The sequence below is a fragment of the Streptomyces sp. GQFP genome, assembly GCF_021545335.1.
In the GTDB taxonomy this organism is placed as follows: Bacteria; Actinomycetota; Actinomycetes; order Streptomycetales; family Streptomycetaceae; genus Streptomyces.
In genome coordinates this window covers 7028222-7083138 of the sequence record NZ_CP089312.1, presented here as the reverse complement: position 1 = coordinate 7083138, position 54917 = coordinate 7028222, and the positions used below count along the sequence as shown (strand labels likewise).

Here is a 54917-nt window from a genome sequence, read left to right as displayed (position 1 = left end):
AGGTCGGCTCGCTGCGGGCCATGGCCAGGGCCACCCGTTCCGACGCGCTGATCCTCGTCCTGACCGCCGTCGCGACCCTCGCCCTCGACCTCGTCTACGCCGTGATCACCGGCCTTGCCGTCGCGGGCGCCCTCGCCCTGCGCGCGGTGGCCGCACAGGCCCGCCTCGACCAGGTCCCACTGGACAGGGGCGACCACAGCGTCGAGGAGCATGCCCTGCTGGCCGAGCACATCGTCGCCTACCGCATCGACGGTCCGCTGTTCTTCGCCGGCGCCCACCGCTTCCTGCTGGAGCTGGCCGAGGTCGCCGATGTCCGCGTGGTCATCCTGCGTATGTCCCGGGTGAGCACCATCGACGCCACCGGCGCCCTCGTCCTCAAGGACGCCGTCACCAAACTGGGCCAGCGCGGCATCGTCGTCATGGCCTCCGGGATACGCCCCGGTCAGCGCCAGGTCCTGGACTCGGTGGGCGCGTTGGAACTGCTGCGCCGGGAGGGGCGCGAGTACGTCACCACACCCGAGGCGATCCGCGGGGCCCGCACCTACCTGGAGTGCGCCGGTGTCCTGCCGCCACTGCCCGCCCGGACGGGGCGGCCCGTCAGCGAGGAAACAGAGGAAACCGTCGGATGAGCACCGAGCACGCATCGCTCCGCATGGTCGAGGTCTCCGGTGCGGAGGCCCTGTGGCTCCTGCAGGGCAGCACACTGGGACGGCTGGTCTACGTGCAGCGGGACCTGACCGTCATCCGGCCCGCCCGACACACCTGGGAGTACGGCCGCCTGGTGGTACGCACGCCGGTGCAGGCGGCAGCGGTCCCGCTGACGGCGACCTACCAGGTCGACGAGGTGCGCGTAGCGACCAGCACCGGCTGGACGGTGACCGTCGCCGGGCCCGCCGAGGTAATCACCGACCCGAACGAGGACGCCCACTACCGCCGCACGCTCACCGGCTGGACGTACGGCCCCCACGACACGATCATCCGGATCCACCCCCACACCGTCTCCGGCTTCCGGCTCGCCCGGGGAACGGACAGCTGATGTCCACCCGGCTCGAAGCCCTGCCCCACCGGCATGTCCTCACCCTGCCCACCCAGCCGTCCGCCGTCCGGCTCTCCCGGCAGACCGCCGAGCGGGCGCTGACCCAGTGGGGGATCAGCCTGCGCCACCCCGCCGTCGACCCGGCCCTGCTGATACTCGGCGAACTGGTCACCAACAGCGTCCGCCACGCCGCCGTGCTGTCGCCGGAGGTGACCGTGATCTACGCGGCGGGCCCGGACTGCCTGGCCTTCGCCGTGCACGACCGCCACCCCTACCAGCCGCTGCTGTACACATCGGTCACCGGTACCGACATCGCCACCGGAACGGGCGGCCTGGCCACCGTCATGGAACTCACCCTCGGCCTGGGCGGCACCGCCGTCGTCCGCGGCGACGCCGACGGCCAGGGCAAGAGCATCTGGATCACCCTCCCCCTCTGAGCCCTCCCCCCCCCTTCCGACCAAACAGGCTGACCGCGCAAGGAAGTTGACGACCATGACCATCGAGTGGCGCTACACCGCGGAGCAGGGCCTCGGCATCCTGTCCCTCACCGGATACCTCGGCCCCGACGCTGTCCACCGCTTCGAGGGCGCCATTGGTTGGGTCGTGGGACGCGGGACTGGACCGGTCGTCGTCGACCTGACCGGACTGCGCGGCTGGTCGACCGAGGGACAGCTGGCGATCACCGACGCCGCGCGCCGTCTCGCCGAAGCGGGCCGCAGCCTGGAACTGGCCGCGATCCCCACCGACGGCTCCCTCGTCCCCGACGGGAACTGCCCGCCCATCCCCGTGCACGCCGACCTCGCGGGCGCGCTCGCAGCACACAAGGCACGACACGACGAGGCGCCGGAGGGCCACCGCGAGCAGCAGACGACGGAGTGGCCGAGCAGAGGCGACACGGGTCAGTGACCCGCCCGGGTGACCGGGTTCAGCCGGGGGCGAAGGCGCCGTCGCCGTCTCGTACGGGGACGACGGTGCAGGTGTCCTCCTCCATGGCGATGGCCACGTCCGTGGCGAAGCCCGTCGCGGCCAGCCGGCGGCCGGAGACACCGGCGGCGATGGCGTGCGCAAGGTCGGCGGTGCCCTCGTAGGCCGCCTTCGCGGCAGCCGCCTCGGCGGACAGCGGTCCCGCGCCCTGGGCCCGGAGGCCGGAGATGAGAGCGCCGGCGCCGAGCAGGTCCTCCAGGGCGGGGCGCAGGCTGCCGTCCGGCCATCGCTCGCCGGCGGCGATCACAGCTACCGGGTGCGCGGGGGTGCCGTATCCGCGGGCGGTGAGCCAGCTGCCGACTGCGGTGATGTTGCGCAGGCACGCGGCGGCCACCCGTACGCCGGGTGGTGCGGCGGCGATGGCCGCGCTGTTCGGGGACGGCAGTACCAGGCGGGCGACGTACGGGGCACGGCGCAGATGGGCCGGGGAGAGGGACCAGGGACTGTCGGGCGTGACGGCACTGCGGGCGACGGCCAGCCGCGCGCCGGACTGCCGTGCGTAGACGGCGGCGGCCTTCTGTGCTGCGGCTCGCTCGGCCGTGGTGGCGGGGCCGTCCGGGAGCCAGAACGGGAGGACGCGGATGCCCTGCTCGACGGCGACGCTCACCGCCGTGGTGAAAGACAGCACGTCGACGATGACCAGACAGGCGGCCCGGACTGCGAGGCGGTCGGCTCCGGCCGGCCCCCACCCGAGGCGGACCCCGTTGGCGGACTGGACGACCCAGTCACACATGCCCCACTCCCCCCACTTGAACCGTGTGCCGGGTGCGGGTCAGCCCTGCTCGCCGTCCGCCGCGGGCGGGGGGGCCTGGCCACCGAAGGACAGCCTCATCATGTGGGTGTGCCCGCACCGGGGGCAGTGGCCGTCCGGGCCGACGGCGGTGGGCCGGCACTTGAGGCGGCAGGCTGGGCACTTGTACCAGGCGACGCCGGTGCCGCGCAGCGGAATGATTCTCACGCAAGCCTCCCTCACATCACGTATAGACTTGCTAATCTTAGCAATTGTCTAGGTCGTCACCACGACTTTCGGGCAGTTCGGTTCTCGTGCGCGGATTCGGCAGGGCGGTGGCCGCGCGCGAGGATGGGTCGCATGTGTGTGACGAGTGGGTGGATGGGATGCGCCGAGGACCGGCCGGGACGGCCGTACTGCTGGGCCGGGGAGGGGATGCCGCGATGAGTACGCCGCTGTACCAGCTGAAGGCCGAGTTCTTCAAGACGATCGGCCATCCGGCGCGCATCCGGGTCCTGGAGCTGCTGAGCGAACGTGAGCACGCGGTCGCCGAGATGCTGCCCGAGGTGGGCATCGAACCCGCGCATCTGTCGCAGCAGCTCGCGGTGCTGCGGCGGGCGAACCTGGTGATAACCCGCAAGGAGGGCTCGACCGTGTACTACTCGCTGACCAGCCCGCACATCGCCGAGCTGCTCCGGGTCGCCCGCACCATCCTGTCCGGAGTACTGGCCGGGCAGGCCGAACTGCTCGCCGATCTGCAGGCCGCCCAGACGCAGGCGAAACCGCCGTCGTAACGACCGCCTCAAGCGGTGACCGCCTCTCGAAGAGTTGACAGCGCTCTGTGCGGCGGGAGGCGGTCACCTTCGACCCACGGAACAAACAATGCAAAACGTAGGAAAGTGACGTAACTGCGGCCTGGGAACGAGCCGTTGGGTATCCGCGGGAGCAAGTCCTCACCACTGTTCGGGAGGGGCGTTCATGAGTCTGGTGCGCAGGATCCGCGATTCCGGGCGGGCGGCTGAGCCCGCCCCGCCCGCTCCGGAGGGCGAACAGCCGCCCGCGGCCCGCGAGTTCGGCGGCTCGGTGCAGGTGCGGTGCGTGGATACGGGGTCCTGCAACGGCTGCGAGATCGAGATCGCGGCGGCTTTCAACCCGGTGTACGACGCGGAGCGGTACGGGGCCCGGCTGGTGGCCTCGCCCCGGCACGCCGACGTGGCGCTGGTGACCGGTCCGGTGACGAGGAACATGGCCGAGCCGCTGCGCCGCACGGTCGCCGCGATGCCCGAACCGAAACTGGTGGTCGCAGTCGGAGACTGCGCAATCGACTGCGGGGAGTTCGCGGGTGGGTACGGCGTCGAGGGCTCCGTCGCCGATGTCGTACCGGTGGATCTGGCGGTGCCCGGGTGCCCGCCTCGGCCGGAGGAGATCATCGCGGCGCTGCGGAGGGTGACCGGGAGATGAGCGCGGTCCCAGCCGCCCTCGCGACGGCCAGCGCACTGGCCGGGGCGGGTGCGGCGGCCGGGCTGGTCCTGCCGCAGCGGGTGCGCGGCGCGGTGGTGGGTGTACTGACAACGGGTGTGGGGGTGGCGGGTGGTGCGTCGGGTGTGGCTGCACTGGGCGGAGGCCGCTGGTCGGCCGCAGTACCCGGGCTGCTCCCGCTGGCCGGGGCGTACTTCGCGGTGGACGCCCTGTCCGGACTGTTCATGGCGGTCGCCGGAGCCGTGGTGGCGGCGGTGGCGCTCTACGGCATCGGCTATGTGGCCGGGCGCGGCCCGCACGGATTCGGCTCGCACGGCGCTCAGACGGCACTGCCGCTGTTCGCACTCACCTTGATCCTGGTGCCGGCGGCGGCCTCGGTATCCACGTTCCTGCTGCTGTGGGAACTGATGGCACTCGCCTCCCTGATCCTGGTCCTGGCCGAACACCGGGCGCGCCCTTCGGTACGGGAAGCGGGCCTCTGGTACGCGGTGATGACCCACCTAGGGATGATGCTGCTGCTGGCAGGCCTGTCCGTGTACGCCGCCCAGGCCGGCGGCGAGACCTTCGCCGCCCTGCGGGCCGCCGCCTCGGGGATCTCACCCACGGTGCGCGGCCTCGTCTTCGTCCTCACGGCGGTCGCGTTCACCTCCAAAGCGGGTCTGGTGCCGCTGCACGCCTGGCTGCCCCGCGCGCACCCCGAAGCGCCCAGTCCTGTCTCGGCGTTGATGAGCGCGGCCATGGTCAACCTCGGGATCTACGGCCTCGTGCGGGTCGGGTTCGACCTGCTGGGCGGGGGGCCGGCCTGGTGGTGGCTGCTGATAATGGCCATGGGCGGGCTGTCGGCGGTGTACGGGATCCTGCAGGCCGCGATGGCCTCCGACCTGAAGCGGCTGCTGGCGTACTCGACGTCCGAGAACATGGGACTGGTCGTGCTCGGCGTGGGCGCGGCCGGGCTGTTCGCCCACGCCGGGAACGCGCCGCTGGCCGGACTGGCGCTGGCGGCCGCGCTGCTGCACGTGGTCAACCACGCGGCGTTCAAGGCCCTGTTGTTCACCGCCTCCGGTTCGGTGCTGCGGGCCACCGGGGTGCGGAACCTGGATCTGCTGGGCGGGCTGCGGGCCCGGATGCCGGTCACGGCAGGCTTGTTCGCGGTCGGTGCGCTGGGGGCGGTGGCGCTGCCGCCGGGCAACGGCTTCATCAGCGAGTGGCTCCTGCTCCAGTCGCTGATCCATGGGCTGGCGGTGCCCGGGGTGACCACCGCGATCGTGCTGCCCCTCGCGGTGGCGGTGATCGCTCTGTCCGCAGGGCTCGCGGCGGTGGTGTTCGTCAAGGCGCTCGGCGTGGGCTTCTTCGCCCGGCCCCGCAGCGAAGAAGCCGCGGCGGCCCGGGAGTCGCCGCTGCTCATGCGGATGGGAATGGGCCTGCTCGCGGCCCTGTGCGTCGCCCTGGCCCTGGTACCGGGACTGCTGGCCGACGGTTTGGACCGCGCGGTGGCCGCGGCCGGACATACGGGGACACGGCCGCTGTCCGGCGGCGGACTCCAGGTGCGGCTGGAGGAGGTGTCCACCACGCTGTCCCCGCTGTGGGTGGTGGCCGCGCTGACGGTGGCGCTGGGCGCGGTCACGGCGACAGTCGGCTGGGCGGGACGGCGCCGACAGCGGCGTGCGCAGGCCAGGTTGTGGGACTGCGGGGGCGGGGCACCGACGCCGCGGATGGCGTATACGGCGACGTCGTTCGCCGAGCCGTTGCAGCGGGTCTTCGACGACGTGCTCGCACCCGAGCAGGACGTGGACGTCACACCGGTGCGCGAGTCGGCGTATCTCGTGAAGCGGGTGGACTTCCGCAACCGGGTGCCCGACCGGATCGAACACCGTCTGTATCGGCCGGTCCTCCACTTCCTGGCCGCCGCCGGTCAGTCGGCGCGCGGGCTGGCGGGCGGCAGCGTGCACGCCTATCTCGGCTATGGCTTCTTCGGCCTGGTGGCTCTGCTCGTGGTGTTGGTGGTGGGCTGGTGAACACGATCGGATACACGGCACTCGCCCTCCAGGTCGGCGTGGTGGCAGCCGGGGCACCGCTGCTGACGGGTCTGATGCGGCAGACGAGGGCCCGTCTGGAGGGGCGGGCCGGGGCCGGGATCCTCCAGCCGTGGCGGGATGTACGCAAACTGCTGTGCAAGGAGGCGATCACCCCGGTCGGGACCGGCCCCGCCTTCCGGTGGGCGCCCCCGCTGCTGGTCGCCACCTCGCTGGTGCTGGCCGTACTTGTGCCGCTGATCTCCACGGACACCCCGGTCCGGGGCCGGGCCGATCTGATCCTGGTGGTGGCGCTGCTCGCGCTGGGCACGCTCGCACTGGCGCTCGCGGGCCTGGACACCGGCACCGCGTTCGGCGGGATGGGTGCCTCCCGGGAGATGACCATCGCCGCCCTGGTCGAGCCGACCATCCTCATGGCGGTGTTCGCCCTGTCGATACCGGCCGGGTCGACCAACCTGCCCGTCATCGTCGCCGGGGCCGCGGACCAGCCCGCCCGGCTGACCTCCCCGGCCGGGCTGCTGGCCATCGCCGCGCTCACGGTGGCGGTGTTGGCCGAGAGCGGCCGACTGCCGGTGGACAACCCCTCCACCCACCTGGAACTGACCATGGTCCACGAGGCCATGGTCCTCGAATACGCCGGACCCGACCTGGCCCTGGTCGAGTTCGGCGCCCAGCTGCGGCTGACCGTCCTGCTCGGGCTGCTGGCCTCGCTGTTCGCCCCCTGGGGGATCGCCACCAGTGCCTCCCTCACGGCCGTCCTGCTCGCCCTAGCGCTGGTGGTGCTCAAGGTGACGGTGCTGGGCATCGCGCTGGCCGCGGCCGAGGTGTTCTGGGCCAAACTCCGGCTGTTCCGCGTGCCCGAACTCCTCGCCGGGTCCTTCCTCCTGGCGCTGCTGGCGGTGACCGCCTCGTACTTCCTGGGCGGAGAAGGAGGACTCCGGTGAGCGAGAGCCTGTTCACCCAGCTGCTGAACCTGGCCTGCGGGGCGTTCCTGCTGGCCGCCGTCATCGTGCTGTGGCGGCGCGAACTCGCCGCGATCGTACGGCTCTTCGCCCTCCAAGGCCTCGCCCTCGCCGCCATCGCCCTGCTCCTCGGGCTGCACGAGAAGCGCTGGGACCTGATCGTGGTCGCAGCCGGGATCGGGGCCCTGCGGGCCGGACTGCTGCCGTACCTGATCCGCCGTGCCCTGGCCGCACTCGTCGCCGTCCGGTCCGAGGAACAGGACGGGATGCGGGCGTACGCGCGCAGCGAGGAGGTGCGTGAGACGCAGCCGCTGGTGAACGTGGCCGCCTCGCTGCTGACCGCCGCCGCCCTCACCCTGCTCGCCTACGCCGTCGCCCGCCCCCTGGTCGAACTCGACCCCACCCCGGCGACCCGCGCGCTCCCGGTCGGCCTGGCCGTGGTCCTGATCGGCTTCTTCGTCCTGGTCACCCGGCGCAGGGCGCTTGCCCAGATGGTCGGGTTCCTGCTGCTGGACAACGGCATCACCGCGACCGCCTTCCTGGCCGCCTCCGGGGTACCGCTGATCGTCGAACTCGGCGTCTCCTTCGACGTACTGCTCGCCGTGCTGGTCCTGCAACTGCTCACCGTGCGGGTGCGGGAAGCGTTCGGCACCACCGACATCGACGACCTGCGGGAGCTGCACGACTGATGTTGCGTCTTTCCCAAGAGCCCGCACTGACCGCACTCCTGCTCACCGCCCCCGCCGCCGCACCGCTGGCCGTAGCCGCCGGGTACACCCTCACCGGACTGACTGGGCGAGGAACTCCCCGTACGGTGCCGGCGGCCCGGCAGGAAACGGGTCGCCGACCACAGATTGTGGAGCAAACTGCCGTTGCCTCCTCGCGTGGAACCGTGCGAGGAGGCGCGAGCGTGACCGACAACAGGGGGGAAGCGGGAGACGCCTCCGCGTCCGGGAAGCTGGTTGGCGCGTCTCGGGCGCGCGGGCGCCATCCGGCCGACTGGGCCGGGCTGACGTCTCCGGCGGCGATTGTGGCCTGCGGTGCGCTCCTGGCCGCCGAAGTCGGCGACGGCGGATCCGTGGCCGCATACTCCGGTCTGCTGCGCGCCGACGCGCTGACCGTCTGGATGCTCCTGGTGGTCGGTACGGTCGCGCTGATCGCCTGCGCCTCGGCCCCGGCCTACCTGGCGGGCGAACGGGCCGCCGGACTGGCCACCGGACCAGCCGTGTGGCGCTACCACGCCCTCGTGCACGCGTTCCTCGCCGCGATGTGCCTGGCCGTGGTCACCGCGAACCTCGGCGTGTTGTGGGTGGCCATCGAGGCCACCACCATCGTCACCGCGTTCCTCGTCGGCCACCGCCGCACCCGCAACTCCGTGGAGGCCGCCTGGAAGTACGTGGTGATCTGCTCGGCCGGAATCGCCCTCGCCTTCCTCGGCACCGTGCTCCTCTACTACGCCGCCCGACAGGCCGGCATCGCCGAGGCGTGGGCCCTGGACTGGCCGACCCTGCTCGCCCGCGCCGACCGCCTCGACCCGGCGGTCACCCGCCTCGGCGTCACCCTCGTCGTCCTCGGCTACGGCGCCAAAGCGGGCCTGGTGCCGCTGCACGCCTGGCTGCCCGACGCACACAGCCAGGCCCCCGCCCCGGTCTCCGCACTGATGTCCGGCGTCCTACTGTCGGTCGCCTTCACCGCGATCCTGCGCTACCGGGTCATCGCCGACGCGGCCCTCGGTATCGACTTCACCTGGGCCCTGCTGGCCGGGATCGCCCTGCTCACCCTCGCGCTCGCCGCCGCCCTGTTGCTGGCACAGCGCGACTACAAGCGGATGCTCGCCTACTCGAGCATGGAGCACATGAGCCTGATCGCCCTGGCCGCGGCCGTCGGCAGCCCGCTCGCCCTGTCCGCCGCGCTGCTGCACATCGCCGGGCACGGCCTCGCCAAGGCCACCGCGTTCTGCGCCTCCGGCCAGATCCTCCAACTACGCGGCACGTCGAAGATCGGGCGGGTACGCGGGCTGCTCACCCAAGCACCCTGGCTCGGCGCGCTGTTCGGGCTCGCGGTCATTGCGCTGCTGGGCTTCCCGCCGTTCAGCCTCTTCGCCTCCGAACTGGCCATCGCCCGCGCCGGATTCGCCGCCGGAACGGGACTGGCCTGGGCCACCGCCGCAGCCCTCCTCCTGGTCCTGATCGCCTTCGCCGCACTGACCGTCCGCACCGCACGGATGCTGCTCGGCCCCGGGGAACCGAACCGCGAGAGCCCCTCCGCCCTGTGGCCCCTCGCCCTGGGCCTGACGGCCTGCGCCGCCCTCGGTATCGCCGCCGGCCCACTGGGCGACCTGCTCTCCCAGGCCGCCGCCGTCCTCGAAAGGCCCTGACCGATGCGCACCGTGCATGACATCCAGACCGCCGAGCTCCCCCAGCGGGCCGAGGCGTTACTGCGCGACGGGCACCGTCTGGCCCTCATCGCCGCCCACCACGACGCCGACGCCGTACGCCTCGTCTACCTCTTCGCCTCCGGGCTGCCCGACACCCGCACCGAACTCCACGTACGCCTCGACCCGGCCCGGCCCGAGGTACCCAGCCTCGCCCATCTCTCCTTCCCCGCAGGCCGCTTCGAGCGCGAGACGCACGACCTGCACGGCATCGTCCCCGTCGACCACCCGCTGCCCCACCGCCTGGTACGCCACTTCCACTGGCCCAAGGGCTGGTACCCCATGCACCCCGACGCCGGTGACCCGCCCGCCTTCGGCGAACAGGAAGGCCCCTACCCCTTCCTCGAAGTCACCGGCGACGGCGTCTACGAGATCCCCGTCGGCCCCGTCCACGCCGGGCTGATCGAACCCGGCCACTTCCGCTTCTCCGTCGTCGGCGAGACCATCCTCAAACTCAAGGCCCGCCTCTGGTTCGTCCACAAGGGCATCGAAAAACTCTTCCAGGGCCGCTCGGTGACCGCCGGGCTCCCTCTCGCCGAACGCATCAGCGGCGACACCGCCGTCGGCCACGCACTGGCCTACTGTCTGGCCGTCGAGGAGGCCACCGGCCAGAGCGTCCCCGAACAGGCCCAGTGCGCCCGCGCCCTCCTCCTCGAACTCGAACGCCTCCACAACCACGTCGCCGACCTCGGCATGCTCTGCAACGACGTCGGCCACGGCATCCTCAACGCCCACGCCCAACGCGTCCGCGAACAACTCCTGCGCCTCAACGACACGGTGACCGGACACCGTCTCCTGCGCGGCGGCGTGGTCCTCGGCGGCAGCTCCCTGCGCAGCCTGCCCGACCGTACACATCTGGAGGCCATCGGGGACGACATCCGCGAGATCGTACGGCTGGCGCTCGGCCACTCCACCGTCCACGACCGCTTCACCGGCACCGCGATCCTGCGCACCGAAGCCGCCCGCGGCATCGGCTGCCTCGGCTACGTCGCCCGCGCCAGCGGCCTCGCCCTCGACGCCCGGATCGCCCACCCCTTCACCCCGCACGGACAACCCGGCCGAATCCCCGTCCACACCAGCGGCGACGTCCTGGCCCGTTTCCTGGTCCGCGCCGAGGAGATCGACGTCTCACTCACGCTGATCCGGGAACTCCTCGACTGCGTAGCGACCGGCGCGGTGCTCGGGCGCACCGCCACTCCCGGGGACGGCCCCCGCACGGGTGTCGGTCTCATCGAGGGCTGGCGCGGCACCATCGCCACCCGCGTCGAACTCGCCGATGACGGCACCCTCAGCCGGGTCAAACCCGTCGACCCCTCCTTCTTCAACTGGCCCGCACTACCGGTCGCCCTCAACGACACGATCGTCCCCGACTTCCCCCTGACCAACAAGAGCTTCAACCTCTCCTACGCCGGCAACGACCTGTAAGAGACAGGCATCTGCCCGGGGGCGCAGGAGACGGCATCGTCACCAGCCTTGGGAGGGGCACGGTCGAGCGCAGTCGCCGACCTGGCTGCCGTTTGCCGTGACCGAGAGAGCCGCCACGGTCGCGACGACCAGCGTCACACGGCGAAGGCCGTACAGCTGCCACCCGTACGGAGAGACACGCGGTCGCCAACCTTGCGTCTACGCCGTTGCTTGTGCGCGTGTTCGCCGAGGCAGAAGACTTCGCGCCGATGCCGCCCTCGTACTCGGCGGCCAGCTCGGCCACCAACCGCAGCCCCGCACCCATCTCACCGGGCTCAAGGGCGGGAAGCCGGGGTTCGGCGTCCGCGACGCCGACGATGAGGTGTCCGGCCCCGACCGTGAGCTCCACGTCGGCGACCGGGCAGCGGGGCGCGTGCCGCAGCACGTTCGCGACCAGTTCGCTGACCACGAGCAGCACCGCGTCGGCGAACGCGGAACCCGCCACGACGCCGACCTCGGCGAGGCCCTTGGCCACTGCCTCACGGGCCCGTGTCACCGCCTCCGGCGTCATCTCGACAGACACGCAGTACCGTGCCACCGACGGCGGAACAGAGCTCACGGCCGCCGCGGGCCGGCCCCTTCGGCACGGCCGGAATCGATCGCGGCCCCTCACCGCGCCGGCTCCGCCGCGCGCAACGCGTCCAGCAGGTCCTGCCTCCGCAGCAGGAGGACGGACAGCGGAACCGGCATCCTGCTCACTCCCCACCCGCCTCGATGCCCAGCCACCGATCGCTGCGCAGCCGCTCAGCGTCGTCCGGCTCGCCTTGCGAGCGCGAGCGGATCCGGGACCTCGCCCCCATGGCCCTCTACTCCCTCGATGCCTAGAAATTTCGGCAACTGCCTAATTGAAGAACTCTTCAAGAGTACGTCTGGCAAGCCTCTGGCGGGCCTGCTCGTCCGAGGCAACGCCACCGTCCGCCGGGGGCGGACTGGCATGTCGGTCGCTACGGGATGATGATCACGGGGTGCCGCGGTTGCCGGGCTAGGCGGCTGCCGACGCAGCCGAAGAGTTTGGCGGTGATGCTGCGGCTGGCGCCGACGACGATGGCGTCGGCCGCGTACCGCCTGCTGATCTCTTCGAGTTCATGGCGGACGTCGCCGCGGGTGTGGACGGCGACCCAGGGCACCTGCGTGAGCTGCCCGGTACGGGCCAGGGCGGCGGTCAGGCTCTCGCTGCTGTCGTCGGGGAGGTCGAGGAGGGTCATCGGCTCGCCGTCCTCCCACCAGCTGGGGCTGGGCAGTCGGTGGGTGACGTGGACAATCACCAGACCCCGGCCGGCTCGAAGCGCCACGCCGCTGGCGTAGGCCAGAGTGCGCTCGTCGGATGGAGATCCGCTGTATCCCACGACGATGGCGTGCCGGAAGGGATCGTGCCGGAGCGGAAGCGCCGCCCCGGGGGCGGGTGCCGCGCCGGACAGGGCTGGACGGCGCTCGCCGCTGTGGCGTTTACGCGGTAGCCACTGGCTCATGGGGTCATCCTGGTGTGGGAGGCGGAAACTCTCGGTGGCAGGCAGGACGTCTCGGACGATCGTGCGGAACGTACGGAAGGCACGAGGCTCAGTCGCCGGTCGGGGCGGGTGGTGGCGAATCGGTGGCCACGACGCAGTCAGGGCCGCTCGGCCCTGCCGCCTGCCGATGCCGCGAGAACCGTCTGCAACCGTGCCGCGGTGACGATGCCCAGCGCGAAGCCGTCGTCGTCGACGCCGGGCAGGGCCGCCAGCGAGCGCTCGCGCATGTCGGCGGCCACGTCCGCGGCCGGCATGGCGGGGCACGTGAACGGGCTGTGGTCGTGCGCGACGTCACGGTCGCGGGTGCTCTCGGCGTACCAGGGCTTCGCACCATGGGCGACGCGCTGATCGCTGGTGACGATGCCGGCGCATCGCCCGGTGTCGTCACGGATGAGTACGAATTCGGTGTGCGACCCGCGCAGTACGTCGAGGGCCCTGTCGATGCTGGTGTGGTCGCTGACCTGGAGTTCCGGCGCGAGCATCGCGTCGGCGGCGGTGGGGGGCGTTGGGGAGGGCATCGTCGGCTCCATGGGCAGGAGGGCCGCAGCGTCAGGCCGTGGCCAGGGCGGCCAGGGCGGAGTGAAGGTCGGGGTGGATCCGGATGCGCCCGGTCGTGTCGCCGGTCAGCAGCAGGGCGGGGCGGTCGAGCAGTCCGCACACGGCCAGCGGGCTCTGGGCGGCGCGCAGCACGGCGGTCTCACCCTCCTCGCTCCAGCCGAGCAGGCCGGACATGTCGAGCACGAGCGCGCCGTTCGAGCGGGAGCGGACCCACTCCACAGCCCCCTCGAAGCGGTGCGTGTCCTGACAGCCCAGGTAGCCAAAGAGGTGCAGCACGCCCACGCCGTCATGCTCCGTGGAGTCCCAGCGCATGCTCACCACCGCCTCAGTCGCTGCCAGAAGCGCACGGGAGCGGTCCGCGTCGGCTTGCGGCGGGTGCGGGACTGGACGAGACCGGAACTCCCGCATCGTGAACACCGTCCTTGGCCGTCCAGCGCGGAGGGCCGGCACAGCAGTCCGCACGCCGAGCAGAGCAGAGCAGGACGGGAGCACTCTTGCCGCGAATCGGCGTGACGCGCATCGCGCCTCCTAGGTAATCCATCAATTGCCAATCTTAGCAACTGATAACCTACGCAGCCAGTGGCTGCCCCTTTCGGGTCGGCGCGGGGCAGCCGCTCATACCCCTGAAGTACCGGTGGAGAAGCGCGGCTTCATGCGGCTTCGCCGTCGCGTGGGGCGGGTGCGCCGGCAGGCGCGGGAGGCGATGAATGAGTGAAGGACGCGAGTCCGCGTTGCGTCGGCTGGCGGCGGAGCTGCAGCAGGCGCGTGTCGAGGCGGAAGGGCACGGGGACGCGTGGTTCGTCGCCGTGCACACTGTGGATCTTGAGGAGGTCGAGCGCATGGGGCGTGAGCTGGGCGTGGACCTGACGGGCGGGGTGGACCAGGCCGGTGCGCTGCGAGGCTGACGAGCCGATCGCGGCCTGGGTCCGTGTCCGTGTCCCGCCAGGGCGTGCAGGCGGAGGGCTTGAGGGCGAGACCTCTCGGAAGACCGCCGATGAGGCGGCCCCTGCTCCGGCTCATTGCGTTGCCGTCCCGTGAGGCACTGGCACTCCTCGACCTCGTGACGCTGGGCGGATTGATCCACGGCGGGTCGGAACCCTCCGGTGCGCGTGTCCACCCCGCGCGGGCACCCCGCCCAGGTCCCCGTCCACACCACCGGCGACGTTCTGGCCCGTTTCTTGGTCCGCGCCGAACGACGCCTCACTCGTCCTGATCCGGGATCTCACCAACTGCGTCGCCACCGGCGCGGTCCTCGGGCCCACGGCCGTCTCCGGGCAAAGCCCGCGCAGCGGCGTCGGCCTCATCGAAGGCTGACGCGGCAACCATCGCCACCCGTGTCGAACTCGCGGCCGACGGCACCCTTTTGCGGGTCAAGCCGGTCGACCCGTCGTTCTTCAATTGGCCCGCGCTTCCGGTTGCCCTGAACGACACGATCGTTCCGGACTTCCCGCTGACCACCAAGAACTTCAATCTCTCCTACGCCGGCAAACGATCTCTGACCTGGCCGGTCAGGAACCTGTGTTGGCGCGCACCAGCCGGTATCCGGTCACGATGTCGGCCCGGATCCGCACCACGTGGTCCATCTCCGTATCCACCCAGGGTGCGAGTACGGCCTGGTAGCGGTCGAGCTCGGCGGGGTCGGAGACCTGGGATGCGGTGCCGGTGACGACCACGCTCCAGCCGGTCCGGGTGGCCGGGTCGAGGGCGTCGGCCTCGTAGGCCACCACCTCCGACAGCGCCGCACGGCCGAGCAACGCGGCCCTGGTGTGCGTACGGATGACGATGTCTCCGCTGTCCTCCACGAGATGGTTGACCGGGCGGATCGCGGGCAGCGCCTGGTGGGAGAACACCACTCGGCCCAGCGGAGCCTCGGCCAGCAGTTTCAGCGCCTCGTCCCGGCCCAACTCGACCATGCGAACCCGCGGCGACAGACCCGCTGTCATGACGACTCCTCTCCGAAACCCGGAACACGCTCGGCGCCGACGGGCCACAGCACCTCGACGTCGATGCCGTGGCTGCGCCCGTAGGCCACCAAGTGGGCCGTGGTGCCACGGCCGTTGGATGCGGTGCCGTCCCAGATCGCGAGCACCCGCGCGCAGCAGTAGTTCGTCGGCGCGCACGCAGGCGTCCCGGTTGGCCGGGTCTAACTCCAGCAGCCGCACCTGCCGCGACAGCAGCAACTCCCCTGCCGCCAGCCGCTTCCGTTCCCGTTCCCGCAGCAGCGCGGGCACCCGGTTCAGCGTGGGCACCATCGGCTACCAGCGCCAGCCCGGCCTGCTTCGCGGCCCGCCCGAACGCCACCGGCACCCCCTGCCCCACCCGGACCAGGCCCGTCCGGCCCGCCTCGGCGCACCGGGCCAGCCGCGCTCGCAGCCCCTCCTCCAGCAGCACCAGGGTCCAGGGCGCGAGATCCTCATGCCCCGCAACAGCGATCACCCTCGGCAGTCCCTTCTCCCTGTCCGTGCCGGTCGCGGCAACCAGCCCGTTGAAGAAGTCCTCACGTCATGTCCAGGCCGGTCCGCCGGGACGGGGCAGGGGCGGCCGTGCTGGAGCAGAAAGGCCGCCGCCAGCTCCTTCGATCCACAGCTTCACTGATGCCTGGGTGATCCCATAGGGCCACTCGGCCCTTGTCCATGGGCAACTCGGCCCTTCTGCTTCCCCGTCACTTGTTCGCGTGCTCGCCCAGATAGAAGAGCAGCCACACAAACCCGGCGAACAGATGGGTGCCGAAGATGTAGAAGCCCGCCCTGATCGCGACACCACGCTCGATCCACGCCTCCCTGTCCCTGTCCTTGGCCTTCCGTTCGCGCCGCTCACCCTCAGGCCCGTCGGCTACCTGATCCGTCATCGTGTCTCCCCTCTTCCTGTGATCGCCACGTCGCTCCTACGAAGGCATGATTGCTACGACGGCACGCGGAAGCGGACGAGGACCACCTTGCCACCATGGTCGACAGCCGGCTCCGCACGGACGTCGCCGTCGTACTCGGCGGCCAGCTCGGCCACCAGCAGCAGCCCCGCCCCCATCGCGCCCGGTTCGAGGTCCGGCAGGCGTGACTCGGCGTCGGCGACGCTGACGACCAGCTGTCCCTCCCCGACCGTGATGCCCACGTTCGCGACCGGGGACTGCGGCGCATGCCGCAGCACGTTCACGACCAGCTCGCTGACCACCAGCAGCACGGTGTCGGCGAACGCGGAGCCCGGCGCGACGCCTACCTCTCCGAAGCGTTCGGCCACCTCTTCACGGGCCTGCCTCACCGCCTCCGGCCCGACCAGCACCGAAACGAGGTAGCTCCGTGCCGTCGCCGGCACGTGCTGTGTCACCGCTGCGGGCCGGCCTCTGTGCCACGGCCCGAACGGACGCCCGCCCATCACCGGACCGACTCCGTGGCGCGCAGCTCCGCCAGCAGCTCCTGACGGCCCGCCAGCAGAACGGACAGGATCCGGCGCGCCGCTCCCAGCAGTTCGGCCACGTCCCCGCCGGCCAGCTCGTACACGACGGTGGAGCGGGTACGGGTGGCGGTGACGATCCCGGAGCGGCGCAGCACCGCCAGCTGCTGCGACAGGTTCGACGGCTCCACCTCGATCGCGGCCAGCAGGTCACGTACCGGCATCGGCCCGTCCTGCAACAGCTCCAGCACCCTTATCCGCACCGGATGCCCGAGCATCCGGAAGAACTCCGCCTTCGCCTCGTACAGCGGTACCGGCATGCCGTTCACTCCTCGTCCGTTCCCGCCGCCTCGACGTCCAGCCCGTGCCATCGGGCCAGCCGCATCATGTCGTCCAGCTCGTCCTGCGCCACCGCGACGGCGTACGCGTCCTCGGCCGCCACAGCGGCCACCAGGTCGGCCCGGGCCGCCCGCACCCGCGCCAGCAGCGCCTCGGCGAACTCGCCCACCCCAACCTCCACACCCTGGATCATCTATAGACCACCGCAACTAACCAATTGAAGAACTCTTCAAGAGTACGCTCCGCGCCCGTCGGGATCCGGTGCCAACCCTGCGCCGTCGCCCCGCCCAGGAGGAGGGGGGTGACCAGTCCTTCGCAGAGGGTCGTGCGGCCTCGAACGGTGAGCAGGACGAAGTGGGAAGGGGTCCACGACGGGCCATGGTGCACATTCGCCGATGAGGTTCCTTCTCCTGCCTGGTGCCGGCGCCGCAGCAGCCAGCACGGGGCACGCCGTCTGCCTCGGCCTCTGCGGTAGCGGTTGTCATTCGTCGGGCATGAGCGGTCACAGGCATCACATCATCCGACTTTTTGGGGCTCCCTCAGCCACTACAGGAACAACAGGGCTGTCGGCCCGCGGCACTGCATAAGGTCCGGAACACCGGCGAGGAGGGCGACGCCCGGGCCTCGCAGCGACAAGGAGGAGATGCCCGTATGAGCAATGTGGAGATCTGCCTGAAGGAGACCATGACGTCGATCGAGGGCGCGTTGGGAACCGCCCTGGTCGACTACACCAGCGGTATGGCGCTGGGCACTCTGGGCGGTGGCAAGGACCTCGACCTGACTATTGCGGCGGCGGGCAACACGGACGTGATCCGGGCCAAGACCCGCACCATGGAACACCTCGGACTCAAGGGCGAGATCGAGGACATCCTGATCACGCTCGGCAGCCAGTACCACATCCTCCGGCCGCTCAAGGGCCGTGGCGGCAACGGTCTGTTCCTCTACCTCGTGCTCGACAGGAAGAAATCGAACCTCGCCATGGCCCGCCACCAGCTCCGGAGTATCGAGGGCCAACTGGACGTGTAGAAAACCGAGTGCTCCGTAGCCCCGTACGCCCACGACTTGAAGACTTCTTCAACTGGGAACATCGAGATCAGATCAATCCATGAGCGTGCGGGGCCGGATGCACGAGGATCGGCCCGCCAGACCGCCCGCGGTGGCCCATTCCGGGCCACCGCGCCCGGATGCAGCCCGTCGAACGCGGCAGGGAGCGAATCACCATGCAGGTCCCCCTCTACCAGGCAAAGGCCGAGTTCTTTCGGATGCTCGGACATCCCGTACGCATCCGGGTCCTGGAACTACTGCAGAACGGCCCCGTCCCCGTACGCGACCTGCTCAGCGACATCGAGATCGAACCCTCCAACCTCTCCCAGCAACTGGCCGTACTGCGCCGCTCTGGAATCGTGATCTCCATCCGGGAAGGCTCCACCGTCAGCTACGCCCTGGCCGGCGGCGATGTCGCCGAACTCCTGCGCGCGGCCCGCCGGATCCTCACCGAACTGATCACCGGCCAGAACGAATTGCTCTCCGAACTCCAGCAGGCAGACCCCCAACCGGCCCTCACCCCGGGCGGACCCGACCGACGCTCCTGACTCCTTCTGGCCTTCCTGGTGCGCCACCGGCTGCCGCACCGCGTACCGCGTCGGCCAGGCTCAGGAACGCCCCGCCTCGCCAGCCGGACGCAGACGAGGCGTCGCATCCGAGAAATTCGCCCCGACATCTCCTCGGCGCAGCTGCCACACGACACCCGTGCCGCGCGCACCGCCCACGGGGCGTACCTGCCGGGTCTGCGTCTTCGGCGGCTCCGCCAGGACCGGGGACTCGCCCTGGAGCGGGCCGCCATCGCGGCAAACCTGCACGGGACATGGGCGGCCCAGATCGAGGCAGAGGTTCGGGATCGGGGAGAGTCGGTTCAGCGGACGGAGACGCCCGTTCGGGCCGGTGCGGTGTGGTGGTGTCGACGTCTCGTCGGGTGATCGAGGCGTGGTCGGCACGAAGCGTGGATAGGGTGCAGACGTGGCCGAGATTGAAATGAGCATGGACAACGGCGCGCAGGACTGTGTCGTCGCCCTGGTGACGGGTGACATGGACTACGTGAGCGTGTCCACCTTCTGGCCCCGCGTCCACGAGTTGCTCGACGGCGACCGGCGGTTGGTGCTGGACCTGTCGGGGGTGGACTTCTTCGACTCCGCGGGCCTGAACGAGCTCCTGGCACTGAACCGCCGGGCGGTCGAAGGGGGCGGTTCGCTGGCGCTGGCGAACATACCCGGCATGGTGCGGGGCCTGTTGTCGCTGACCGGCACGGATGCGGTTCTGGACGTACATGCCACCGTCGGTGAGGCCGTGGCCGGGCGGCGGCAGGCTGAGGACGTGGACGGCGTGGGCCCCGGCAGATGACCGCGCCCGGGTCGTCAGCGGCACACACCGTTACCGCGTCTACCTGGCAGCCGCGCGTGCAGCGGGCTGACAGGAGCGTTTCCGCACCTGGTGAGCGTTGTCGGGGCGGGCATGGATCCGGACGAGGACGGCGTACTGGCTCGCCGCGCCCCAGCCGGACCGCTGGACACGTACCGGCTGGTGGTCGCCGCGCCCGCCCCAGACCTGTCGGACCGCTCCCGCTGCCGGACGGCGGATCGGCACAATGATGCGGACGGCGGCTGCGCGAGCCGTGAGAGTGACAGCCGCCGCAGCGGTGGCCGTGGTGGCACCACGGGAGACGGCCGCAGCCCAGGCACAGCGGCGGCGTTCGATGAGCAGCGGTGCGCGCTTGCTGCCTTGAGCCGTCAGGCAAGTCGGCCCCGCCGAAGGCCTCGATTTCCTCTCTGTCTCCGGGGCAGAGAGCTCCCGGGGGACCTCGCCGCGGGCGAGCTACTCGCCCTGGACGCGGCAGCGGATGTCGTCGACAATCTCCGGGCTGGCCAGGTTGATGACGTCGTCGACGAGAAATCCCAGGTGAGCAGATCGGCGTACTCCTTGAGGACTCGGGGAAGCGGGCCTCGCCGAACCAATTCGAGGATCGCCGGGTCACCAGCTTTCGCTTGCGCGACGAACTTCGCCGGAGGCCGGCAATATTCCTCCTCCCGACAGCGGACCGTGATCTGCGCCTGCGACACCTGCGGATCCGGATCGTGTGCCATCGACGTGTCCTCTCCTGGAGTGTCCATGGTGGCGCCCAGGGTTCACGGGTCGGCCAGCAGCCGCGCGCAGACGCAGAAGTCGCGCAGCTCGGCGCCGCAGGCGCACTGGTGGACGAAAGCGCGGACGTCGCCCCGCCTCAGGGAGTCCCGGCACAGCTCGTCGGTCAGCTCCAGCGCGCGCAGCGCCACCGCGCTCAGCCTGCTGGCCGGCCCCGATTCCGCCTCGCGACGCAGCCGCGCGAGTTCGCCCGCCACCACGGGATCGGCGCCCGACGCCTGCAACTGCGCCAGGAGTACGGACGTCTCCCCAACCAGGTACCGCTGCGTCATTCCGACCACCGCTCCACCGGCGAGCAGAGCAATACCGCCATTCTCCGCCCCCGCCATGGGGAAAGGCCATGGCGTTGCGGGCTGATTCGTCCGGTCAAGAGGAGGTCGGCCGGTGTCCCGCGCCGGATGATGTCGACCACGGCCAGGCCACCGTCCCCGCCGACCGGTTCACCCGCAGAAGCCGTGCGACGGCGTAGGAGTGTGCTGACCGTCCGGCGCCCTCCCCGTCATCCCCCGTTACGGAAAGGCCCCCAGCCGCTGCCCTACGTGTGGGAGCCTTGGGGCGCTCCGGGGAGGACACTGAAATAGAGGCATGTCGGCGCTGGTAAGGAGGTGTCGACCGGTGGCGCGAACACGGCGTACGACGGTGCGGCTGTGGCGATGGAGACGCAACCCGCTCAGGCGGCGCACCGACATCATCGAAGCCTGGATCCTTCTCACCGCAGGGATCCTCGCAGTGGCGGGAGGTCTCCTGGCGGGCCTCGTGACGCAGGCCGCCGTGGAGCAGGACCTTGACCGGCAGCGGACGGAACGCCACGCAGTCGCCGCCCTGCTCGTCGAAGACGCCCGGGACCAGCCGTCCGCGAGCGTGGACGACGACGGCCGAGTGTGGACCCCGGCCCGCTGGCGCGCCCCGGACGGCTCGACGCACACCGGCCAGACCAAGGTACGGCCCGACACCTCGGCCGGGACCCGGGTCACGGTGTGGACGGACCAGTACGGCCACATCATGTCAAAGCCCGTCACGCACGAAGAGGCGCAACTGCAGGCGGCCTTGGCAGGCGCGCTGGCAGCAGTGATCGCCAGCGGCGCCTTCGTGGGCGGCGCTTTCGCCACTCGGGCGGGCCTGGACCGGCGGCGCATGGAGCAGTGGGATGCGGCCTGGGTACGGGCCGACATCCGGTGGGGCGGAAAGACCGGCTGAACCTGCCGGATGGAGCGTCCCGGATTGATGGCTGCGGGGTCATGGCGTGCATCGTGCGCGCGGTGCGCGCGGGCGACGACCAGCTCACCGCAGTCCTTCTGCGCCAGTTCGCGCAGCATGCGGAGATCGAGGCCCGCTTCCGGCTCCGGGATGCTTTGGACAGCGACGCCGGTTCTCCGGGACCCTCAGCTCCGGGCGGTTGTTGCGGAATTTGACCGTCGGGCAACCATGTCGGGCGAGCAGCAGTCCTTGAGTTCCTGAGCTCCGAGCCGAACGCCTCCTGCCTGCTTCGCGCCTTGGCTTCGCAGGTGGTCGGCGAGAGGCGTTTGCTGCCGACTTCGGACGGCGGCTGGCGCTCAGTTGTGCGGATCCTCGGGCTGCCGGTCAGGGGTACCAGTTGTCCCGCCAGGTGGGATGCAGCTCGAAAGGCAGCGCGAGTGCTTTCATGGTCTGGAACGCGAGGATCGAGTCCCGGGACCAGCGCAGGTCCCCTTCCGCCTCACGCCTGATCCGCTGCTCACAGCGCCGTAGGAGGTCCCGTCGGGTGGCGGCCCGGTCGAGTATCCGGTCGGGGCAGGGGCACGAGCAGCTGATGCGCCCCGTCCTGTGTGAGTTCGGGCAGTCGAGTTCGTGGAAGAGCGCGGCGTCGCGTTCCTCCTCGTCCAGCCGGTCGTGGACGAACGACGCCAGATCGGTGACGGTGTCCATGGTTCAGCCGGCGTCAGCGCGTTCGGCCATGTCCCCCACAGTACGCGTGCCAGCCGCCCGTGTCGGGGGCTGCAGCGCCCGCCTGCCCGGCCGTGCCGTGGTGCGAGGGACACCCGCCGCGATGACGGTGGTGAGACAGATATCCAGGTCGACGGCCGCTACTGCACCGTACTGACAGGAGCCCATGTTCGGCTGATCTCTGTTCGGGGCACGCGGGGACCGTACGGGAGGGGCGCCCCGTCGCGCAGATGCTCGCTCCGAATGCCTCCGTCCGCCCCAACACGCAGGCCGAACACCGGACTCGGGCCCGTCCGGTCTGGGACACTCGCGGGGCGTGCTGCGCACGCTGGCTCCTGGGTGCCTCATCCCCGTGACGCCCAGGAGCCGTCACCCCGTTCTGGCCTTCCCAAGGTAGACCCGTACGAGTTCCTGGCCGTCGGCGCACCGGCCCGATCCCCTCGGGCACTCCCGGCACTGCCGTAGGTGCTCCATGTAGGTGTCGTAACTGCCCTGGGCAGCGGGCCTGATGAAGATGTCGTCCATCGTGTCTCCCCGCGACGCACGCCCGTCGGCGCGTTCCTTGTTGACCGATTGTCAGCGCAACACCTGCCGAGCATAAGCCGCAACCGTCCGTGTCCGAACCAGAACTGTCCGGTAGGGATGCGAGGTTGGCGGCCCGCTCGTGCTCATCGAGCCGCACGCCCACCCGGGGCGGTGGGCACCATCGACGCGCGTCTCCTGGCCGCGCTCGCCGCGCGCGACCGGGCAGCCCGGTCCGGCCAACACCCCGGTCATGCGCTGAGGCTGTGGAAGTCGTGTACTGCCCATACATCCCGGTGCGGGGCCAACGCCGCGGAGGTCGCCGAGAGCGCCGGAGTACGTCCGTACGGTCCTTGGAGCGCTATGCCCGTCCCAGTGTCGACGCGGTCGCCCCGCACGTTGTCGTAGCGGGTGGCGATGCCGCGCCATTGCTTCAGGCGGTTGAAGCACCGTTCAAGATCGAATCTCCGCAGGAAAGCCTGCCAGCGCACGTCGACATCCTCGCTGTTCAGGTCGGTGGCGGACGCCCACAGCCAGAGCGGGAGCGGGTCGCCTCCGCCGGGCAGGCGGTCGACCTGGAGGCGGATCAGCGTGCCTTCGATGACGGGGAGTTCGCTGGTGTGGTCGATCCACGCGGAGCGGGTGGTCAGGCGGGGGTGGATGCGGTCCCAGGCCATCGCGCGGGCGGTGCCGTACCGGTCGGTGACCTGCACGGTTGCCGCGTCCAGCTCACCCCAGGTCTCCGGCTTGGCGAAGCGGAACTCCTTGCCGTGCTTCGGCGGCCGCCCGCCCTGGGGGTAGGCCAGGGCGTACTCCTTGAGCAAGGGCGTCGGCCGCCGCACTGACGCGGTCGGAGCGCATCCGTCCCAGTACCTCGACCGGTAAGCCGTCGAGGAGATGGGCCATGCGCGTGGCGTCGTAACCGGCATCGAAGACGAGGAGGATGTCGCGGTCACCCGCGAGCCAGCGGCCCATCTCGATCAGGTCGACGACCACCCGGCGGAGTTGGGTGGCGGTGACCTCGGCGACGCCGTCCTCGGGTCCGAGACGGACGGCGTCCAGGAGCTGGCACCAGGACGTCCGGCCCGATTCCAAGGCGGCGACGAACTAGTACGGCCAGCCTGGAATGAACTGATCCGAGGGCCGTCCGCTGCGGCCGTAGACGTGGCAGAACAGACGCTCCGCGCTGGTCGGCGAGTCGGGGCGGAGCCAGCTGCCGACGACGACGACGGCCAGGACCAGGCGCCCGTCGGCGGCCCGCGGCATCGGCAGACCGGCGAGCACCTGCCGCAGCCGGGGCACGTCCACGCTCCCGCAGTTCAATGCCTCGTACATCGCGCCGTGCCCGCGCCGGTGCTCCGCCCACCAGCGTGAGGTCCACCGGCGAGGTCACCGGACGTCCGCGCACAGCAACGCATCGGTGAGCTCGAACAGTTCGTCCCCGCGCGCGGTCAGGCAGTCGAATAAGTCGTCCCGGAAGCGTGACGCTTGCACGAACGCTTCGCTGGGACCGGTGTCAGGCAGCAGACCCACCTTCACGGCCTTCGTCTTGGTCGGTGCGCCTTGTTCGGAGCACAGGATCAGACGAAGGCCGCTCCAGCGTCCGGCAAACGCCGAGGTGAGCGGCCTAGTTCGAGGCCCATTTCGACCTCAGACCATAAAGAAACAAGCTTCAGACCATGAAGAACATGCTTAGCCAGGAGACGAGCCGCAGTAGTCGAGCTCAGTCAACTTCGCCTTGCCGAACTCAAGCCCCTCAAAAGTCAGCGGCGGAAGCTGTTCCACATGGGCATCAGGCGAGCCCAGCCCATGGGAGGTTCGGAACCAGCGACGACCGGCGGCATCCCAAATCATCATGCCCCGTATGCGAGCTGTGGCGTCGGCGTCGGGTCCGGACAGGCTGTCGGAGATCTCCATACGTGTGCAGGGAGGTATCGAGAGGTTGGAGGCGAGGTAGCTGCCTGTCCAGCTGCCCCCGTCCAACCTGATCTTTCTGTCTTTCGCCGGAAGGTACCAAGGCTCTGTCTCAAGGGCTCCGAACGCGGCATCGACGGAGCGATTGGCGATGAAAATGGACCCGTCATCCGTCTGCCACCAGGTAATGAGGGCGGCCTGACGCCGTTGTTCATCTCCTCTCGCCTCCCGGGACTGGATAAGCTGGTCGTCGGCGACCTGTGCGGACTTCCACGTGCCCCATGCTGTGAAGGCGAGACTCGCCGCAGCGATGAGGGCCGCCAACACCGCGGTGTGTTTGGCCCAGTCGGTCGCCCGGTACCAGCTGGCGGCGGCAGTCCACCCGCGCCGAAGCCACTCCGCCTGCCCAGGAGATCGAACCGAGACCGGATGCGGGGCCGCGGTGCGGGGCCGCAGCGCCGGTCGAGGCATGCCCTGGCGGATACGCAGCCGGGGCGTGCGGTGGGCGGCTGGTGCCGTACGCGGGCGCACCGTCACCAGCTCCCGCCCGTGCGGGACACAGCGAGGCATTCATCAAAGGTCGTCTGGTCACACATACGGCGATCCTGCCGGGCTGCGGCGATTTATGTGCCCTGTTCCAACGAACAGGCGCTGCTGTATCGCGGCATCCGTGCGGCACCCGCACGACTGGGGCGGACCTTAAAGAACAAGCTGAGCCTGCCGCGCCGTCCGGGCCAGGCCGCGAACAGCAGGCAGCCGCTTCGCGCGTGCGGGTGGAACAGCAGCCGGTCGTCGGAGATCGACTCGGGCCGCCTGTGGGCCGGCGCCCTCGTCATCACGGGCTCCGGCATCCGCGGCGCCATCGTCCACCGCGCTGCGGCCGCGAGGGCGTCGCACTGATCCGGCAGCGACGCGCTCCTACTCCTCACCCTCCGCTACCGATACCCGCCACACCAAAGTGGTGCCCCCGCTCGCCGGACTGCTCAACTCGAGCTCTCCGCCCAGCTGCTGGGCCCGCTCGGCCATGTTGCGCAGACCGCTGCGGCGGCCGTCGGGCGGAATCCCCACCCCGTTGTCGGTGACCGACAGACGCACCTCACGGCCGTCGGTCTCCAGGGCTACCCCGACCCGGTCGGCGCGGGCATGACGGGCGACGTTGGTCAGCGCCTCGGACAGCACCGCCACCACGTGCTCGGCGGTCTCCTTGGGCACATGGGTGTCCAGCAGGCCGTCCATGCGCAGTCCGGGCGCGAAGCCCAGCACCGGCGCGGCCTCGCCGACCGCGCGTACCACCCGGGCGCGCAGGCCCGGTCCGGCGGCGCCGTCGCGGGCCCGCAGCCCGAAGATCGTAGACCTGATGATCTTGATGGTCTCGTCCAGGTCGTCCACGGCCCTCAGCACCCGCTCGGAGGCCTCCGCGTGGTCGATGAAGCGGCCCGCGCTCTGCAGGGTCATGCCGGTCGCGAACAGCCGCTGGATCGCCAGGTCGTGGAGGTCGCGGGCGATCCGGTCGCGGTCCTGGAGCACGGCGATCTGTGCGACGTCGGCGCGGCGTTCCGCCAGCTCCATCGCGACCGCGGCCTGTGCGGCGAAGCCCTGGAGCGGTTCGGTCTCCTTCTCGGTGAAGACCGTGCGGCCCGCCTCGCGGACCAGCAGGACGATGCCTCGTACCCCATCTGTGGTGCCGATGGGCACAGCGACGGCAGGGCCGAGCCCAGTGAAACGCGCGGGGTCCCCGGCCGGGACGCTCTCCTGGTCTTCTGCGCCCTCGGTACCTTCGCCCGGAGAAGCCCCCGGCTCGGCACGGGAGACGTCCGGGCTGGTGACGGGCGCGGCCCCTGAGAACGCCTTGCCGATCAGGCTGTCGTCCACGGGCAGAACCAGCCCGCGATGTGCCTCCGCCGCCTCCCCGATAGCCAGTTCCACGGTGAGGGAGTCGGTGCCCTCCATCGGCACCGCGACCACCGCGAGCGCGGCGCCGGTGATCTCCCGGGCCCGTTCGGCGATCAGGGCGAGGACCTCGCCACGGTCACTGCCCGACATCAAGGTGTGGGTGATCTCGGCGTTCGCCCGCAGCCAGCGCTCGCGCAGCCTCGACTCCTCATACAGGCGAGCGTTGTCGATCGCCACGCCGGCCGCGACAGCCAGCGTCGACAGGACCGACTCGTCCTCCTCGTCGAACTGTGCGCCGCCATGCTTCTCGGTCAGGTAGAGGTTGCCGAAGACTTGGTCCCGCACCCGGATCGGCACGCCCACGAAGGAGTTCATCGGCGGGTGGTGGGGCGGGAAGCCGTAGGAGTTGGGGTGTTCGGAGATCTTCGTCAGGCGCAGCGGCTCGGGGTGCCGGATCACTTCGCCCAGGATGCCGTGGCCCTCCGGGTAGGGACCGATCGCCGCGATCTGCTTCTCGTCGATGCCGACGGTCAGGAACTCGGACAGCCGCCTGCCGTCCGGTCCGATCACGCCCAGCGCCGCGTACCGGGCCTCGACCAGCACCGCCGCGGCTTCCACAATGCTGCGCAGCGCCTGTTCGAGGTCCAGTTCGCGGCCGACGGAGAGCACCGCCTCCAGCAGGCTGTGCACCCGGTCACGGGTGCCACGGGCGGCGTCCAGCCGGGCCTGGAGTTCCTCCAGTAGTTCGTCCAGCCTGAGCTGGGGGAGCTTGACGCGGGCTTCCCTGGGCTCCTTGGGGCTTCCCACCGGTCCGATCCTCCAGGTCCCCTACGACGCACCGACAACCGGGCGTTCCGCTCAGGTGCCACGCTATCGGTCCGCCGGAGGGGGCGGTACTGGATCAGGTCCGACAGACAGGGCCAAAGCTGTCACCGACAGTCAGCGCTAGGGCAGCCGGGCGACGATGTACTCGGTGAGGTCGAGGAGCCGGTTGGTGTACCCCCACTCGTTGTCGTACCAGCCGAACACCTTCACGAGGTTTCCGTGGGCCTGGGTGAGCGGGGCGTCGAAGACGCAGGAGGCCGGGTCGCCGACGACGTCGCGGGAGACGATCGGGGCGTCGGACACCCGCAGAATGCCCTTGAGCGGCCCGTCGGCGGCCGTCCGGAACGCGGTGTTGATCTCGTCGGCGGTCACCTCCCGGTCCAGTACGAGGGTCAGGTCGGTCAGCGAACCGTCCTCGACGGGGACGCGGACCGCGAGGCCGTCGAGGGTGCCGGCCAGCTCGGGCAGCACCAGGCCGACGGCGCGGGCCGCTCCGGTGCTGGTCGGGATGATGTTCACGGCGGCGGTCCGGCCGCGCCGGAGGTCCTTGTGCGGGCCGTCCAGGACGACCTGGTCGTTGGTGTAGCCGTGGATGGTGGTCATCAGTCCCTTGTCGATACCGAAGGCGTCGTCGAGGACCTTCACCATCGGCGCCACGCAATTGGTCGTGCACGAGGCGTTCGATACGACGTGGTCGCTCTCCGGGTTGTACGTGCCCTCATTGACGCCCATCACGATCGTGGCGTCGACTCCCTTGCCCGGTACCGACAGCAGCACCTTGCGGGCCCCGCCCTTCAGGTGCAGCCCGGCGTCCTCCCGGCTGCGGAAACGTCCGGTGGACTCGATGACGACGTCCACGCCGAGGCCGGCCCAGTCCAGGGCCGCGGGGTCGCGTTCGGCGGTCACGGCGATGCGGTGGCCGTCGACCGTGATCGAGGTGTCGTCATGCTCGACCGTGCGGTGCAGCCGGCCGTACGTCGAGTCGTACTCCAGCAGATGGGCGAGCGCGGCCGGCGAGGTGAGGTCGTTGGCCGCCACCACCTCGACCGGGGTGCCGGCCGCTGTCTCCGCGCGCTCCAGCACACAGCGCAGGTAGTTGCGCCCGATGCGCCCGAAGCCGTTGATTCCCACGCGCACGGTCATGTCCGTCGTCCTCCCGATCGGTGCCCGGTGAAGTCCGGGTGCGCTGCCCAGCCTGCTGGTGACGCACCGGACGGCACATGGGCCCTACGGGGGCGAGCCGAGGGACCTTAGGCCCACCGGCTCGCTGGTCACATCGGCCGGAGGGCCTCAGTGGCCTTCGTGCTTGAGCCGGTCCTGGGCCTGGGTGGCGATGACGGCTGCCTGAATGCGCCGCTCCACACCGAGTTTCGCCAGCAGGCGGGAGATGTGGTTCTTCACCGTCTTCTCGGCGAGGAACAGCCGCTGACCGATCTGACGGTTGGTCAGTCCCTCGCCGATCAGGGCCAGGATCTCGCGTTCCCGGATTGTCAGACCCGGCAGTGTCTCCGGCTCCTCCGCCGGCTGCTGGCCCTCGCGGAGACGGGTCATCAGCTTGGCGGTGGCGCTCGCGTCGAGGAGGGACTGGCCCCGGGCCACCGTGCGCACGGCCGACACCAGGTCGGAGCCCTGGATCTGCTTCAGCACGTACCCGGACGCCCCCGCCATGATCGAGTCGAGGAGCGCCTCCTCGTCGTCGAACGAGGTCAGCATCAGACAGGCCAGCTCCGGCATGCGCGAGCGCAGCTCCCGGCACACGGTCACCCCGTCGCCGTCCGGGAGCCGGACGTCCAGGACGGCCACCTGAGGGCGCAGCGCGGGGACGCGCACCAGGGCCTGCTCCACGGTGCCGGCCTCGCCGACGACAGTGATGTCCGGCTCGTCGTTCAGCAGGTCACGCACTCCCCGCCGTACCACCTCGTGGTCGTCCAGCAGGAAGACCCGGATCTCGCTTTCGGTACCGGGCTGCTCACTGTCCGACATCATTCACTCCTCGTCGCGCGTCCGTGCCGATGTCCGCCCTGCGCTAAATCGGCCTCCACACCGAGATCCTTCTCGTCCCGGGCCCGAAAGACCAGGGCCGGTCGGCCCTGATTCCGACGTCCTCACCACCGACACCTACCCACTTCCGCGCGACTGTCCCGTGCGCGTGCCCCTCTCCGGACGGGCGACTCGCCGTGCTCCGGGCCACGGCCGGGGCCGACCGGCCCGCGGAAGGGGTCGGCCGGCACCTGCTGTCCGGCCGGCGCCCGTCCGACCCTGGAAACAGCACCGTCCCCACCAAGCCGTCGTACGAAGCTGAGGAGCACCACGTCATGGTCCGTTACGTGTACGACTTCCACGAGGGCGGCCGTGACCTGGCCGGCCTGCTCGGCGGCAAGGGCGCGAACCTGGCAGAGATGACCCGGCTGGGCCTGCCCGTCCCGCCGGGTTTCGTCATCTCCACCGAGGCCTGCCGAACCTTCCTGACCACCGGTACGGAGCCGGACAGCCTGACCCAGGAGGTCTCCCGGCATCTCACCGGCCTGGAGTCCGCCGCCGGGCGGCTGCTGGGGCAGCCCGACAACCCGCTACTGCTCTCCGTCCGCTCCGGCGCCCGGTTCTCCATGCCCGGCATGATGGAGACGATCCTCGACATCGGCCTGAACGACGAATCCGTCCTCGGCCTGGCCAAGGTCTCCGGGAACGAACGCTTCGCCTGGGACTCCTACCGCCGCCTCGTACAGATGTTCGGAAGCACGGTCATGGGCGTCGACTCCGCCCTGTTCGAGCGGGCCATGGACCTGCTGAAGGAGATCCGTGGCGTCACGGACGACCTGCGCCTGGACGCGGGCGACCTCGCCGAACTCGTCGAGGTCTACAAGAACCTCATCCGCGACGAGACGGGCGAGGCCTTCCCGCAGTCCCCCGCCGAACAGCTGCGCCGCGCCGTCCTCGCCGTCTTCGACTCCTGGAACGGCGAACGCGCCCGCCTCTACCGCCGCCGCGAGCACATCCCCGACGACCTGGGCACCGCGGTCACCGTGCAGCGCATGGTCTTCGGCAACCTGGGCCACGACTCCGGCAGCGGCGTCGCCTTCACCCGGGACCCGGCCACCGGCCGCCCCGGCCTGTACGGCGACTACCTGGCGAACGCACAGGGCGAGGACGTCGTCGCCGGCATCCGCAACACCGTGCCCCTGGCCGAGCTGGAGCAGCTGGACCCGACGTCGTACAGGCGGCTGCGCGACCACATGGAGACCCTGGAGCGGCACTACCGGGACCTGTGCGACATCGAGTTCACCATCGAGCGCGGCACTTTGTGGATGCTGCAGACCCGGGTCGGCAAGCGCACCGCCGAGGCCGCGTTCGCCATCGCCGCCGAGCTGACCGACGAGGGGATCGTCACCCCGGACGAGGCTTTGGCGCGGGTGAGCGGGGAGCAGCTGGCCCGGCTGATGTTCCCTCGCTTCGACGCCTCCGCGACCGGCGACGCGCTCGCCCACGGCCTGGCGGCCTCGCCCGGTGCTGCGGTCGGCGCGGCCGTCTTCGACTCCGCGGAGGCCGAACGGCGCGCTGCGGCCGGCGAGAAGATCGTCCTGGTCCGCCAGGAGACGACCCCCGACGATCTGCCCGGCATGGTCGCCGCCCAGGCCGTGCTGACCAGCCGCGGCGGCAAGACCAGTCACGCGGCCGTCGTCGCCCGAGGCATGGGCAAGGTCTGCGTCTGCGGCGCCGAGGAACTGTCCGTGGACACCGACGCCCGCCGCTTCACCACCCGTGACGGCACCGTCGTCGCCGAGGGCACGGTCATCTCTGTGGACGGTTCCGCCGGTGCCGTGTACGCCGGTGCGGCTCCGCTCGTCGACTCCGCGCTGATGCGGTGCTTCGAGACGGGCGAAGAGTCGGCAGGGCTGGTCGATTCCGTGGCCCGCGCTCTCCAACATGCCGACGGTGTACGGCGGTTGGAGGTCCGCGCCAACGCGGACACCCCCGAGGACGCCGCGCGGGCCCGGCGGTTCGGCGCCCAGGGCATCGGCCTGTGCCGCACCGAGCACATGTTCCTCGGCGAACGCCGCAAGCTGGTCGAGGAGATGATCCTGGCCGACACGGACGCCGCCCGCGAGCGTGCACTCGACGCCCTGCTCCCGCTCCAGCGCCAGGACTTCACCGGGATCCTGGAGGCGATGGACGGCCTGCCCGTCACCATCCGCCTCCTCGACCCGCCGCTGCACGAGTTCCTGCCCGACCGCACCGAACTCGCCGTCCGCATCGCCACCGCCGAGGCTCAGGGTGCCGCGCCCGACCCGCACGACACCGAACTCCTCGCAGCCGTCAGCCGTATGCACGAGGAGAACCCGATGCTCGGCCTGCGCGGCGTACGCCTCGGCCTCGTGATCCCCGGCCTGGTGGCCATGCAGGTACGGGCGATCGCGGAAGCGGTCGTCGAACGCATCCGGGCCGGTGGCTCCCCCGAGGCGGAGATCATGGTGCCGCTGGTCGGCGCCGTCGAGGAGCTGCGCATCGAACGCGCGGTGGTGGAACGTGTCCTGGCCCAGGTGGCCGAGGAGACCGGCGTCCCTGTCCACTGCCCGGTCGGCACGATGATCGAGCTGCCCCGGGCCGCGCTCACCGCCGGCAAGATCGCCGAGGAGGCGGAGTTCTTCTCCTTCGGCACCAACGACCTCACCCAGACCACCTGGGGCTTCTCCCGCGACGACGTCGAGGCGGCATTCTTCTCCGCCTACCTCGACAAGGGCATCTTCGCCGCCTCCCCCTTCGAGACCATCGACCGGGCGGGCGTCGGCCGCCTCGTCGACATTGCCGTCACCGAAGGCCGAGCCACCCGCCCCGACCTGAAGATCGGCGTCTGCGGCGAACACGGCGGGGATCCGGATTCCGTCCACTTCTTCCACACAGCGGGACTCGACTACGTCTCCTGCTCGCCGTTCCGCGTCCCGGTCGCCCGTCTGGAAGCGGGACGGGCCGCACTCCCCGAGTTGGGGACGAGCGACAGCCGGTGAGGCCGGCCCACCCGGCCCCGCCCCGGGGGCCGGCCGGCCCTGGGCCGGGGCGGGAGCGTACAGCAGCCTGGAGCCGCAGCCCAACGATCAGAGGTTCAGAAGGAGTTGAGCACATGACTGCCAGGGACACCGGAACCCACGTCACCACCGACACGGTGCGGGTACGGGCCGAGGGCGACGTGGACGAGGAAGCCCTCGCCTACGTCCGAGCCAAGGTCGACGCAGCTCTCGGGCGCCCGGGACTGCCGGCCGTCAGCGGCGAGGTGCGGATCACCAGGGCCCCGGCGCACCACGCCGAGCAGCCGTGGTCCGCCGGGGCCGAGATCACCGTGGGGAGCACCCTCGTCGTGGTGCACGCCCGGGAGGCGAGCGCTCACGAGCTCGCCGACCGGCTGCAGGAGCGGCTGCGCGGCCAGGCCGACCAGGTCGCGCACCGCGCAGACGCGGCCCGCAGGTCGGCCACACCGCCGCCGTGGCGGGGCGGGCCGCCCGTCGGGCCGGCACAGACCGAAGCGACGGACAGCTGAAGAGGCCGGGGCGGAATGGACCCGGATGCGCCGGGTGAGTGTGGGCCAAGCCCCGTCACCCGGCGCGTCCGGAAGGACTCCGCCCCTTCTCTCGCCGGTGAAGGAGGAAGACACCGTGAAGATCCACACCGTGGGCGACGTGATGACCGACGAGGTCGTCCAGGCGCACCGGGAGACCCCGTTCAAGGACGTGGTCCGGCTGCTGGACGCCCATCGGATCAGCGGGGTGCCGGTCGTCGACCACGACGACAAAGTGGTCGGGGTGGTCTCCGGGACCGACCTGGTGCGCGGTCAGGCGGCCCGGGCCGGCGGGCGCCGGTACCGCCTGCCGCGCCTGCGGCGTCCGGGGCGCCGAGCGGCTGCCGGGGTGCTTGCCACCACCGCCGGGGAACTGATGTCCACGCCCGCGATCACGGTGCACCCGGAGCAACCCGTGCCGGACGCCGCGCGGGTGATGGAGCGTCACGGAATCGAGCGGCTTCCCGTGGTGGACGAGGAGGACCGGCTCATCGGTATCGCCACCCGCCGGGACCTGCTGCGGGTCTTCCTGCGCACGGACGAGGACATCCGCCGGGAGGTGACCGACGAGATCCTGGCCGCCGCTCCCGGCCTGCCGTCCGACGCCGTCGTCGTCTCGGTGCGCGACGGCCTGGTAACACTCGAAGGGCGCCTGGAACACCGTACCGACATCGCTCACGCCGTCAGGTCGACCTGGCAGGTGGACGGGGTCGTCGGGGTGTTCAGCAGCCTGACCTTCCGCCTCGACGACGACCGCCCGGCCGGGACGAGCCCGTCCCGGGGGATCGCCCGCCGCCGTACGCCCGGACAGTCCGGACAGTGACGCGCGCCGCTCGGCCCGCCCGGACCGGGGCCGGTCAGGCCCCGACGGGGGACCTTCGGCACAAGAGGCGGACCGTCGCGCGGACAAGAGTGGGGACAGGAGCGGCCGCGGTCCCCCGCGGTGCCTCTCCCACCGGAAGCCGCCGGTCAGCCCGGGCGGCCCTCGACAACGGAGGCGCACTCATGACCCGTCACGACGCCGGAACCGAGGCCGCGGGCACCGTCGGCGCGCCGTCCGACATCGCCGTCGCGGTGGACCGGCTGGTGACGGCCGGCCTGAAGTCGCTCGCCGACTACGAGTCACTGACCCAGGAACAGGTCGACCACATCGTCAAGAAGGCGTCGGTCGCCGCTTTGGACCAGCACACCGCCCTCGCGCGGCTCGCGGTGGAGGAGACCGGGCGCGGTGTCTTCGAGGACAAGGCAGCGAAGAACATGTTCGCGTGCGAACACGTCACGCACAGCATGGGCTCCATGAAGACGGTCGGTGTCATCGGCCGCGACGACATCGAGGACATCGTCGAGATCGCGGAGCCGGTGGGTGTGGTGTGCGCGGTCACGCCGGTCACCAACCCGACCTCCACCACGATCTTCAAGGCGCTGATGGCGCTGAAGACCCGCAACCCGGTCGTGTTCGCCTTCCACCCCTCGGCCCAGCGGTGCAGCGCGGAAGCCGCCCGTGTGGTGCGCGACGCCGCCGTCGCCGCGGGCGCGCCGGAGCACTGTGTGCAGTGGATCGATGCCCCGTCCGTCGAGGCGACCCGTACGCTCATGCACCACCCCGGCGTCTCACTGATCCTCGCCACCGGTGGCAACGCCATGGTCAAGGCCGCGTACTCGGCCGGCAAGCCCGCGCTCGGCGTCGGCGCCGGCAACGTCCCCGCCTACGTGCACAAGAGCGCCAAGCTGCGCCGGGCCGTCAACGACCTGGTCCTGTCCAAGACGTTCGACAACGGCATGATCTGCGCCTCCGAACAGGCCGTCGTCCTGGACGACGAGATCTACGACGCGGCGCTCGCCGAGTTCCGCACCCTGCACGCCCACCTGGCCACCGCCGAGGAGAAGGCGAAGCTGGAGAGGTTCCTGTTCCCCGTCGACGCGTCGAACAGCGGCTGCGAACCCAAGGTCAACTCCGCTGCCGTCGGGCAGAGCCCGGTGTGGATCGCTGAGCAGGCCGGCTTCACGGTGCCCGCCGGCACCTCGCTCATCCTGGTGGAGGCCGAGCGGGTGGGTCCGGACGAGCCGCTGACCCGCGAGAAGCTGTGCCCGGTGCTCACCGTGCTCCGCGCGGGTTCTTCGGCCCAGGGCTTCGACCTCGCCGCCAACATGGTCGCCTTCCACGGGCAGGGACACAGTGCCGTCATCCACACCGAGGACCGGGAACTGGCCGAGGCGTACGGCCGGCGCATGAAGACCGTACGGATCATCGTCAACGCGCCGTCCTCGCAGGGCGCGATCGGCGGCATCTACAACAACCTGCTGCCGTCCCTGACCCTGGGCTGCGGCTCCTGGGGCAGCACCTCGGTGTCCAACAACGTCTCCGCCGCACAGTTGCTGAACGTCAAGCGGGTCACCACGCGCCGCAACAACCTGCAGTGGTTCAAGGTCCCGCCGAAGATCTACTTCGAGCCGCAGGCCATCCGCTACCTCGCCTCGATGCCGGACGTGCACCGCGTCACAATCGTCACGGACGCGACCATGACGCGTCTCGGTTTCGTCGACCGGGTGAGCAGGGTCCTCCAGCGCCGCCACGAACCGGTGACCCTGCAGATCATCGACAACGTCGAGCCCGAGCCGAGCATCGACTCCGTCCGGCGCGGCGCCCGCCTCATGGGCGACTTCCGCCCCGACACCATCATCGCGCTGGGCGGCGGCTCCCCCATGGACGCGGCCAAGGTGATGTGGCTGCTGTACGAGCAGCAGGCCGAGGGCAAGGACGTCGACTTCGCCGACATGCGGCACAAGTTCTCCGACATCCGTAAGCGCGCCTTCCGCTTCCCCGTCCTCGGCAGACTCGCCCGCCTGGTGTGCGTCCCCACCACCTCAGGCACCGGCGCGGAGGTCACCCCGTTCGCGGTCATCTCCGACCCCGCCACCGGAAAGAAGTACCCGCTCGCGGACTACGCCCTCACTCCCAGTGTGGCCATCGTCGACCCGCTCCTCACCACCGAACTGCCCCCGTCCCTGGCCGCCGACAGCGGCTTCGACGCCCTCACCCACGCCATCGAGGCGTACGTCTCCGTCTACGCCAACGACTTCACCGACGGGCCCGCCCTGCACGCGATCCGCCTGGTCTTCGACCACCTCGAAGCGGCGGTGAACGACCGCGCGAACAGCCCGGAGGCCCGGGAGAAGATGCACAATGCCGGAACCATCGCGGGCATGGCCTTCGGCAACGCCTTCCTCGGCATCGTGCACGCCATGTCGCACACCCTCGGCGCCACGTTCCACATCGCCCACGGACGAACCAACGCCGTTCTGCTGCCGCACGTCATCCGCTACAACGGCACCGTCCCGACGAAACTCACCGGCTGGCCCAAGTACGAGAACTACCGCGCCCCGGAACGCTTCCAGGACATCGCCCGCACCCTCGGCCTGCCCGCCGCGACCCCGCAGGAGGGCGTGGAGTCGCTCGCCGCCGCGGTGGAGCGCCTGCGCGACGCCGTGGGCATCGAACCGACCTTCCGGTCCCTGGGCGTCGACGAGCGTGCCTTCCTCGACGCCCTGCCCCAGCAGGCCATGAACGCCTACGAGGACCAGTGCGCACCCGCGAACCCCCGTATGCCCATGCTCGACGACATGCGGGAGCTCATGCGCGCCGCCTACTACGGCCGTGAGCGCCGGGACCAGGGCCGTCCGGACGCCCCGCGGTCAGCTCAGCCGTAGTCCGCACAACCACATGACCGGCGTCCGACTGGTCCGACGGAGCTGAGCGACATCGAACTCCCGGGCAGCGTCACCGTGTTCCCGCGCGGTCGCGCGCCCTCATGCCGGAGGCGCACGGACAACCGCCGGGTCCCGCTCAGAGGGCCGTCCGGACCGGCGAGGCGGCCCAACGGCCCACAGACAGGACCCCGCCCCACAGGAAACCGTGGATGCGCGGATACCGATCGACAGGCGAGCACGAGGAGTTGTGTGATGGCGAAGGCATATCTGGTGGGCAGCGGAATCGCGGCACTGGCCGCGGCGACGTTCCTGATCCGCGACGGCGGCTTCAAGGGTTTCGACATCCACCTCTTCGAGGAACAGCGGACCCTCGGCGGCAGTCTGGACGCGGGCGGCACGCCGGACACCGGCTACACCATGCGCGGCGGGCGCATGTTCGAGGCCGAGTTCCGCTGCACCTACGACCTGCTCTCCGGCATCCCCACCCTCGACGACCCCGCCGTCTCCGTGACCGAGGAGATCCTGGCCGGACACGAGGAGCTCGCCTGGGACGACATCGCCCGGCTCGTCGACGGGAACGGCAAGATCGTCGACACGACCTCCATGGGGTTCTCCGAACGCGACCGGCTGGAACTGGTCCGCTGCCTGGCCACACCCGAAGGGCACCTGGACGGCAAGAAGATCACCGACTGCTTCGGCGAACACTTCTTCACCACCAACTTCTGGTTCATGTGGTGCACCACGTTCGCCTTCCAGCCCTGGCACAGCGCCATCGAGTTCCGCCGCTACCTGAGGCGCTTCATCCACCTGCTCTCCGAGTTCGCCTCTATGTCGGGCATCCACCGGACCCGCTACAACCAGTACGACTCCATCGTCCGGCCCCTGACCGCCTGGCTCCGCGGGCACGGCGTCACCGTGCACACCGGCTGCCACGTCACCGACCTCGGGTTCGCCCCGGGCGCCGGGCACGGCACGGTCGAGACCATCTACCTGAACCGGGACGGTTTCGACCAGGAGATCACCGTCGCGCCCGAGGACCTGGTCCTCGTCACCAACGGCTCCATGACCGATGCCTCCAGCCTCGGCTCGCACACCTCCGCGCCGCCGCCGGCCCCGCACCGCTCGGACGCCTGGCTGCTGTGGCACCGGCTGGCCCGTGGCCGCGACGACTTCGGTGACCCCGCCGTCTTCGACAAGCACGTCAAAGACTCCCGGTGGGAGTCGTTCACGGTCACCACAAGGGACCCCGCCTTCCTGGAGGCACTCAAGGAGTTCAGTGGCCGCGAGACCGGCAAGGGCGGACTGATGACCTTCACGGAATCCAACTGGCTGCTCACCATCGTCGCCAACCGCCAGCCCGTCTACCGCGACCAGCCCGAGGACGTGTCCGTCTGGTGGGGCTACGGCCTGCACCCCGGCCGCGCCGGCAATCACACACCCAAGCCGATGACCATGTGCTCCGGCCGCGAGATCCTCGAAGAGGTCCTGCGGCACCTCCCGTTCGACGAGCGGACCAAGGCCCGGATCCTGGAGACTTCCACCGTCGTGCCCTGCGTGATGCCGTACATCACCAGCCAGTTCCTGGCCCGCCGCCGCGACGACCGGCCCAAGGTCGTACCCGAGGGATCGGTGAACCTCGCCTTCATCGGCCAGTTCGCCGAGGTGCCCGACGACGTCGTCTTCACCGTCGAGTACTCCGTACGCACCGCATGGACGGCGGTGGCGCAGCTCCTCAAGCTGGACGTACGGCCGCCGCAGGTCTACAAGGGCCACCACGACCCCCACGTACTGGCCTCCGCCCTGGAGACCATGCATCGCCGGTAGACCACCCGGTTCGAGGGACGACCGGTCCCCGGTCGGGGACCATCGGCACCCACGGGAACAGCGTGGTCCGAGAGACAGTGGAGACAGGAGCGGCACCGATCCCCCGCGGTGTCGCTCCGTACAGGTTGATACGCCCTCAGCCGCGCGAAGCAGGGACCACCGGACGCCGACCGAGGCCGAACGGCCCTGGTGCGAGATACTCCCGCGCGGTTCGAATGACCCGATCAGGCCCACGCGTGGCTCCGGGAGACAGTGAACTGTGAGTGACCCATCGATACGGAAACCTGCCATGGCCAGCGACGACGACCCGTCGAGCTCCTCAGGAGCGCACACGAGTGTCGAGCTGGACGGGGACGAAGCGCTGCGGCTGCTGGGCAGTGTGTCCTTGGGGCGGGTCGTCTTCACCCGGCACGCGCTGCCGACCGTCCGCCCGGTCAACCACGTCCTGGTCGACGGCGACATCGTCATCCGAACCCACGGTGACGCCGCGCTGGCCCGGTACGCCCGGCAGCCCGGGGGTGCGGGGGCCGTCGTCGCCTACGAGGCCGACGACATCGACCCCGGCACACACACCGGGTGGAGCGTGGTTGTCACCGGCTATGCGTGGCTGGTCACCGATCCGCGGGAACTGGCTCGCTACCGGGCCTTGTTGCGCCCCTGGGTGATGCAGCGGATGGATCACGCCATCCGCATCCACCCCGATCTGATCACCGGGCTCCGTCTCACGGACCACGCCCCGCCCCCGTTCGCCTGAGCGCCGTCAGTCGTGCGGCACCACCGCGACCGGTGCGACCGCGTGCTGGAGGACCGTGTGGGCCACCGGACCGATGTGCGAGCCGAGCGAGCCCTCTCGGCTGCGGCGCCCGACGACGATCAGTGACGCGTCACGCGAGACGTCCACCAGGTGCGCACCGGCGTCCCCGACCACGGCCTCCTCCGTCACCTCGACGCCTGGGAACTTGTCCTGCCAGGGGCGGAGCACGCCTTCCGATGTCTGCCCGTCCTGGGCCGGGCCGGCGTCATCCTCAGGAGCGGAGGGGGAGGTCTCGGCGCCCCAGCCGTGGATCACACGCAGCCTCGTGGCGCGCCTGGACGCGGCATCGAACGCGAATTCCAGAACGTCGTCGTCGGGAGCGCGCAGGTCCAGCCCCAGCACCACGTCACGGTACGGGGTGGTCCCGTCGGACTCCTCGAACGCTTCTGGTCGGCGTTCCTGCCCGGTGTCCTCCACGGCGCGGACCAGGACGACCGGCCGCTCGGCTCGGGCGACCACGGCGAGGGCCACGGAGCCGAGCAGGGCTCCCGCCACCTTGCCGAGGCCCCGCGATCCGAGGACGAGGACTTCGGCCTCCCTCGCGGCCGCGATCAGCGCCGGCACCGGTCGGCCGGCAATCTGCTCGGCACTCACTCGTACACCGGAGTGGCGGTGGGCCAGCCGGGCACGCGCCTCGACCAGCAGGCGGGCGGACCGGTCCGCTCCCGGCGGGGGAATCTGCTCGCCCGCAAACGGCACGTACTCGTGCGGCTGTTGCTCCCCCGCGTGCACGACACGGAGGGGGATCTCGTACAGCGCGGCCTCACGCGCGGCCCATTCTGCCGCGGCGAGGCTTTCGTTCGAGCCGTCCAGACCAACGGTGACGGTACGGGACATGAGTGGGCCTCCTTCGGGAATGTGCTCCCACTCTCGTGTCCCCCGCGCCTGCGGCACGAGGGACCGTAGGTCCCTGAGTGCGGACCAGCCGGTCCCTGTGACGGGAGAGTTCCGTGCCTCGGATCATGTTTGTCCTACGGTTCGCGTGTTTGTGGTTCGTGGTCGTCGCGGGGAGCGCCGGACGGCCCGGTCGCTCCTTCCCCTCCGGGTCTTCAGCCGCCCGTGAGTTCCGGGCGGATCAACGTGCCCGACCTGCCGTGCACGATCTCGTACGCCGCGTCCAGGGCGCCGATGGCGGCCAGGCCTCCGGTGCGTTCGACGAACCGGGCGGCGGCCTCGGCCTTGGGCCCCATAGAGCCGTCCGGGAAGCCCCGGCGGCGCAGCTCGGCGGGGGTGGCGTCGAGGACGGGTTGCTGAGCGGGGGTCCCGTAGTCCTCGTACACGCACGGGACGTCGGTGAGGATGAGCAGGAAGTCGGCCTTCAGGTCCTCGGCCAGCAGGGCGGCCGTGAGGTCCTTGTCGATGACGGCCTCCATGCCCGTCAGCGCGCCGGTGTCGTTGTCCGCGGTGACGGGGATGCCCCCGCCGCCCGCACAGATCACCAACGTGCCGCTGTTCAGCAGCTCATGGACGGTGTCGGTCTCCACGATCCGTTCCGGCACAGGTGAGGGCACGACGCGGCGCCAGCCGGTGGTGGTGTCCTGCGCGATGTGCCAGCCTCGCTGGTGGGCGAGGGAGCGGGCCACGTCTCGGGAGTAGACCTGGCCGACGAACTTGGTGGGCCGTGCGAACGCGGGATCGTCGGCCCGGACAAGGGTGTGGGTGACGAGGGTGGCGATGCGGCGGCCCGGGAGGGCGTCATGCAGCGTGCAGGCCAGCAGCGAGCCGATCATGCCCTGGGTCTGGGCACCGAGCAGGTACAGCGGGTAGGGGACGCTGAGGGCGGGATCGGCCGCGCTCTCCACGGCGAGCAGGCCGATCTGGGGGCCGTTGCCGTGCGTGATGACGACCTCGTGCTCGTGGGCCAGGGCGGCCAGCGCGGTGGCGACGCGGTCGATGTTGGCCTGCTGGACGGCGGCGTCGGGACGTTCACCCCTGTGGAGCAGGGCGTTGCCTCCGAGCGCGACGACTATGCGCATGGCTTCAGTCCTCCAAGGTGGCGACGAGTACGGCCTTGATGGTGTGCAGCCGGTTCTCCGCCTGCTCGAAGACCAGCGACGCGGGTGAGGAGAAGACGTCGTCGGCGACTTCGAGTCCGTCCAGGCCATAGGCGTCGAAGAGGCTCTGGCCGAGGTGGGTACTGCGGTCGTGCAGGGCCGGCAGGCAGTGCATGAACCTCACGTCCGGGTTGCCGGTGGCTGCGAGGGTCTTGTCGTTGACCTGGTACGGCAGCAACAGCTCGATCCGCTCCCGCCAGGCGTCGGCGGGCTCGCCCATCGACACCCAGACGTCGGTGTGCAGGAAGTCGGCACCGTGTACGGCGGTCTCGACGTCCTCGGTGATCGTGATCCGGGCGCCGCTGCGCTCGGCCAGTTCGCGGCAGGTGGTGATCAGTTCGGGGTCGGGCCACAGCCGGGCGGGGGCCGCGACGCGCACGTCCATGCCGAGCAGGGCGCCCATGGACAGCAGCGAGTTGCCCATGTTGTTGCGGGCGTCTCCGAGGTAGCAGTAGGCGATGTCGGGCAGCGGCTTGCGGCTGTGTTCGCACATGGTGAGGACGTCGCAAAGGCTCTGGGTGGGGTGCGCGGTGTCGGTCAAGCCGTTGTAGACGGGTATGCCGGAGTAGGTGGCGAGATCGGTGACCAGCGACTGGGCCGAGCCCCGATACTCGATGGCGTCGAACATGCGACCGAGCACTCGGGCGGTGTCGGCAACGGACTCCTTGGCGCCGATGTGGGTGTCGCCGGGGCCCAGGTAGGTGGTCGCGGCGCCTTGGTCGGCGGCGGCGACCTCGAAGGCACAGCGGGTGCGGGTGGAGGTCTTCTCGAAGATGAGTGCGAGGTGCTTTCCGGTCAGCCGGGGCCGCTCGGTGCCTGCGCGCTTGGCCGCCTTGAGGGTGGCGGCCAGGTCGAGGAGGTGGTGGATCTCGGCCGCGGTGAAGTCGAGTTCGCTCAGGTAGGAGCGGCCTCGCAGGTCGACGGTCATGGTGGTTCTCCTTGCCGGGTCGGACTGGTCAGGTGGCCGGGTCGCGCTCGATGGGGCAGCTCATGCAGCGTGGGCCGCCGCGTCCACGGCCGAGTTCGGCGCCGGCGATGGTGACGATCTCGATGCCCTGCTTGCGGAGGTAGGTGTTGGTGGTGACGTTGCGCTCGTAGCCGACGACGACACCCGGGGCGACGGCGAGGAAGTTGCTTCCGTCGTCCCACTGTTCGCGCTCGGCGCCCCGGATGTCCTGCGGCGCGGACAGCATCCGCACCTTGTCCAGGTCCAGGGCCTCGGCCAGGGCGGTCGCCAGGTCGGAGTCGGGAGTGACGTCGAAGCCGGTCTCGCGGGCCGTGCTGGGCAGCAGCGTCCATGAGCGCAGGGAGTCGGCGAGGCCGGGGTAGATGGTGAAGGCGTCCCGGTCGACCATGGTCAGCACCGTGTCGAGGTGCATGTAGGCACGGGTGGCGGGCAGTTGGACGGCGATGAGCCGCTGTGCCGTGCCCGTGGCGAACAGCCGGGAGGCCAGGTTCTCCACCGCCTGCGCGGTGGTGCGCTCGCCCATGCCGACCATGACGGCGCCGTTGCCCAGGACGTGCACGTCACCGCCTTCGAGGGTGCCCACCGCGCCGTCGAGGAGGGGTTCCACGGCGGCGTCGGCGAACATCGGGTGGAAGCGGTAGATGGCCTCGGCGTGCAGGCTCTCGCGCCGCCGGGCGGTCTTGGCCATCGGGTTGACCGACAGACGGTCGTACACCCAGCAGGAGTTGTCGCGTGGGAAGAGGTGGTTGGGCAACGGGGCGAGGGCGAAGTCCTCGGCGTCCAGCGCGTTCCAGACCAGGCTGTGCGGGGTGGCCAACAGCAGGTCGCTCTTGAGGAGTCCGCCTATCAGGTGTCCGGCGAGGGTCTCCCCGTCGAGCTCGGCGCACAGTTCGCGCACCGGGTCGACCAGTGCGGGCCCGACGGTGGCCGGGGTGATCACCCGGTCGAGCAGCCAGTCGCGGGCTTCGTCCGTGTCCAGGGTCCGGGCCAGCAGGTCGGCGAAGTAGTGCACCCGGGTGCCGTGGTCGCGCAGCACCTGGGCGAAGGCGTCGTGTTCCTCACGGGCGCGCTTGGCCCACAGGATGTCGTCGAAGAGGAGGGCGTCGACATTGCGCGGGGTGAGGCGGGAGAGTTCGATGCCGGGGCGGTGCAGGATCACCTGGCGCAGGCGGCCCACTTCGGAGTCGACGTGGAACGTGTTCATGGCGTTGCTTCCTCTGTTGAGGTCGACGGTGGTCAGTCCTGGTGGCGGTGGGTGTCGTGCTTGTGCGTGCCGCCTACGCGTTTGGTGCCCGGTCCGCGCGTCAGCCGCTTGGGCGGCGCCGGAGTCTCGGGGGCGCGCTCCTCAAGCGGGGCACCTGCGGCGGGGGCCACCACGCTCGTGTCGCCGTACTCGCCCTGGCCCCGCTTCAGCCAGACGTAGACCGGCACGCCGAGCAGCAGCACGAACAGCCCGTAGTAGACGGTCTGGTAGCCGCTGCCCTGGATCGACCAGTAGGAGAAGGCCAGGGCCAGCGCGGCGACGGTGACATCGCGGGCCAGCCGCCGTCGGCTGAGGGTCTCCCGTCCGCGCACCAGCAGCCAGTACAGCTGGGCGGCGGCGGAGAACAGGTACGGGACCACCGCAGTGAACACGCTCAGCAACACGATCTTCGTGAAGACGTCCTCGAAGCGCGTGTAGCTGAACACGGTGATCAGAGAGGCCAGCACAGTGGAGGCGATGATGCCGAAGGACGGGACTCCGCTCTTCCCGCGTAGTTTCGCGAAGGAGCCAGGGAAGAGGCCGTCGCGGGCGGCGGCGTACGGCATCTCGGCGCACAGCATGGTCCAGCCGTTGAGGGCGCCGATCCCGGAGACGATGGCGGCGACGGCGACGGCGTCCCCGGCCCAGCTGCCGCCGACGATGTTGTTCGCGGCGTCGGTGAACGGCGCGACGGTGTCGCCCAGCGCCCCGTGCGAGACGGTGCCGAAGACCGCGAGCGTGCCCAGGATGTAGATGACGGCACACAGGAGCGTGCCGTACACGGTGGCTCGTGGCACGTTCCGCTCGGGATCGCGCACCCGGCCGGCGACCACCGAGGCGGCCTCCAGGCCGAGGTAGCTGAACAGCGCGATGGCGGCCGCGGCCGAGATGGCACCCAGCGCCGACTGGCCACTGGAGTTGAAGGCGCCGAAGTTGTCCGGGTCGATGAACAGCAGCCCGATGGTGGCCATGAAAACGAGCGGCACGAACTTCAGCACCGTGGTGATCACCTGGAACGCGCCCATGTTGCGGACTCCGGTGAGGTTGATCGCGGCCGCCGTCCAGAGTCCGGCGAGGGCGATGGTCATGGAGATCCACGTCTTGTGGCCCGTGTTGACAAACACCTCGACGTAGCCGACCCAGGCCACGGCGATCGCCGCGTTGCCGGCCCACGCGGTGATCCAGTACGACCACGCGTTGAGGAATCCGGCGAACTCGCCGAAGGCCTCCCGGGCGTAGACGTACGGACCGCCGCTCGCCGGCACCCGCTTCGACAGGGACCCGAAGGTCAACGCGAGCGCCAGCGCGCCCAATGTCACGACGCCGAAGGCGACCAGGGAGACGGGCCCGTACGGGGCTAGTGCGGACGGAAGGGCGAAGATTCCGGTCCCGATGATGGTGCCGATCACGAGCGAGGACGCGGCGGGCAGACCGAGAGAGGCCTTGGGCGCCGCTCGCTCCCCACTGGTCGTGGTCCTGGGCATGGTTGTGCTCCTTGTGCGGTTCAGTACGGATGGTGCGATCCGCCGACAATGCTTCTGCGCCACGCCGGGCCAGGGGCAGCGGCCACACGGCCCGCAGGAGTGCCGAAGGTCCCGGTCCAGGAGGTCCGAGCAGCCCCGGCTCAGAGTGGTCACCCGCTGATTGACGTCGCCGAGCGCTCCCTCACAGCCCGATCGGAATCGAGAATGGCCGCTCCGCGGTCCCGTGTTCGGCTGTTCGTCGACGGCTCGGCGCTCGAAAGCCGCCTGGTGTCGCTCCGAGGCGGCGAGCAGGTCGGTGTTGTACCTGGACCACGTCCGGGGCCGTGAGTCCGGACAGCATCTTGGTCAGCGCGGCGATGTCGTCGGCCTCGACCGTGCGCCCCGCCTTCAGGGCCTCGTTCAGGCCGACTTCGCTCTGCTCCGACAAGGTGCGAACAGCGGTCGGTCGGCCCGCTTCGGTCACTGCGACCCGCTCGAAGATCCGCACGTCGTAGTGGGCGTCAGGGCCGGCAGGCCGCCCGGCCCGGACGACTCGTCGGCGGGATGCGCGACCACCGGAGGCACACACCGCACCCCGTCCGGTGGTCCGTGCCCGGTGCCGGTCGCCTCAGGTGTAGATGATCTGGCCACCGGCCGCGTGCTCATAGAACTCGCCGACCGTGATGACGCCCTGGACCTGCTCGACGAGGTCGTCCTTGTCGAGTTCGAAGAGGTCGACCGAAGCCTTGCAGGCGTAGATGCCCGCGCCGCTGTCGGAGATCATCTCGATGAACTCGGGGATGGGCGGGATGTCGAGCTTGTCCATCTTGCGTTCCATGTAGCGGGTGACCAGGTCCGGCACACCCGGCATGCCGCCCAGCAGGGTCGGCAGGTGCAGGCCCGGGTTGCCGACCGTGGCCAGCTTGATGTGCTCCCACCGCTTCTTCGTGATCGCGTCCAGGCCGAAGAAGGTGAAGAAGAGGTCGGCCTCGATACCCTCGGCGCGGGCGCCGTTGGCCATGATCAGGGCCGGGTAGATCCCTTCCAGGGATCCCTTGGAGACGATGATCGAGACCTTCTCGATCGTCGCCCGGGTGGTGGCGGTGTCGGCCATGACGGCACGCTCCTCGATGGCAGAGACGATGGCAGAGATGTCGGATGCGGAGATGTCAGATGCAACCGCGCGGCTTGGGAATTCCGGCGATCTTCGCGGCGGTCTTGGCGGGGCCCTTGGGGAAGAGCTGGTACAGCTCCTTGACGCTCACGCCGGAGGTCTTGCCGAGCACGCGCACAGTGGGGCCGGTGCCCTTGGCCGCGTATTCGGCGCGCATGAACCGGATGACCGTCCAGTGCCGGTCGGTCAGGTTCTCGACGCCCGCCTCGTGGGCGATCTGCTCGGCCATGGGTTCGGTCCACTGCGCGGGGTCGGTGAAGAAGCCCTCGTCGTCGACGGGTACGGCGGTGTCGTCGTAAGTGGCGGTGGGCATGGCGGTGTTCTCCTTCATTCGGGCGTTCGGGCGTTCGGGCGTTCAGACGTGGACGTGGTTCTTGCCGTGCTCTGGCATCGCCGAGCTGATCCCAGGCAGTTCCCGGCCGGGCAGCAGGTTGTGCCAGTACAGCCACTCGAACGCGAGCTTGCCGAGGTGGTTGGCGTGCGACTCCTTCAGCAGCGGCAGCCCCACTGCGGCCGGGAAGTGACCCGGCAGCGGCTCGGTCTCGTAGTTGAAGTCGATGAGCAGGGCCTTGTGGAAGCCGGTCTCGACGAAGCAGTTGGTGTGCCCGTCGAAGGTGGCGTCCAGCGGCTGTCCGGCCAGGAAGCGGGCGATGTTGTGCGTGAGCGTCTCCCCGGCGAAGTGGGCCACCGAGCCGGCCTTGGACGCCGGCAGCCCGGCCGCGTCCCCGATCGCGAACACCTCGGGACGCTCGGGGTGTTGGAGGGTGGCCTGGTCGACGGGGATGAAGCCCAGTTCGTCACCGAGGCCCGGGGAAAGGCCGACGTACGTGGCACCGCCGTGCAGTGGCACGACCACCGCGAGGTCGAAGGGCACCTCGCGTTCGTCGTACGACACCAGTCGGCCGCCTTCGCCGTCGACCTCACCGAGCGTGAACTCGGTGACCAGCTCGATGCCCTTGTCCGCCAGCAGCCCGCCGAGCGCCTTCGCCGCGACGGGCTTGGTGAAGGCGGCGTCCAGCGGGGTGACGTACGTCAGTCGGACCTTGTCGCGGATCCCGCGCCGCTGGAAGTACCAGTCGGCCAGGAAGGCGAACTCCAGTGGCGCGACGGGGCACTTGACCGGCAGATCCGCCACGTTCACCACGACGCGCCCGCCCTCGAAGCGCTCCAGGGCGTGGTGCAGAGCCACGGCACCGGGAAGGTCGTAGAAGGTGAAGACCTTCTCTCCCCAGCCGGGACCCGTCAGCCCCTCGGTCTCCTCCGGCAGCAGCGCGGCCCCGGTGGCGACCACGAGGACGTCGTAGGGCAGCCGGATGCCGCCGCTGAGGTGCACCGTCCGTGCGTCCAGGTCGACCCGCTCGATCCTCGCCATCTTGTAGTCGATGGCGGCGTTCAGCTGCCGCGGACGTGACCGGACGAGGTGGCGCGGCTGGGCCGCGCCGAAGGGGACGAACAGCAGGCCGGGCTGGTAGACGTGGTCGTCGTCCTGGTCGACCACGGTGATCCAGCATTCGTCCTCGTCGTACGTGCGGCGCAGCCTGTTGGCCATCAGCGTGCCGGCGGTGCCGCCTCCGAGTATCACGATGTGTTTGCCCATGTCCCCACTGTCGTGCGGGAGATGAGGCCCGGGCATGGGCCGTTGGTCCCCGTTCCGGTACCCACCCGGGTATGTCTTCGCCCCGCCCCGCAGGCCCTATGCTCCGCCCGCCCACCGCGAACCCCCTGAAAAAAATACCTACCAGGGTATGTCAACACGGCGGGGTGCGGCCTCTCGGCCGGCCCCACCGTTCGCGGTCGACTGGAACCCGACAGCAGCCGACACCGAAGAGAAGGGGCCCTGCCATGACCGGCACCGCACCGCAGGCCCTCCCCACGAACCAGCCGCAGGACCCGGACGTGCACCGCCTCGAGGTGACCCACGCCGACCGCGACATCTACACCGTGGACATCCGCGGCCACCACATCCACGTCGACCAGCCCGTCGAGGCGGGCGGCACGGACATCGCGCCCACCCCCACCGAGTTGTTCGCCGCATCCCTGGCCACCTGCGTCGCCTTCTACGCGGGCCGCTACCTCCACCGCCACGGCCTGGACCAGGCAGGACTGCGCGTCCGTACGGAATTCACCATGGCCACCGACCGGCCCGCCCGCGTGGCCTCCATGCACGTCACGATCGTCCCGTCACCCGGACTGCCCGAGCGGCGCCGCGCGGCCCTGCTCGCCGCCGCCTCGCGCTGCACGGTCCACAACACCCTGCACGAGCCGCCCGAGATCGGCGTCGAGTTGGCGCCATGACCACACGCTCGGCGCCACCGGCGTCACCTCTCCTGGACCGCATCCGCCGCGGCCTCATCGGCGACGGCGAGGTGCTGGAGGGCCCTTACGGCCCCCGGCGCCTCGTCTACGCCGACTACACCGCCTCCGGCCGCTCCGTGGACTTCGTCGAGGACTTCGTGCGCGAGCAGGTGCGGCCCCTCTACGGCAACACCCACACGGAAAGTTCCAGCACTGGCCTGCGGACGACCCGGCTGCGCGAGGACGCCCGCCGGATCATCCGCGACGTGGTCGGCGGCACCGAGGACGACCTGGTCATCTTCTGCGGCTCGGGAGCGACCGCGGCGGTCAACAAGCTGGTGGGCATCCTGGAGCTGCGTCGGCCCGACCCGCTGCCGCGGGCCGTGCGCCCGGTGGTGTTCGTCGGCCCGTACGAGCACCACTCGAACGAACTGCCCTGGCGGGAGTCGGTCGCCGACGTCGTGGTCATCGGCGAGGACGCGGACGGTCACATCGATCCCTGCGATCTGGAGGCGCAGTTGGTCCGCCATGCCGACCGGCCGCTGCGCATCGGCAGTTTCTCCGCCGCCTCCAACGTCACCGGCATCCTCACCGACACCGACCGCATCGCACGTCTGCTGCACGCGCACGGCGCCCTGCCCTTCTGGGACTACGCGACCGCCGCCCCGTACGTTCCGATCCGGGTCGCCGAGAGCACCCCAGGCGCCGACGATCACAAGGACGCGGTCTTCCGAGCGAACTGACGTCCAGGGCGCCCATAGGGGCTCCACGGGCGCCCTGGAACGCGGGTTCAGCGGCTGCGCAGAGCGGCCAACGCAGCGTCGAGATCGGCCGCGCGCGGGCGGTTGTGCGGCAGCCTGCCGAGCACGGCCGCCATGCCGCAGGTGTTCGTGAGGGCGGAGAAGACCAGGCCACCCGCGATACCGGCCGAGATCAGCAGGAGGGCCGGGTGCACTAGCAGGCCGAGGAGGAGGCCCAGGAGCACCACCGTGCCGGCGGTGAAGCGCACTTGGCGCTCCATGCTCCAGCCGGCGCGCGTGTCGCAGGCGGTCGGGGTGTGCAGGTCGTGTCCCTCGGCGGCCCAGGCGCCGGTGCCACCGGAGAGGGTGGCGGTCGGTATGCCCTGCTCGGCCAAGAGCTTGCAGGCGCTCTCCGAGCGGGCACCGGAGGCGCAGACGACGAGGACGTCACCCTGCTCGGAAGCGCGGCGTATCTCCGGCAGAGCGCGGCGGACGTGGTCCAGCGGGATGTTCAGGGCGCCGGGCAGATGGCCGGAGGCGTACTCGGCGGGCGTGCGCACGTCGATGACGGTGAGCTCGTGCAGCCGGGTGCGGGCCTGCTCGGTGGCGAGGGTCACGGGGGCGGGGGTGTTGGTCATGGCAGGTGTGATCCTTAATGGTCGACGCCGTCCCGAAGCGGGACGTACAGTACCCCTAGGGGTATTTTCTTTGAGGAGTGGTCGTGGAACTGGAGCTTGAGGGCGCGGACCTGAAGTCCGTACTGAACCGGCTGCGCCGTGCGCAGGGTCAGATCTCCGGTGTGATCCGGATGATCGAGGAGGGGCGCGACTGCGAGGACGTCGTCACGCAGCTCGCCGCCGCTTCACGCGCGCTCGACCGGGCCGGTTTCGCGATCATCGCGACCGGCATGCAGCAGTGCATGACCGACATCGAATCCGGCCGCAAGAACGGCGAGGACGCCCAGCAGATGCGCGCGCGTCTGGAGAAGCTGTTCCTGTCCCTGGCGTGAGAGTTCGCGCCGCGGCGGCCGTCACAGCACCGCTTCGATCAGCATGAAGGCCGCCACCGCCAGCAGTACCAGCGCGAAGACCCGCTGAAGCGTGTGTCCCGAGATCTTCGCGGCCAGCCGCTTGCCGTCCCAGGCGCCGAGGATCGCAGCCGCGACGAACGGCCCGACGAACGCCCAGTCCAGCTCCTCGACCGTGCCGGCGCGCGTCGCCAGCGCGGCCAGCGAGTTGACGGTGATGACCAGCAGGCTGGTACCCACCGCGTTGCGCATCCGCAGACCCAGCACGCTCACCAGCGCCGGTACGGCGAGGAAGCCACCGCCGACACCAAGGACACCGGTGACCGCACCGAGCCCGCCACCGGCTGCCGCCACCCGCACCGGCCGCACCGTCACGGTGCCCTCCGCGGCCGGCCGGGACCGCAGCATGCGCAGGGCGGCCACTCCCGCGACCACGGCGAAGGCCGCTGTCAGCACGGCGGCCGGGATACGTCCGGCGAGCGCGCCGCCCAGCATCGCCGGGCCGATCCCGGCCGCCGCGAACAGCAGCCCCGTACGCCGGCGGACGTTCCCGTCGCGGGCGTGCGCGACCAGCGCGGTGACCGAGGTGAGCGTGACGATGACCAGACTCGCGGTCGTCGCCCCGACCGGACTGAAGCCGAGCAGATAGATCAGGGCGGGGACGGCCAGCACACTGCCGCCTCCCCCCAGCGCGCCGAGCGCCATGCCGATGACCGCGCCGGCGGCCAGGGCGAGTATGAGAGTGCTCACGCGACGGTGCCGTTCCCGCCCTGCGGATCCACCACCGGCAGCCCCGCCTCCGCCCAGTCGCACATCCCGCCGATCACGTCCACCGCCTCCGCGCCGCGAGTGGCCAACAGTTCCGCGGCCCGCCGGGAGCGGTTGCCGGAGCGGCAGATCACGACCAGGGGCCGCGCCTGCGCGTGAGACGGCAGCCCCGCCCCGACGGCCGGCGCCGACAGCGGCAGATGCACGGCGCGCGGCGCGCGGCCCGCCTGCCACTCGTACGGCTCGCGCACGTCCAGCAGCACGGCGTCACCGCCGCTGCCACTAGCGGCGGCGTTGCCGTGCCCGGTGCGTATCGCCGCCTCCTGCACGCTCACGCGGCCTGCGCCGCCCCGTACTTGTCGGAAGATGCTCATGTCGGTTTCTGGCTCCTGCTTTCCGTGTCGGAAGTGAAGATCGGCGGAACGCCTACGGCATCCGATGCCGTCAGGGCGTCCGTACGGCGAGGCCCGCCTTCTCGGCCGCGTCGAAGGAGTCGTCCACGGCCACGACCTCACGACCGGCCGCGTCCAGCAGGGAGGCGGCGATCGCGGCACGCATCCCGCCCGCGCAGTGCACCCACACCTCACCGGCGGGAACCTCCCCGAGGCGGCGGTGCAGGGCGTGGACCGGGATGTGGACCGAACCCTCGATGTAGCCGGCCGCCCGCTCCGAGCCGCGTCGCACATCGAGGACGACGACGGCCGCCACGGGGCGCCGCCCCGCGAGGTCGGCGAACGTCGCACGCCGGAAGGAGGCCGGTGCCTTGCCCTCGGGCACCCAGTCGGCCGGTGCGCCGGTGGCCGCGGCGGCGGGGCGGTCGATGCCGACCCGGACCAGCTCGCGCTGGGCGGCGGCGAGTTGCTCGGGCGACTCGGCCAGCAGCGTCACGGGCTTGCCCCACGGGATCAGCCAGGCCAGATACGTGGCGGGTTGGCCCTCGGCCTCGAAGTTGAACGAGCCGGACACGTGCCCTTCGGCGAAGGCGACGCGGTTGCGCAGGTCCACCACCCACTCCCCTGCCGCCAGCCGGGCGGCTATCTCCTCGGCGTCGGCGACGGCGGGTGGGGTCAGGTCGACGGGCGTGGGTCCGGCGGCGTTGGCAGGGCCCATGTGCGTGTAGTAGGCGGGGATGTCGTCCAGGCCGGCCAGCAGGTCGGCGACGAAGGTGTCGACGTCCCGGGTGAGGGCCTCGTTGGACGCCTTCTCCTTGCCGATGGTCGTGGCGCTCCCCTCCGCCTGGGCGGACGAGCAGAAGCTGCCGAATCCGTGCGTGGGCAACACCTCGGTCTCGTCCGGCAGTTCGGCGGCGAGACGGTGTGCGGAGGCGTGCTGGGCGCGGGCGAGCCGCTCGGTCAGCCGAGGCTCCACGAGATCCGGGCGGCCCACCGTGCCGATCAGCAGCGAGCCGCCGGTGAACACCGCGACCGCCACGCCGTTCCCCTCCAGCACGTAGGAGGTGTGGTGCGGGGTGTGACCGGGCGTCGCCACGGCGCGCAGGGTCAGTCCGGCATCGGCGTCGATCTCCGTACGGTCGCCGTCCTGTACCGGTATCCGCGCGAAGGAGACCCTGGCCCCGGCAGGGACGAGATAGGCCGCACCCGTGATCCGGGCCAGCTCCAGGCCTCCGGTGACGTAGTCGTTGTGGAGGTGCGTCTCGACGACGTGCGAGATCCGCACCCCGCGCCGGGCGGCCACCGCGATCATCTGGTCGACGTCACGGGGCGGGTCGACCGCCACCGCCGTCCGCTCACCGCCCGCCAGGTAACTGCGGTTGCCGAGCCCTGCCACCTCGATCGTGTCGACGAAGAACACGCGGTACTCCCTTCCAGCGAAGAATTACCCCGGGGGGTATGCTTACAACCGTAACACCAGTACCCCGGGGGGTATTTCCCAGGGCAGGAAAAGCCCCGGGAAACACCTCACGAGTACCTCGCACACGGCCGGACACCCGTCCCCCGCCACGCGAGCCGACCAGAAGGACCACAGCCATGCGCTACGACCGCACCGTGCACCTCGACACCGACTTCGCCACCACCGTCGCCCGCACCCGCGACGCCCTTGCCGCCCAGGGCTTCGGCATCCTCACCGAGATCGACGTCACCGCCACCCTCAAGGCCAAGCTCGACCACGACATGGAGGACTACGTCATCCTCGGCGCCTGCAACCCTTCCCTCGCCCACCGCGCCCTGGAGACCGACCGCACCATCGGACTGCTGCTGCCCTGCAACGTCGTCGTCCGCCGCGACGGCGACCGCACCGCCGTACAGGCCCTCGACCCGAACACGATGATCGCCCTCACCGGACTCGACGCCCTGCGCCCCGTCGCCGAAGAGGCCACCCGCCGCCTCGACGCCGCCCTTGCCGCCCTCACCGCAGCCGGCGCGGACAGCTGACGTACCGCGGGGCGAGCGCCCGCATCCGGTGTCGGCCGCACACCGGCCGCTGGGTGCACGGGCGGTCGAGACGTCCTCGCCCGGATACCCCGCGAGTTGGTGGACGAACGGCCGGAAACGCGCACTTGGGCGGTGCCGTGGATCTTGTGGATACCTGCGGCACGGCTGCTCACCGGGCGGCTCCGGGGTATGGGGTCCGCGCCGTTTCCACGGCTGTGCGCAGCGGTTCCACCCAGGACCGGGCGAGCGTGCGGGCCGGTTCCGGTCCGGACAGTCCCGAGACGTCGCCGACGAGGGCGACCGAGCGGTACCGGCCGAGTGGTGCAAACTCTGTGACGTACACGGGACGGCGTCGCCCGGCGATCGTGAGTCCGTCGGGGAAGGTGTCGTCGGGCGGGAGGACCAGCCCGTTCAGCGTCCACGGCGTCACCCGTGTGTCCGGTGAGTCAACGGTCATGCGGCGCAGGAGCCGGCCGTATGCGATTGCGTCCCGGCACTGCGCTGACCGCGCGCAGGGCGTACGGAGCCCGGACCCACGCCAGGACGCGACAGCTCGCCCGATCACCCTCTCCAGGTACCGGCCCGCCCCGTCCCATGAGGTGTCCGCAGCGGGGTGCTGCCGCGTTCACCAGAGCCGAACGGGCCACGGAGGAAGGTCCGTTCGTCGATGTGCCGGTACCCTTCCGGCCCGGGTCGACGTGGACCGGGGCGATCCACACTTCAAGCATGATTGATTCAACAGGGACTGAAACGACCGTCGGACCGCTCCTCGAAGCGGACCTGGCGGCAGCCGCATCGGTGTCCCTGCTGCAGGTCGTCGCCGACCCGGTCCGCTGGAGCGTGCTGCAACAGCTCGTGCGCGGACGGGCGTGCGTGTGCAGCCTGCAGGAGCACCTGCCGATCGCCGCGAACCTGCTCAGCTACCACCTCAAGGTGCTGCGCGAGTCCGGTCTGGTGACCACCAGCCGACGGGGCCGCTGGATCGACTACGCCCTCGCCGACGATGCACTCGCCCGCATGCGCTCGTCGCTGCCCGGACTGCCCGCGCCGGGGCGGGTGCGGCCATGAGCATCGCCGACCGGCTGCCCGCCTCGACCCGCGGCAGGACGCTGGCCCTGGCCGGTGCCGCGGGTGCCTGGATACTCGCCTACTGGATCAACGGATGGGTGTGGGACCGGCTGCTCCACGATGTCGCCGGACTACGGGCCGACGCCCGGCCGACCGAGACGATCCGCTTCTTCTGCTACGACACGGTCAAGATCGCCCTGCTGCTGGCGGGCATCATCTTCGTCGTCACCGTGCTGCGCTCCTACATGAGCATCGAACGCACCCGCGCGCTGCTCGGCGGCAGGCGGGAGGGTGTCGGCAACGTCATGGCCGCCGGCCTGGGCGTGATCACCCCGTTCTGCTCGTGCAGCGCCGTACCGGCGTTCATCGGGTTCGTCGCCGCCGGCGTCCCGATCGGCGTCACGCTGAGCTTCCTCATCGCCAGCCCGCTGGTCAACGAGATCGCGATCGGCCTGCTGTTCACCCTGTTCGGCTGGCGGATCACAGCTCTCTACATCGTGGCCGGCCTGAGTGTGGCCGTCGTCGCCGGCTGGACTCTGGGCCGCCTCGGCGTACAGAAATGGGTCGAACCCTTCGTGTTCGAGACCCGCCTGGGCGGCCAGGTCATCGACTCCACCGCCGGCCTCACGTTCGCCCAGCGCCTCC

The 54917-nt window shown here is 70.6% G+C and carries 60 protein-coding genes and 2 pseudogenes (2 of these 62 running past the window's edge); 28 read left to right on the top strand and 34 right to left on the bottom strand.

What is annotated here, in order from left to right:
- The 4 genes in view from LUX31_RS31950 to LUX31_RS31935 are tightly spaced (at most 55 nt apart) and all read left to right on the top strand, a layout consistent with a single transcriptional unit that may run on beyond the window.
- Positions 1-629 carry the 3' end of a SulP family inorganic anion transporter gene (locus LUX31_RS31950; protein ID WP_235478780.1) on the top strand. 1105 nt of this gene lie to the left of the window's left edge, so 629 of the gene's 1734 nt are visible here — the last part of the coding sequence; its start codon lies off the left edge, out of view; the stop codon is at positions 627-629.
- Positions 626-1036, top strand: coding sequence for a pyridoxamine 5'-phosphate oxidase family protein (locus LUX31_RS31945; protein WP_235478779.1), 411 nt, complete (start codon positions 626-628; stop codon positions 1034-1036). The genes LUX31_RS31950 and LUX31_RS31945 overlap by 4 nt, the downstream gene beginning before the upstream one ends.
- Entirely contained in the window at positions 1036-1473 is a 438-nt protein-coding gene (locus LUX31_RS31940) for an ATP-binding protein (RefSeq protein ID WP_235478778.1), read from the top strand. The genes LUX31_RS31945 and LUX31_RS31940 overlap by 1 nt, the downstream gene beginning before the upstream one ends.
- A 55-nt stretch (positions 1474-1528) precedes the next feature.
- On the top strand, positions 1529-1942 hold the full coding sequence (locus tag LUX31_RS31935) for an STAS domain-containing protein (protein WP_235478777.1): 414 nt from the start codon (positions 1529-1531) through the stop codon (positions 1940-1942).
- A gap of 19 nt (positions 1943-1961) precedes the next feature.
- Here the strand turns inward: LUX31_RS31935 and LUX31_RS31930 are convergent, their stop codons facing one another.
- Together LUX31_RS31930 and LUX31_RS31925 are read right to left on the bottom strand one after the other, a co-directional pair.
- A complete protein-coding gene (locus tag LUX31_RS31930) occupies positions 1962-2753 on the bottom strand; it encodes a 2-phosphosulfolactate phosphatase (RefSeq protein ID WP_235478776.1) in 792 nt (263 codons plus the stop codon).
- 39 nt (positions 2754-2792) lie between these two features.
- Positions 2793-2978: a hypothetical protein gene (locus LUX31_RS31925; RefSeq protein ID WP_235478775.1), complete on the bottom strand. Its 186-nt coding sequence runs from the start codon at positions 2976-2978 to the stop codon at positions 2793-2795.
- A gap of 215 nt (positions 2979-3193) precedes the next feature.
- On the opposite strand from LUX31_RS31925, the gene LUX31_RS31920 reads away from it, so the two are divergent.
- From LUX31_RS31920 to LUX31_RS31890, 7 genes are all read left to right on the top strand, one after another.
- A complete protein-coding gene (locus tag LUX31_RS31920) occupies positions 3194-3544 on the top strand; it encodes an ArsR/SmtB family transcription factor (protein ID WP_235478774.1) in 351 nt (116 codons plus the stop codon).
- 184 nt (positions 3545-3728) lie between these two features.
- Entirely contained in the window at positions 3729-4211 is a 483-nt protein-coding gene (locus tag LUX31_RS31915) for an NADH-quinone oxidoreductase subunit B family protein (RefSeq protein WP_235478773.1), read from the top strand.
- The gene (locus tag LUX31_RS31910) at positions 4208-6244 is read left to right on the top strand and encodes a proton-conducting transporter transmembrane domain-containing protein (protein ID WP_235478772.1); all 2037 of its coding nucleotides are present in this window, start codon (positions 4208-4210) and stop codon (positions 6242-6244) included. Before LUX31_RS31915 ends, LUX31_RS31910 begins: the two co-directional genes overlap by 4 nt.
- Complete coding sequence (locus LUX31_RS31905) at positions 6241-7206, top strand: respiratory chain complex I subunit 1 family protein (protein WP_235478771.1); 966 nt, start codon at positions 6241-6243, stop codon at positions 7204-7206. The genes LUX31_RS31910 and LUX31_RS31905 overlap by 4 nt, the downstream gene beginning before the upstream one ends.
- Positions 7203-7913, top strand: coding sequence for a hypothetical protein (locus LUX31_RS31900; protein WP_235478770.1), 711 nt, complete (start codon positions 7203-7205; stop codon positions 7911-7913). The genes LUX31_RS31905 and LUX31_RS31900 overlap by 4 nt, the downstream gene beginning before the upstream one ends.
- Before the next feature lie 221 nt (positions 7914-8134).
- Positions 8135-9601, top strand: coding sequence for a proton-conducting transporter transmembrane domain-containing protein (locus LUX31_RS31895; RefSeq protein ID WP_235478769.1), 1467 nt, complete (start codon positions 8135-8137; stop codon positions 9599-9601).
- A gap of 3 nt (positions 9602-9604) precedes the next feature.
- Complete coding sequence (locus LUX31_RS31890) at positions 9605-11083, top strand: hydrogenase large subunit (RefSeq protein WP_235478768.1); 1479 nt, start codon at positions 9605-9607, stop codon at positions 11081-11083.
- Here the strand turns inward: LUX31_RS31890 and LUX31_RS31885 are convergent.
- From LUX31_RS31885 to LUX31_RS31870, 4 genes are all read right to left on the bottom strand, one after another.
- A complete protein-coding gene (locus tag LUX31_RS31885; RefSeq protein WP_235478767.1) occupies positions 11052-11645 on the bottom strand; it encodes an ATP-binding protein in 594 nt (197 codons plus the stop codon). The genes LUX31_RS31890 and LUX31_RS31885 overlap by 32 nt on opposite strands.
- Before the next feature lie 421 nt (positions 11646-12066).
- Positions 12067-12591, bottom strand: coding sequence for a universal stress protein (locus tag LUX31_RS31880; RefSeq protein ID WP_235478766.1), 525 nt, complete (start codon positions 12589-12591; stop codon positions 12067-12069).
- Positions 12592-12728: 137 nt separating this feature from the next.
- Complete coding sequence (locus LUX31_RS31875; RefSeq protein ID WP_235478765.1) at positions 12729-13148, bottom strand: CBS domain-containing protein; 420 nt, start codon at positions 13146-13148, stop codon at positions 12729-12731.
- 31 nt (positions 13149-13179) lie between these two features.
- Complete coding sequence (locus LUX31_RS31870) at positions 13180-13500, bottom strand: STAS domain-containing protein (protein ID WP_235478764.1); 321 nt, start codon at positions 13498-13500, stop codon at positions 13180-13182.
- A 395-nt stretch (positions 13501-13895) separates the two neighbouring features.
- Between LUX31_RS31870 and LUX31_RS31865 the strand changes: the two genes are divergently transcribed.
- Positions 13896-14093, top strand: coding sequence for a hypothetical protein (locus tag LUX31_RS31865; protein ID WP_235478763.1), 198 nt, complete (start codon positions 13896-13898; stop codon positions 14091-14093).
- Between the two features lie 603 nt (positions 14094-14696).
- On the opposite strand, the gene LUX31_RS31860 is transcribed toward LUX31_RS31865, so the two are convergent.
- The 6 genes from LUX31_RS31860 to LUX31_RS31835 all read right to left on the bottom strand — a co-directional run bounded on the left by LUX31_RS31860 (position 14697) and on the right by LUX31_RS31835 (position 17107).
- Entirely contained in the window at positions 14697-15131 is a 435-nt protein-coding gene (locus LUX31_RS31860) for a pyridoxamine 5'-phosphate oxidase family protein (protein WP_235478762.1), read from the bottom strand.
- Entirely contained in the window at positions 15128-15277 is a 150-nt protein-coding gene (locus LUX31_RS31855; RefSeq protein ID WP_235478761.1) for a hypothetical protein, read from the bottom strand. The genes LUX31_RS31860 and LUX31_RS31855 overlap by 4 nt, the downstream gene beginning before the upstream one ends.
- Positions 15278-15850: 573 nt before the next feature.
- Positions 15851-16036: a DUF6126 family protein gene (locus LUX31_RS31850; RefSeq protein WP_235478760.1), complete on the bottom strand. Its 186-nt coding sequence runs from the start codon at positions 16034-16036 to the stop codon at positions 15851-15853.
- A 53-nt stretch (positions 16037-16089) separates the two neighbouring features.
- Positions 16090-16509, bottom strand: coding sequence for an ATP-binding protein (locus LUX31_RS31845; RefSeq protein WP_235478759.1), 420 nt, complete (start codon positions 16507-16509; stop codon positions 16090-16092).
- Positions 16510-16556: 47 nt separating this feature from the next.
- Positions 16557-16895, bottom strand: a complete 339-nt coding sequence (locus LUX31_RS31840) for an ArsR/SmtB family transcription factor (protein ID WP_235478758.1) — start codon at positions 16893-16895, stop codon at positions 16557-16559.
- A gap of 5 nt (positions 16896-16900) precedes the next feature.
- A complete protein-coding gene (locus LUX31_RS31835) occupies positions 16901-17107 on the bottom strand; it encodes a hypothetical protein (RefSeq protein ID WP_235478757.1) in 207 nt (68 codons plus the stop codon).
- 458 nt (positions 17108-17565) lie between these two features.
- Between LUX31_RS31835 and LUX31_RS31830 the strand changes: the two genes are divergently transcribed.
- The 3 genes from LUX31_RS31830 to LUX31_RS31820 all read left to right on the top strand — a co-directional run bounded on the left by LUX31_RS31830 (position 17566) and on the right by LUX31_RS31820 (position 19311).
- On the top strand, positions 17566-17940 hold the full coding sequence (locus LUX31_RS31830) for a hypothetical protein (RefSeq protein WP_235478756.1): 375 nt from the start codon (positions 17566-17568) through the stop codon (positions 17938-17940).
- Between the two features lie 194 nt (positions 17941-18134).
- Positions 18135-18506, top strand: coding sequence for an ArsR/SmtB family transcription factor (locus LUX31_RS31825; protein ID WP_235478755.1), 372 nt, complete (start codon positions 18135-18137; stop codon positions 18504-18506).
- 424 nt (positions 18507-18930) lie between these two features.
- Positions 18931-19311 carry an STAS domain-containing protein gene (locus tag LUX31_RS31820; protein WP_235478754.1) on the top strand — a complete coding sequence of 127 codons (381 nt, stop codon included), beginning with the start codon at positions 18931-18933 and terminating at the stop codon, positions 19309-19311.
- A 782-nt stretch (positions 19312-20093) separates the two neighbouring features.
- Here LUX31_RS31820 and LUX31_RS31815 read toward each other — a convergent pair.
- Complete coding sequence (locus LUX31_RS31815) at positions 20094-20381, bottom strand: hypothetical protein (RefSeq protein WP_235478753.1); 288 nt, start codon at positions 20379-20381, stop codon at positions 20094-20096.
- 343 nt (positions 20382-20724) lie between these two features.
- On the opposite strand from LUX31_RS31815, the gene LUX31_RS31810 reads away from it, so the two are divergent.
- Complete coding sequence (locus LUX31_RS31810) at positions 20725-21306, top strand: Rv1733c family protein (RefSeq protein ID WP_235478752.1); 582 nt, start codon at positions 20725-20727, stop codon at positions 21304-21306.
- A gap of 384 nt (positions 21307-21690) precedes the next feature.
- Here LUX31_RS31810 and LUX31_RS31805 read toward each other — a convergent pair whose 3' ends face one another.
- From LUX31_RS31805 to LUX31_RS31775, 7 genes and pseudogenes are all read right to left on the bottom strand, one after another.
- Complete coding sequence (locus LUX31_RS31805) at positions 21691-22014, bottom strand: DUF6221 family protein (RefSeq protein WP_235478751.1); 324 nt, start codon at positions 22012-22014, stop codon at positions 21691-21693.
- A 387-nt stretch (positions 22015-22401) separates the two neighbouring features.
- Complete coding sequence (locus LUX31_RS31800) at positions 22402-22557, bottom strand: hypothetical protein (RefSeq protein WP_235478750.1); 156 nt, start codon at positions 22555-22557, stop codon at positions 22402-22404.
- 416 nt (positions 22558-22973) lie between these two features.
- Positions 22974-24087 (bottom strand): annotated as a pseudogene (locus tag LUX31_RS31795) (transposase); the annotation flags it as partial.
- 159 nt (positions 24088-24246) lie between these two features.
- Positions 24247-24792 (bottom strand): hypothetical protein, encoded by a 546-nt coding sequence (locus LUX31_RS31790; protein WP_235478749.1) that lies wholly within the window; start codon positions 24790-24792, stop codon positions 24247-24249.
- 594 nt (positions 24793-25386) lie between these two features.
- Entirely contained in the window at positions 25387-27168 is a 1782-nt protein-coding gene (locus LUX31_RS31785; RefSeq protein WP_235478748.1) for a sensor histidine kinase, read from the bottom strand.
- Between the two features lie 138 nt (positions 27169-27306).
- Positions 27307-28329, bottom strand: coding sequence for a type I glyceraldehyde-3-phosphate dehydrogenase (gap, locus tag LUX31_RS31780; protein ID WP_235478747.1), 1023 nt, complete (start codon positions 28327-28329; stop codon positions 27307-27309).
- 147 nt (positions 28330-28476) lie between these two features.
- Positions 28477-29169, bottom strand: coding sequence for a response regulator (locus tag LUX31_RS31775; RefSeq protein WP_235478746.1), 693 nt, complete (start codon positions 29167-29169; stop codon positions 28477-28479).
- 332 nt (positions 29170-29501) lie between these two features.
- Here LUX31_RS31775 and ppdK point away from each other — a divergent pair, with 332 nt between their 5' ends.
- The 6 genes and pseudogenes from ppdK (at position 29502) to LUX31_RS31745 (ending at position 39020) form a co-directional block, all read left to right on the top strand.
- Entirely contained in the window at positions 29502-32189 is a 2688-nt protein-coding gene (gene ppdK, locus LUX31_RS31770; protein ID WP_235478745.1) for a pyruvate, phosphate dikinase, read from the top strand.
- A gap of 113 nt (positions 32190-32302) precedes the next feature.
- Positions 32303-32716, top strand: coding sequence for a hypothetical protein (locus LUX31_RS31765; RefSeq protein WP_235478744.1), 414 nt, complete (start codon positions 32303-32305; stop codon positions 32714-32716).
- 115 nt (positions 32717-32831) lie between these two features.
- Entirely contained in the window at positions 32832-33557 is a 726-nt protein-coding gene (locus tag LUX31_RS31760) for a CBS domain-containing protein (protein WP_235478743.1), read from the top strand.
- 182 nt (positions 33558-33739) lie between these two features.
- Positions 33740-36442, top strand: coding sequence for a bifunctional acetaldehyde-CoA/alcohol dehydrogenase (gene adhE, locus LUX31_RS31755; protein ID WP_235478742.1), 2703 nt, complete (start codon positions 33740-33742; stop codon positions 36440-36442).
- A gap of 234 nt (positions 36443-36676) precedes the next feature.
- A pseudogene (locus LUX31_RS31750) lies at positions 36677-38266 on the top strand (oleate hydratase); the annotation flags it as partial.
- Positions 38267-38555: 289 nt separating this feature from the next.
- Positions 38556-39020: a pyridoxamine 5'-phosphate oxidase family protein gene (locus tag LUX31_RS31745; RefSeq protein WP_235478740.1), complete on the top strand. Its 465-nt coding sequence runs from the start codon at positions 38556-38558 to the stop codon at positions 39018-39020.
- 6 nt (positions 39021-39026) lie between these two features.
- On the opposite strand, the gene LUX31_RS31740 is transcribed toward LUX31_RS31745, so the two are convergent.
- The 9 genes from LUX31_RS31740 to sqr all read right to left on the bottom strand — a co-directional run bounded on the left by LUX31_RS31740 (position 39027) and on the right by sqr (position 47578).
- The gene (locus LUX31_RS31740; RefSeq protein ID WP_235478739.1) at positions 39027-39917 is read right to left on the bottom strand and encodes a universal stress protein; all 891 of its coding nucleotides are present in this window, start codon (positions 39915-39917) and stop codon (positions 39027-39029) included.
- A gap of 212 nt (positions 39918-40129) precedes the next feature.
- Positions 40130-41056, bottom strand: coding sequence for a carbamate kinase (locus LUX31_RS31735; RefSeq protein WP_235478738.1), 927 nt, complete (start codon positions 41054-41056; stop codon positions 40130-40132).
- Between the two features lie 4 nt (positions 41057-41060).
- Entirely contained in the window at positions 41061-42062 is a 1002-nt protein-coding gene (gene argF, locus LUX31_RS31730; RefSeq protein WP_235478737.1) for an ornithine carbamoyltransferase, read from the bottom strand.
- A 28-nt stretch (positions 42063-42090) separates the two neighbouring features.
- Positions 42091-43305, bottom strand: coding sequence for an arginine deiminase (locus tag LUX31_RS31725; protein ID WP_235478736.1), 1215 nt, complete (start codon positions 43303-43305; stop codon positions 42091-42093).
- Between the two features lie 32 nt (positions 43306-43337).
- Positions 43338-44828, bottom strand: a complete 1491-nt coding sequence (locus tag LUX31_RS31720; RefSeq protein WP_268828224.1) for an APC family permease — start codon at positions 44826-44828, stop codon at positions 43338-43340.
- 181 nt (positions 44829-45009) lie between these two features.
- Positions 45010-45315, bottom strand: a complete 306-nt coding sequence (locus tag LUX31_RS31715) for a hypothetical protein (protein WP_235478735.1) — start codon at positions 45313-45315, stop codon at positions 45010-45012.
- A 120-nt stretch (positions 45316-45435) separates the two neighbouring features.
- Positions 45436-45921, bottom strand: coding sequence for a DsrE/DsrF/DrsH-like family protein (locus tag LUX31_RS31710; protein WP_235478734.1), 486 nt, complete (start codon positions 45919-45921; stop codon positions 45436-45438).
- Between the two features lie 55 nt (positions 45922-45976).
- Positions 45977-46294, bottom strand: a complete 318-nt coding sequence (locus LUX31_RS31705) for a TusE/DsrC/DsvC family sulfur relay protein (protein WP_235478733.1) — start codon at positions 46292-46294, stop codon at positions 45977-45979.
- A 42-nt stretch (positions 46295-46336) separates the two neighbouring features.
- Positions 46337-47578, bottom strand: a complete 1242-nt coding sequence (gene sqr / locus LUX31_RS31700; protein ID WP_235478732.1) for a type III sulfide quinone reductase, selenoprotein subtype — start codon at positions 47576-47578, stop codon at positions 46337-46339.
- A gap of 245 nt (positions 47579-47823) precedes the next feature.
- On the opposite strand from sqr, the gene LUX31_RS31695 reads away from it, so the two are divergent.
- Both LUX31_RS31695 and LUX31_RS31690 read left to right on the top strand, forming a co-directional pair.
- Positions 47824-48276, top strand: a complete 453-nt coding sequence (locus tag LUX31_RS31695; protein ID WP_235478731.1) for an OsmC family protein — start codon at positions 47824-47826, stop codon at positions 48274-48276.
- On the top strand, positions 48273-49019 hold the full coding sequence (locus LUX31_RS31690; protein WP_235478730.1) for an aminotransferase class V-fold PLP-dependent enzyme: 747 nt from the start codon (positions 48273-48275) through the stop codon (positions 49017-49019). Before LUX31_RS31695 ends, LUX31_RS31690 begins: the two co-directional genes overlap by 4 nt.
- A gap of 47 nt (positions 49020-49066) precedes the next feature.
- Here LUX31_RS31690 and LUX31_RS31685 read toward each other — a convergent pair whose 3' ends face one another.
- Positions 49067-49654, bottom strand: a complete 588-nt coding sequence (locus tag LUX31_RS31685) for a rhodanese-like domain-containing protein (protein WP_235478729.1) — start codon at positions 49652-49654, stop codon at positions 49067-49069.
- 83 nt (positions 49655-49737) lie between these two features.
- Between LUX31_RS31685 and LUX31_RS31680 the strand changes: the two genes are divergently transcribed.
- Positions 49738-50025 (top strand): metal-sensitive transcriptional regulator, encoded by a 288-nt coding sequence (locus tag LUX31_RS31680; RefSeq protein WP_101403955.1) that lies wholly within the window; start codon positions 49738-49740, stop codon positions 50023-50025.
- Positions 50026-50046: 21 nt separating this feature from the next.
- Here the strand turns inward: LUX31_RS31680 and LUX31_RS31675 are convergent, their stop codons facing one another.
- From LUX31_RS31675 to LUX31_RS31665, 3 genes are all read right to left on the bottom strand, one after another.
- Positions 50047-50793 carry a sulfite exporter TauE/SafE family protein gene (locus LUX31_RS31675; RefSeq protein ID WP_235478728.1) on the bottom strand — a complete coding sequence of 249 codons (747 nt, stop codon included), beginning with the start codon at positions 50791-50793 and terminating at the stop codon, positions 50047-50049.
- Positions 50790-51185 (bottom strand): rhodanese-like domain-containing protein, encoded by a 396-nt coding sequence (locus LUX31_RS31670; RefSeq protein ID WP_235478727.1) that lies wholly within the window; start codon positions 51183-51185, stop codon positions 50790-50792. The genes LUX31_RS31675 and LUX31_RS31670 overlap by 4 nt, the downstream gene beginning before the upstream one ends.
- A 70-nt stretch (positions 51186-51255) precedes the next feature.
- Positions 51256-52623, bottom strand: a complete 1368-nt coding sequence (locus LUX31_RS31665; RefSeq protein ID WP_235478726.1) for an MBL fold metallo-hydrolase — start codon at positions 52621-52623, stop codon at positions 51256-51258.
- Positions 52624-52799: 176 nt separating this feature from the next.
- On the opposite strand from LUX31_RS31665, the gene LUX31_RS31660 reads away from it, so the two are divergent.
- Positions 52800-53204 carry a DUF302 domain-containing protein gene (locus LUX31_RS31660; protein ID WP_235478725.1) on the top strand — a complete coding sequence of 135 codons (405 nt, stop codon included), beginning with the start codon at positions 52800-52802 and terminating at the stop codon, positions 53202-53204.
- A 169-nt stretch (positions 53205-53373) separates the two neighbouring features.
- On the opposite strand, the gene LUX31_RS31655 is transcribed toward LUX31_RS31660, so the two are convergent.
- Positions 53374-53661, bottom strand: coding sequence for a hypothetical protein (locus LUX31_RS31655; protein WP_235478724.1), 288 nt, complete (start codon positions 53659-53661; stop codon positions 53374-53376).
- Positions 53662-53930: 269 nt separating this feature from the next.
- Here LUX31_RS31655 and LUX31_RS31650 point away from each other — a divergent pair, with 269 nt between their 5' ends.
- Both LUX31_RS31650 and LUX31_RS31645 read left to right on the top strand, forming a co-directional pair.
- On the top strand, positions 53931-54272 hold the full coding sequence (locus LUX31_RS31650; protein ID WP_235478723.1) for an ArsR/SmtB family transcription factor: 342 nt from the start codon (positions 53931-53933) through the stop codon (positions 54270-54272).
- Positions 54269-54917 carry the 5' portion of a permease gene (locus LUX31_RS31645; protein WP_235478722.1) on the top strand. The gene runs 401 nt beyond the window's last position, so only the first 649 of its 1050 coding nucleotides appear in the window; it begins with the start codon at positions 54269-54271; its stop codon lies off the right edge, out of view. Before LUX31_RS31650 ends, LUX31_RS31645 begins: the two co-directional genes overlap by 4 nt.

Bases quoted from the DNA above. Each gene is read 5' to 3' on its own strand.
- LUX31_RS31945 (WP_235478779.1), top strand. From the start codon at position 626: ATGAGCACCGAGCACGCATCGCTCCGCATGGTCGAGGTCTCCGGTGCG.
- LUX31_RS31940 (WP_235478778.1), top strand. From the start codon at position 1,036: ATGTCCACCCGGCTCGAAGCCCTGCCCCACCGGCATGTCCTCACCCTG.
- LUX31_RS31935 (WP_235478777.1), top strand. From the start codon at position 1,529: ATGACCATCGAGTGGCGCTACACCGCGGAGCAGGGCCTCGGCATCCTG.
- LUX31_RS31930 (WP_235478776.1), bottom strand. From the start codon at position 2,753: ATGTGTGACTGGGTCGTCCAGTCCGCCAACGGGGTCCGCCTCGGGTGG.
- LUX31_RS31920 (WP_235478774.1), top strand. From the start codon at position 3,194: ATGAGTACGCCGCTGTACCAGCTGAAGGCCGAGTTCTTCAAGACGATC.
- LUX31_RS31915 (WP_235478773.1), top strand. From the start codon at position 3,729: ATGAGTCTGGTGCGCAGGATCCGCGATTCCGGGCGGGCGGCTGAGCCC.
- LUX31_RS31910 (WP_235478772.1), top strand. From the start codon at position 4,208: ATGAGCGCGGTCCCAGCCGCCCTCGCGACGGCCAGCGCACTGGCCGGG.
- LUX31_RS31890 (WP_235478768.1), top strand. From the start codon at position 9,605: ATGCGCACCGTGCATGACATCCAGACCGCCGAGCTCCCCCAGCGGGCC.
- LUX31_RS31880 (WP_235478766.1), bottom strand. From the start codon at position 12,591: ATGAGCCAGTGGCTACCGCGTAAACGCCACAGCGGCGAGCGCCGTCCA.
- LUX31_RS31875 (WP_235478765.1), bottom strand. From the start codon at position 13,148: ATGCCCTCCCCAACGCCCCCCACCGCCGCCGACGCGATGCTCGCGCCG.
- LUX31_RS31870 (WP_235478764.1), bottom strand. From the start codon at position 13,500: ATGCGCTGGGACTCCACGGAGCATGACGGCGTGGGCGTGCTGCACCTC.
- LUX31_RS31865 (WP_235478763.1), top strand. From the start codon at position 13,896: ATGAGTGAAGGACGCGAGTCCGCGTTGCGTCGGCTGGCGGCGGAGCTG.
- LUX31_RS31860 (WP_235478762.1), bottom strand. From the start codon at position 15,131: ATGACAGCGGGTCTGTCGCCGCGGGTTCGCATGGTCGAGTTGGGCCGG.
- LUX31_RS31850 (WP_235478760.1), bottom strand. From the start codon at position 16,036: ATGACGGATCAGGTAGCCGACGGGCCTGAGGGTGAGCGGCGCGAACGG.
- LUX31_RS31840 (WP_235478758.1), bottom strand. From the start codon at position 16,895: ATGCCGGTACCGCTGTACGAGGCGAAGGCGGAGTTCTTCCGGATGCTC.
- LUX31_RS31835 (WP_235478757.1), bottom strand. From the start codon at position 17,107: ATGATCCAGGGTGTGGAGGTTGGGGTGGGCGAGTTCGCCGAGGCGCTG.
- LUX31_RS31830 (WP_235478756.1), top strand. From the start codon at position 17,566: ATGAGCAATGTGGAGATCTGCCTGAAGGAGACCATGACGTCGATCGAG.
- LUX31_RS31825 (WP_235478755.1), top strand. From the start codon at position 18,135: ATGCAGGTCCCCCTCTACCAGGCAAAGGCCGAGTTCTTTCGGATGCTC.
- LUX31_RS31815 (WP_235478753.1), bottom strand. From the start codon at position 20,381: ATGACGCAGCGGTACCTGGTTGGGGAGACGTCCGTACTCCTGGCGCAG.
- LUX31_RS31805 (WP_235478751.1), bottom strand. From the start codon at position 22,014: ATGGACACCGTCACCGATCTGGCGTCGTTCGTCCACGACCGGCTGGAC.
- LUX31_RS31800 (WP_235478750.1), bottom strand. From the start codon at position 22,557: ATGGACGACATCTTCATCAGGCCCGCTGCCCAGGGCAGTTACGACACC.
- gap (WP_235478747.1), bottom strand. From the start codon at position 28,329: ATGACCGTGCGCGTGGGAATCAACGGCTTCGGGCGCATCGGGCGCAAC.
- LUX31_RS31775 (WP_235478746.1), bottom strand. From the start codon at position 29,169: ATGTCGGACAGTGAGCAGCCCGGTACCGAAAGCGAGATCCGGGTCTTC.
- ppdK (WP_235478745.1), top strand. From the start codon at position 29,502: ATGGTCCGTTACGTGTACGACTTCCACGAGGGCGGCCGTGACCTGGCC.
- LUX31_RS31765 (WP_235478744.1), top strand. From the start codon at position 32,303: ATGACTGCCAGGGACACCGGAACCCACGTCACCACCGACACGGTGCGG.
- adhE (WP_235478742.1), top strand. From the start codon at position 33,740: ATGACCCGTCACGACGCCGGAACCGAGGCCGCGGGCACCGTCGGCGCG.
- LUX31_RS31745 (WP_235478740.1), top strand. From the start codon at position 38,556: ATGGCCAGCGACGACGACCCGTCGAGCTCCTCAGGAGCGCACACGAGT.
- LUX31_RS31740 (WP_235478739.1), bottom strand. From the start codon at position 39,917: ATGTCCCGTACCGTCACCGTTGGTCTGGACGGCTCGAACGAAAGCCTC.
- LUX31_RS31735 (WP_235478738.1), bottom strand. From the start codon at position 41,056: ATGCGCATAGTCGTCGCGCTCGGAGGCAACGCCCTGCTCCACAGGGGT.
- argF (WP_235478737.1), bottom strand. From the start codon at position 42,062: ATGACCGTCGACCTGCGAGGCCGCTCCTACCTGAGCGAACTCGACTTC.
- LUX31_RS31725 (WP_235478736.1), bottom strand. From the start codon at position 43,305: ATGAACACGTTCCACGTCGACTCCGAAGTGGGCCGCCTGCGCCAGGTG.
- LUX31_RS31720 (WP_268828224.1), bottom strand. From the start codon at position 44,828: ATGCCCAGGACCACGACCAGTGGGGAGCGAGCGGCGCCCAAGGCCTCT.
- LUX31_RS31710 (WP_235478734.1), bottom strand. From the start codon at position 45,921: ATGGCCGACACCGCCACCACCCGGGCGACGATCGAGAAGGTCTCGATC.
- LUX31_RS31705 (WP_235478733.1), bottom strand. From the start codon at position 46,294: ATGCCCACCGCCACTTACGACGACACCGCCGTACCCGTCGACGACGAG.
- sqr (WP_235478732.1), bottom strand. From the start codon at position 47,578: ATGGGCAAACACATCGTGATACTCGGAGGCGGCACCGCCGGCACGCTG.
- LUX31_RS31695 (WP_235478731.1), top strand. From the start codon at position 47,824: ATGACCGGCACCGCACCGCAGGCCCTCCCCACGAACCAGCCGCAGGAC.
- LUX31_RS31690 (WP_235478730.1), top strand. From the start codon at position 48,273: ATGACCACACGCTCGGCGCCACCGGCGTCACCTCTCCTGGACCGCATC.
- LUX31_RS31685 (WP_235478729.1), bottom strand. From the start codon at position 49,654: ATGACCAACACCCCCGCCCCCGTGACCCTCGCCACCGAGCAGGCCCGC.
- LUX31_RS31670 (WP_235478727.1), bottom strand. From the start codon at position 51,185: ATGAGCATCTTCCGACAAGTACGGGGCGGCGCAGGCCGCGTGAGCGTG.
- LUX31_RS31660 (WP_235478725.1), top strand. From the start codon at position 52,800: ATGCGCTACGACCGCACCGTGCACCTCGACACCGACTTCGCCACCACC.
- LUX31_RS31655 (WP_235478724.1), bottom strand. From the start codon at position 53,661: ATGACCGTTGACTCACCGGACACACGGGTGACGCCGTGGACGCTGAAC.
- LUX31_RS31650 (WP_235478723.1), top strand. From the start codon at position 53,931: ATGATTGATTCAACAGGGACTGAAACGACCGTCGGACCGCTCCTCGAA.